Annotated in this window: 46 protein-coding genes and 1 pseudogene (1 of these 47 cut by a window edge); 17 read left to right on the top strand and 30 right to left on the bottom strand. The window is 71.2% G+C overall.

Going from position 1 to position 56,947, the window contains the following annotated elements; all coding sequences use genetic code 11:
- Positions 1-227: 227 nt before the first annotated feature.
- Positions 228-2,063: pseudogene (locus tag H0E84_RS14460) on the top strand (ABC transporter ATP-binding protein); the annotation flags it as partial.
- Here H0E84_RS14460 and H0E84_RS20890 read toward each other — a convergent pair.
- The 5 genes from H0E84_RS20890 to H0E84_RS14485 form a co-directional block, all read right to left on the bottom strand.
- The gene (locus tag H0E84_RS20890) at positions 2,027-3,226 is read right to left on the bottom strand and encodes a COG3904 family protein (protein WP_180679356.1); all 1,200 of its coding nucleotides are present in this window, start codon (positions 3,224-3,226) and stop codon (positions 2,027-2,029) included. The pseudogene H0E84_RS14460 and the gene H0E84_RS20890 sit on opposite strands and share 37 nt — an antisense overlap.
- Positions 3,227-3,568: 342 nt before the next feature.
- A complete protein-coding gene (locus H0E84_RS14470; RefSeq protein WP_180679357.1) occupies positions 3,569-3,958 on the bottom strand; it encodes a SpoIIAA family protein in 390 nt (129 codons plus the stop codon).
- A 98-nt stretch (positions 3,959-4,056) separates the two neighbouring features.
- Entirely contained in the window at positions 4,057-4,563 is a 507-nt protein-coding gene (locus tag H0E84_RS14475) for a methylated-DNA--[protein]-cysteine S-methyltransferase (protein ID WP_180679358.1), read from the bottom strand.
- Positions 4,560-6,098, bottom strand: coding sequence for a DNA-3-methyladenine glycosylase 2 (locus tag H0E84_RS14480; protein ID WP_180679359.1), 1,539 nt, complete (start codon positions 6,096-6,098; stop codon positions 4,560-4,562). The genes H0E84_RS14475 and H0E84_RS14480 overlap by 4 nt, the downstream gene beginning before the upstream one ends.
- 313 nt (positions 6,099-6,411) lie before the next feature.
- Entirely contained in the window at positions 6,412-7,656 is a 1,245-nt protein-coding gene (locus H0E84_RS14485) for an alkaline phosphatase family protein (protein ID WP_180679360.1), read from the bottom strand.
- Between the two features lie 178 nt (positions 7,657-7,834).
- Here H0E84_RS14485 and H0E84_RS14490 point away from each other — a divergent pair, with 178 nt between their 5' ends.
- The gene (locus tag H0E84_RS14490) at positions 7,835-8,131 is read left to right on the top strand and encodes a hypothetical protein (RefSeq protein WP_180679361.1); all 297 of its coding nucleotides are present in this window, start codon (positions 7,835-7,837) and stop codon (positions 8,129-8,131) included.
- Positions 8,132-8,174: 43 nt separating this feature from the next.
- Here H0E84_RS14490 and H0E84_RS14495 read toward each other — a convergent pair whose 3' ends face one another.
- On the bottom strand, positions 8,175-8,549 hold the full coding sequence (locus tag H0E84_RS14495; protein ID WP_180679362.1) for a Rieske (2Fe-2S) protein: 375 nt from the start codon (positions 8,547-8,549) through the stop codon (positions 8,175-8,177).
- 79 nt (positions 8,550-8,628) lie between these two features.
- On the opposite strand from H0E84_RS14495, the gene H0E84_RS14500 reads away from it, so the two are divergent.
- The 4 genes from H0E84_RS14500 (at position 8,629) to H0E84_RS14515 (ending at position 11,582) form a co-directional block, all read left to right on the top strand.
- Positions 8,629-8,922: a hypothetical protein gene (locus H0E84_RS14500; RefSeq protein ID WP_257644235.1), complete on the top strand. Its 294-nt coding sequence runs from the start codon at positions 8,629-8,631 to the stop codon at positions 8,920-8,922.
- A gap of 9 nt (positions 8,923-8,931) precedes the next feature.
- Positions 8,932-9,645 carry a fumarylacetoacetate hydrolase family protein gene (locus H0E84_RS14505; protein WP_180679363.1) on the top strand — a complete coding sequence of 238 codons (714 nt, stop codon included), beginning with the start codon at positions 8,932-8,934 and terminating at the stop codon, positions 9,643-9,645.
- Between the two features lie 32 nt (positions 9,646-9,677).
- Entirely contained in the window at positions 9,678-10,094 is a 417-nt protein-coding gene (gene mscL / locus H0E84_RS14510) for a large-conductance mechanosensitive channel protein MscL (RefSeq protein WP_180679364.1), read from the top strand.
- Positions 10,095-10,172: 78 nt separating this feature from the next.
- A complete protein-coding gene (locus H0E84_RS14515) occupies positions 10,173-11,582 on the top strand; it encodes a M28 family peptidase (RefSeq protein ID WP_180679365.1) in 1,410 nt (469 codons plus the stop codon).
- Between the two features lie 61 nt (positions 11,583-11,643).
- Here H0E84_RS14515 and H0E84_RS14520 read toward each other — a convergent pair whose 3' ends face one another.
- From H0E84_RS14520 to H0E84_RS14555, 8 genes are all read right to left on the bottom strand, one after another.
- A complete protein-coding gene (locus H0E84_RS14520; RefSeq protein WP_345776324.1) occupies positions 11,644-12,477 on the bottom strand; it encodes a TrmH family RNA methyltransferase in 834 nt (277 codons plus the stop codon).
- A gap of 4 nt (positions 12,478-12,481) precedes the next feature.
- Positions 12,482-13,915: an amino acid carrier protein gene (locus H0E84_RS14525; RefSeq protein ID WP_180679366.1), complete on the bottom strand. Its 1,434-nt coding sequence runs from the start codon at positions 13,913-13,915 to the stop codon at positions 12,482-12,484.
- Positions 13,916-14,110: 195 nt separating this feature from the next.
- Positions 14,111-14,677, bottom strand: a complete 567-nt coding sequence (locus tag H0E84_RS14530) for a GNAT family N-acetyltransferase (RefSeq protein WP_180679367.1) — start codon at positions 14,675-14,677, stop codon at positions 14,111-14,113.
- Positions 14,670-17,804, bottom strand: coding sequence for an efflux RND transporter permease subunit (locus H0E84_RS14535; protein WP_180679368.1), 3,135 nt, complete (start codon positions 17,802-17,804; stop codon positions 14,670-14,672). Before H0E84_RS14535 ends, H0E84_RS14530 begins: the two co-directional genes overlap by 8 nt.
- A gap of 36 nt (positions 17,805-17,840) precedes the next feature.
- The gene (locus H0E84_RS14540) at positions 17,841-18,986 is read right to left on the bottom strand and encodes an efflux RND transporter periplasmic adaptor subunit (RefSeq protein WP_180679369.1); all 1,146 of its coding nucleotides are present in this window, start codon (positions 18,984-18,986) and stop codon (positions 17,841-17,843) included.
- Between the two features lie 352 nt (positions 18,987-19,338).
- Positions 19,339-20,349, bottom strand: coding sequence for a class I fructose-bisphosphate aldolase (locus H0E84_RS14545; RefSeq protein WP_180679370.1), 1,011 nt, complete (start codon positions 20,347-20,349; stop codon positions 19,339-19,341).
- Between the two features lie 214 nt (positions 20,350-20,563).
- The gene (gene pyk, locus H0E84_RS14550; RefSeq protein ID WP_345776325.1) at positions 20,564-22,030 is read right to left on the bottom strand and encodes a pyruvate kinase; all 1,467 of its coding nucleotides are present in this window, start codon (positions 22,028-22,030) and stop codon (positions 20,564-20,566) included.
- A 256-nt stretch (positions 22,031-22,286) separates the two neighbouring features.
- Positions 22,287-23,459, bottom strand: a complete 1,173-nt coding sequence (locus H0E84_RS14555) for a phosphoglycerate kinase (protein WP_180679372.1) — start codon at positions 23,457-23,459, stop codon at positions 22,287-22,289.
- Positions 23,460-23,617: 158 nt separating this feature from the next.
- Here H0E84_RS14555 and H0E84_RS14560 point away from each other — a divergent pair, with 158 nt between their 5' ends.
- Positions 23,618-24,007, top strand: coding sequence for an MAPEG family protein (locus tag H0E84_RS14560; protein WP_219339764.1), 390 nt, complete (start codon positions 23,618-23,620; stop codon positions 24,005-24,007).
- 15 nt (positions 24,008-24,022) lie between these two features.
- Here the strand turns inward: H0E84_RS14560 and H0E84_RS14565 are convergent, their stop codons facing one another.
- From H0E84_RS14565 to H0E84_RS14580, 4 genes are all read right to left on the bottom strand, one after another.
- A complete protein-coding gene (locus H0E84_RS14565) occupies positions 24,023-24,784 on the bottom strand; it encodes a LytR/AlgR family response regulator transcription factor (RefSeq protein ID WP_180679373.1) in 762 nt (253 codons plus the stop codon).
- Positions 24,781-26,007, bottom strand: coding sequence for a sensor histidine kinase (locus tag H0E84_RS14570; RefSeq protein ID WP_180679374.1), 1,227 nt, complete (start codon positions 26,005-26,007; stop codon positions 24,781-24,783). Before H0E84_RS14570 ends, H0E84_RS14565 begins: the two co-directional genes overlap by 4 nt.
- A 157-nt stretch (positions 26,008-26,164) precedes the next feature.
- Positions 26,165-27,532, bottom strand: a complete 1,368-nt coding sequence (locus H0E84_RS14575; protein WP_180679375.1) for a serine hydrolase — start codon at positions 27,530-27,532, stop codon at positions 26,165-26,167.
- A 139-nt stretch (positions 27,533-27,671) separates the two neighbouring features.
- The gene (locus tag H0E84_RS14580; protein WP_180679376.1) at positions 27,672-28,922 is read right to left on the bottom strand and encodes a formimidoylglutamate deiminase; all 1,251 of its coding nucleotides are present in this window, start codon (positions 28,920-28,922) and stop codon (positions 27,672-27,674) included.
- A gap of 92 nt (positions 28,923-29,014) precedes the next feature.
- On the opposite strand from H0E84_RS14580, the gene hutI reads away from it, so the two are divergent.
- Both hutI and H0E84_RS14590 read left to right on the top strand, forming a co-directional pair.
- Positions 29,015-30,247 (top strand): imidazolonepropionase, encoded by a 1,233-nt coding sequence (hutI, locus tag H0E84_RS14585; protein ID WP_180679377.1) that lies wholly within the window; start codon positions 29,015-29,017, stop codon positions 30,245-30,247.
- Positions 30,248-30,305: 58 nt separating this feature from the next.
- A complete protein-coding gene (locus H0E84_RS14590; RefSeq protein WP_180679378.1) occupies positions 30,306-31,505 on the top strand; it encodes a dipeptidase in 1,200 nt (399 codons plus the stop codon).
- A gap of 174 nt (positions 31,506-31,679) precedes the next feature.
- On the opposite strand, the gene H0E84_RS14595 is transcribed toward H0E84_RS14590, so the two are convergent.
- Entirely contained in the window at positions 31,680-31,859 is a 180-nt protein-coding gene (locus H0E84_RS14595) for a 30S ribosomal protein THX (protein WP_180679379.1), read from the bottom strand.
- Positions 31,860-31,938: 79 nt separating this feature from the next.
- Positions 31,939-32,334 (bottom strand): MerC domain-containing protein, encoded by a 396-nt coding sequence (locus H0E84_RS14600; protein ID WP_180679380.1) that lies wholly within the window; start codon positions 32,332-32,334, stop codon positions 31,939-31,941.
- Between the two features lie 117 nt (positions 32,335-32,451).
- On the opposite strand from H0E84_RS14600, the gene H0E84_RS14605 reads away from it, so the two are divergent.
- Entirely contained in the window at positions 32,452-34,659 is a 2,208-nt protein-coding gene (locus H0E84_RS14605; protein ID WP_180679381.1) for a TonB-dependent receptor, read from the top strand.
- A gap of 167 nt (positions 34,660-34,826) precedes the next feature.
- Here the strand turns inward: H0E84_RS14605 and H0E84_RS14610 are convergent, their stop codons facing one another.
- Genes H0E84_RS14610 through gltX form a run of 3 tightly spaced genes read right to left on the bottom strand, consistent with a single transcriptional unit; the run spans position 34,827 to position 37,330 of the window.
- Positions 34,827-35,336: a transcriptional repressor gene (locus H0E84_RS14610; RefSeq protein WP_180679382.1), complete on the bottom strand. Its 510-nt coding sequence runs from the start codon at positions 35,334-35,336 to the stop codon at positions 34,827-34,829.
- A 57-nt stretch (positions 35,337-35,393) separates the two neighbouring features.
- Positions 35,394-35,927 (bottom strand): P-loop nucleotide/nucleoside kinase family protein, encoded by a 534-nt coding sequence (locus H0E84_RS14615; protein ID WP_180679383.1) that lies wholly within the window; start codon positions 35,925-35,927, stop codon positions 35,394-35,396.
- Positions 35,928-35,929: 2 nt separating this feature from the next.
- On the bottom strand, positions 35,930-37,330 hold the full coding sequence (gene gltX / locus H0E84_RS14620) for a glutamate--tRNA ligase (RefSeq protein ID WP_180679384.1): 1,401 nt from the start codon (positions 37,328-37,330) through the stop codon (positions 35,930-35,932).
- Positions 37,331-37,397: 67 nt separating this feature from the next.
- Here gltX and lpxH point away from each other — a divergent pair, with 67 nt between their 5' ends.
- Positions 37,398-38,132 (top strand): UDP-2,3-diacylglucosamine diphosphatase, encoded by a 735-nt coding sequence (gene lpxH, locus H0E84_RS14625; RefSeq protein ID WP_180679385.1) that lies wholly within the window; start codon positions 37,398-37,400, stop codon positions 38,130-38,132.
- Between the two features lie 223 nt (positions 38,133-38,355).
- Here the strand turns inward: lpxH and H0E84_RS14630 are convergent, their stop codons facing one another.
- The 5 genes from H0E84_RS14630 to H0E84_RS14650 all read right to left on the bottom strand — a co-directional run bounded on the left by H0E84_RS14630 (position 38,356) and on the right by H0E84_RS14650 (position 43,919).
- Entirely contained in the window at positions 38,356-39,204 is an 849-nt protein-coding gene (locus H0E84_RS14630) for a ferritin-like domain-containing protein (protein ID WP_180679386.1), read from the bottom strand.
- Between the two features lie 112 nt (positions 39,205-39,316).
- Entirely contained in the window at positions 39,317-40,789 is a 1,473-nt protein-coding gene (purF, locus tag H0E84_RS14635) for an amidophosphoribosyltransferase (protein WP_180679387.1), read from the bottom strand.
- 141 nt (positions 40,790-40,930) lie between these two features.
- Entirely contained in the window at positions 40,931-41,878 is a 948-nt protein-coding gene (locus H0E84_RS14640; protein WP_180679447.1) for an SPOR domain-containing protein, read from the bottom strand.
- A gap of 58 nt (positions 41,879-41,936) precedes the next feature.
- Complete coding sequence (folC, locus tag H0E84_RS14645; protein ID WP_180679388.1) at positions 41,937-43,214, bottom strand: bifunctional tetrahydrofolate synthase/dihydrofolate synthase; 1,278 nt, start codon at positions 43,212-43,214, stop codon at positions 41,937-41,939.
- A gap of 57 nt (positions 43,215-43,271) precedes the next feature.
- Positions 43,272-43,919 (bottom strand): histidine phosphatase family protein, encoded by a 648-nt coding sequence (locus H0E84_RS14650; RefSeq protein ID WP_180679389.1) that lies wholly within the window; start codon positions 43,917-43,919, stop codon positions 43,272-43,274.
- Between the two features lie 558 nt (positions 43,920-44,477).
- Between H0E84_RS14650 and H0E84_RS14655 the strand changes: the two genes are divergently transcribed.
- Together H0E84_RS14655 and H0E84_RS14660 are read left to right on the top strand one after the other, a co-directional pair.
- Positions 44,478-45,722, top strand: a complete 1,245-nt coding sequence (locus tag H0E84_RS14655; RefSeq protein ID WP_180679390.1) for a beta-ketoacyl-[acyl-carrier-protein] synthase family protein — start codon at positions 44,478-44,480, stop codon at positions 45,720-45,722.
- Between the two features lie 24 nt (positions 45,723-45,746).
- Positions 45,747-46,649, top strand: a complete 903-nt coding sequence (locus H0E84_RS14660; RefSeq protein ID WP_180679391.1) for a crotonase/enoyl-CoA hydratase family protein — start codon at positions 45,747-45,749, stop codon at positions 46,647-46,649.
- An 8-nt stretch (positions 46,650-46,657) separates the two neighbouring features.
- Here H0E84_RS14660 and H0E84_RS14665 read toward each other — a convergent pair whose 3' ends face one another.
- Positions 46,658-48,784, bottom strand: a complete 2,127-nt coding sequence (locus H0E84_RS14665; protein WP_180679392.1) for a sensor histidine kinase — start codon at positions 48,782-48,784, stop codon at positions 46,658-46,660.
- Positions 48,785-48,851: 67 nt separating this feature from the next.
- On the opposite strand from H0E84_RS14665, the gene H0E84_RS14670 reads away from it, so the two are divergent.
- Complete coding sequence (locus H0E84_RS14670) at positions 48,852-49,103, top strand: acyl carrier protein (RefSeq protein WP_180679393.1); 252 nt, start codon at positions 48,852-48,854, stop codon at positions 49,101-49,103.
- Between the two features lie 148 nt (positions 49,104-49,251).
- Here H0E84_RS14670 and H0E84_RS14675 read toward each other — a convergent pair whose 3' ends face one another.
- Positions 49,252-51,414, bottom strand: coding sequence for a S46 family peptidase (locus H0E84_RS14675; RefSeq protein ID WP_180679394.1), 2,163 nt, complete (start codon positions 51,412-51,414; stop codon positions 49,252-49,254).
- A gap of 173 nt (positions 51,415-51,587) precedes the next feature.
- Here H0E84_RS14675 and tdh point away from each other — a divergent pair, with 173 nt between their 5' ends.
- The 3 genes from tdh to H0E84_RS14690 all read left to right on the top strand — a co-directional run.
- Complete coding sequence (tdh, locus tag H0E84_RS14680) at positions 51,588-52,610, top strand: L-threonine 3-dehydrogenase (RefSeq protein ID WP_180679448.1); 1,023 nt, start codon at positions 51,588-51,590, stop codon at positions 52,608-52,610.
- A 149-nt stretch (positions 52,611-52,759) separates the two neighbouring features.
- On the top strand, positions 52,760-53,545 hold the full coding sequence (locus H0E84_RS14685; RefSeq protein ID WP_180679395.1) for a hypothetical protein: 786 nt from the start codon (positions 52,760-52,762) through the stop codon (positions 53,543-53,545).
- Between the two features lie 138 nt (positions 53,546-53,683).
- On the top strand, positions 53,684-56,947 hold the 5' portion of the coding sequence (locus H0E84_RS14690; RefSeq protein WP_180679396.1) for a LysM peptidoglycan-binding domain-containing protein. The gene runs 36 nt beyond the window's last position; only the first 3,264 of its 3,300 coding nucleotides appear in the window; it begins with the start codon at positions 53,684-53,686; its stop codon lies beyond the right edge, outside the window.

Below are 56,947 nucleotides of genomic sequence, written 5' to 3' on the forward strand. Positions count from 1 at the left end.
CCGGCCCTACGGCGGGAGCGGCGACGCCGGCCCGCAGGCCGCGGCCGGGCCGGGCCCGGCGGGAAGCGGCGCCCATCCGTCGCCCTCGTCTTCCCCGCCGGTGGCGGCGCGCGTCGTCGCCGGGCGCTGAGGACCTCGCCATGCACGGCACGGCTTCCCCGCTGCGCACACGTCCGGACCGCCCCGCGCACCCCTTCCCGAATCCGCTCCGCCACCCAGGACTCCGCATGCTTCGCTGGTTCGAAACCCGCCTCGATCCGTTCCCGCCGCTGCCGGCGAGGCAGCCGCCGCGATCGCTGGTCGCGTTCTGCCGCCACTACACCCGCGGCGCGGAGCGATGGCTGCTGCTGATGGCGCTGCTCAGCACCGCGATCGCGGTCGCCGAAGTGTCGCTGTACGCCTTCACCGGCGCGCTGGTCGATCGCCTGGGCGCGCATACCCCCGACACCTTCCTCGCCGCGGAGGGTGCAAGGCTGGCCCTAATGGCGGCCGTGATCCTGCTCGTGCTGCCGGCGCTCAACCTGCTCTCGTCGCTGGTGGTCCACCAGACCCTGCTCGGCAACTACCCGATGCGGATCCGCTGGAACGTGCACCGCTACCTGCTGCGGCAGTCGATGGGATATTTCCAGGACGAGTTCGCCGGCCGCATCGCCACCCGGCTGATGCAGACCTCGCTGGCGGTGCGCGAAACCGTGATCAAGCTGCTCGACGTCGGCAGCTACGTGGTGGTGTACCTGACCGGCGCGCTGCTGCTGGCGGCCTCGGCGGACTGGCGGCTGATGCTGCCGTTCGCGGCCTGGGCCGCGGCCTACGCCGCGCTGATGCGCTGGTTCCTTCCGCGGATGAGCCGGGTGGCGCGCGGGCAGGCGGATGCGCGCTCGATGATGACCGGCCGCATCGTCGACAGCTACACCAATATCGCCACCGTCAAGCTGTTCTCGCACTCGCGGCGAGAGCAGGCGTACGCGCGCGAGGCAATGGAGGGCTTCCTCGCCACCGTGCACCGGCAGATGCGCCTGGTGACGGCGGTCAACGTCGCCAACGACGCGATGAACATGCTGCTGCTGGCCGCGGTGACCGGGCTGGGACTGTGGCTGTGGCACGGGGATGCGGTCAGCATCGGCGCGATCGCGGTCGCCGTGGCGCTGGTGCTGCGGATGATGGGCATGTCGCAGTGGATCATGTGGGAACTGTCCGCGCTGTTCGAGAACATCGGCACCGTGCAGGACGGCATCAATTCGATCTCCCTGCCGCCAACGGTCGACGACGCGCCGGGCGCGCCCGCCGCAGCGCGCTCGGGCGGCGACATCCGCTTCGAAGGGGTGAGCTTCCACTACGGCAAGGGCAGCGGCGTGATCGACGGACTGGACCTGCACGTGCGCCCCGGCGAGAAGCTGGGCGTGGTCGGCCGCTCCGGCGCCGGCAAGTCCACCCTGGTCAACCTGCTGCTGCGCTTCCACGACCGCGAGCGCGGCACGATCGCCGTCGACGGCGTCGACGTCGCCAGCGTGCAGCAGGACTCGCTGCGCGCGCAGATCGGCGTAGTCACCCAGGACACCTCGCTGCTGCACCGCTCGGTGCGCGAGAACATCCTCTACGGCCGCCCGGATGCCACCGAGGCGGAGATGGTCGAGGCCGCCAGGCAGGCGCGGGCCCACGATTTCATCCTCGGGCTCTCCGACGCCGCCGGCCGCCGCGGTTACGACGCCCACGTCGGCGAGCGCGGGGTGACCCTATCCGGCGGGCAGCGCCAGCGCATCGCCATCGCCCGGGTGTTGCTGAAGGATGCGCCGATCCTGGTCCTCGACGAGGCCACGTCGGCGCTCGACTCGGAGGCGGAGGCGGCGATCCAGGAGAACCTGGCCACGCTGATGCGAGGCAAGACCGTCATCGCCATCGCCCACCGCCTGTCGACGATCGCGGCGATGGACCGCCTGATCGTGATGGAACGCGGACGGATCGTCGAGGAAGGCACCCACGCCGCCCTGTCCGCGGCCGGCGGCATCTACGCGCAGCTGTGGCGGCGTCAGTCGGGCGGATTCATCGACTGCGATCCGGCGTCGGCCTCGGCGGATCCGTCCCCCTCGTCTTCCGCCTCGACCGAGCCCGAGGTGCCCTCGGGCCCGGCCGGGTCGCGGGGCGGCGGCGCCAGCGGCGAGAACACCAGGTCGGCCGCGGAATCGAACTCCGACAGCGGGCTCTCGGCCGGGCAGGTCTCGTCCGGGAAACCGTAGTTCCGGCGCAGATCCAGTCCGCAGCTGCTGAGCGCCTCGAGCTCGGTATCCGGCGCCTTGCAGCGCGCGTCGAAGGCGCGCGCGAACGAATCGCGGCGGCGCACGAAGTCCTGTCCGCACTTGCGCATCAGGCGCAGGCGGTCGAGGTCGTCCTGGGCCGGATTCACGCCATCCAGCCCGTACAGCTGCAGCTCGTCGACGGTGAGCAGGCGCAGGTTGCGGTTGGGCACCGCCATCATCAGGTCGGCGATGGCGACCGCGACGCCGTTGCGCTCCAGGTAGGCCTGCACCCGGTCGTAGACCGCACGCAGCTCGGTGTTGAGTTCGGCGCGGGTGGTGGCGGTGGAGCTCATGCGGATGATGCGGTGGATGCCGACCCTGCCGGTGATCAGCCGGGTGTCGCCGGCGCCGAGCACGAACACGCAGGCGCTGTGGCACACCGAGCCCTCCCGCACCCAGATCGTCCAGCGCGACTCGGCGATGAAATCCCCCACCGCCATCGCGTCCTCGACCTGGCCGCCGGCGGAATCGATGTCGAGCACGCGCTTGCCGATGCCCAGCTCGTCAGCGACCTCGGTGACGCGCTCCATCAGCGCGGTGAACTCCGCGGTGATCCTTCCCTTGTAGCGCAGGCGGGTGACCCCGCGTTCCTCGCAGGGCGCCAGGGCCGCGATCACCGCCTCGCGCTCGAGCTCCAGCAGCGGTTCGCCGTCGCCCTGCTCCACGTAGTCGAGCTCGCAGCTGATCGCGGCGACCTGCTCGTCCAGGCGCAGCGGCGACCAGTCGGTCTGGCGCTCGTCGGGCGACACCGGCTCGGGCGGCTCGGCATCGGGCTCGACCGGCGCGATGCTGACCGCGCCGCCCTCGTCGGCGCTGGCGACCTCCTCGGTCTCCACCAGCAGCGCCTCCTCGGCCGGCGGCGGCTGTCGGCACGCAGCCATGACCAGGGCCAGGGCCATGCAGGAGACGGTCAGCCGGAGATGCATGGACATTTGGCGCACTCGACGAAGGGCATTCTGGAAGACCTGTGGATCCGCGGCAGTTCCTAGTCTAGGACCGCGCGCGGTGCGCGGACGAACGCGCGGTGAACCGGCGCGCGCGCATCGCGGCGCACCGCGGACGGTCCACGCGGCGCCTTCACCCCCGGTTTCCGGGTACGGCCCCAGGCTGGATGGTCTTCGACCATGCATGCGCCGTGCCAGGGGCTCGCCCCCAGCACACCGGTGGGACCGGCTGGATCGCGGTCGCGGTGGCCGTACGCGGGCGCGTCGGCGCCCTGCTCCCGCGCGTGCGGCCTGGCCCGGGCGCCTCCCGTGCCTGCGATCCGGTCCGGGTCAGGCGTCGTCGTCGTGCTTGGCGATGTCCGCCGCCCACTGCAGCGCCTGCGCCTGCTCCCCGGGAGCGAACGCGCGGACTTCGGTGCCGGGCAACAGCTTGCCGGCCATTTCCGAGACCTTGCCCAGCCAGTCGCGCTCGGTGACCACCGCGCCGCGGGCGAAGCGGTCGTAGTCGCCGAGCTTGGCGACGGCGTAGCGCAGGTCCTTGCCGATGGCGGCGGCCGACATCCCGGAGAAACCGCTCATGTCGGCGTACAGCCCGATACGGCGGTACTCGCCCAGCCGCGCCTCGATCTCGGCGATGCAGCGGTCGTAGTCGTCGCCGTCGAGGGTGCCGCTGAACTGGAAGGCCGCCACGTGGGGCGGCGCGGGCAGGATCTCGATCATGTGCGCGCTCCAGGGTCCGACAGGTTCGAGCCTAGCCCCGGCGCCGTTCCGACGGCGTCAAGCGCGGAACGGCCGCGTGGGCGCAGCTGCGCCGCGGTTCAGGCGCGGGCGAACAGCGGCTCCTGCGGCAGCGCGCCTTCCAGTTGCAGCAGGTAGTGCTTGGTCGGCAAGCCGCCGCCGAAACCGGTCAGCGAGCCATCGGCCCCGATCACCCGGTGGCAGGGCAGCACGATCGGCAGCGGGTTGCGGCCGTTGGCGGCGCCGACCGCGCGGGTCGCGGTCGGGCGGCCGAGGCGCCTGGCCAGCTGTGTGTAGCTCAGCGTCGCGCCGTAGGGGATCTCCGCCAGCGCGAACCAGACCTGGCGCTGGAACGCGGTGCCTTCCGGCGCCAGCGGCAGATCGAAACCGCGACCCCGGCCTTCGAAGTAGTCCTGCAACTGGTCCTGCGCGGCGTCCAGCAGCGGATGCCGGCCCTCGCGCCAGTCGATGCCGCGCCTGATCGGATGCCTGGCGGCGTGGAATTCGATCGCGTGCAATCCGGCGTCGGAAGCGGCGAGCAGCAGCGGGCCGACCGGGCTATCGATGCGGGTATGGAAGACGGTCATCGGGTGACTCCTGCGGATGCGGGGAGGGGTCTGATGCGGCCCGCGGCTGGTCTGGCGGCGGCGGGCATCGCGTCGCGCCACAGCTGGATCACCGCGTAGCCGCGCCAGGGGCGCCAGGCTTCCGCGCGCGCGCGCAGGGCCTTCGCGCCGAGGCGGCTGCCGTCGGTGGGAACCGCCTTCTGCAGCACCAGATCCTCGGCCGGGAACGCATCGGGATGGCCCAGCGCGCGCAGCGCGATGTAGTTCGCGGTCCATGGCCCGATGCCCGGCAGCGCGGTCCAGCGTTCGACGAACTCGTCGAGCGTGGCTTCCGGGCGGAAATCGACGCGCCCGTCGACCAGCGCCGCGGCGATCCCGCGGACGGTGTCGGCGCGCGCACTGGTCAATCCGATGCCGCCCAGGTCGGCTTCGGCCAGCGCCTCGGGCGTCGGAAAAAGACGGGCGAATCCGCGCGCAGCGAACGCTTCCGGCAACGGCGTGCCGAAGCGCTGCGCCAGGCGCGCGGTGAGGGTGCGCGCTGCAGCGACGCTCACCTGCTGGCCGATCACCGCGCGCACCGCGATCTCGAAGCCGTCCCAGCCGCTGGGGATGCGCAGCCCTGGGCGTCGCCGCAGCAGCGGGCGCAGCCGCGGGTCGGCGCGCAGCGCGTCCGCGATCGTGTCCGGATCGGCGTCCAGGTCGAACATCCGTCGCAGGCGGCCGACGAGCGCGAGCAGCGTCGCCGGCCGGCCGCCGTGCAGTTCCAGTTCGAGCGCGTGCTCCTTCGCGCCCCGGCCGGACGGCGCGCCCACCCGCAGCCAGCCGGGCGCATCCGCCGTGCCGAACACGCGCGAATAGCCGTGCGCGTCCACCACCTCGACCCCGGGCAGCGCGCGCCCGCGCAGGAAGTCCAGCGTGGCCGCGAAATCGTACGGCGGGCGGTAGTGCAGCCGCAGCCTCAGCGCATCCCCGCCGGCCGGCGCGACGTGCCTGCGCAGGTCGCGCGGGGCCATGGCATAGGCCTCGCGGAAACTGGTGTTGAAGCGGCGCAGGCTGCCGAAACCCGCTGCCAGCGCCACCTCGGTGATCGGCAACGCGGTCTCGGTGAGCAGCTGCTTGGCGAACAGCAGCCGGCGCGTCCCGTGCACGCCGATCGGCGGGGCGCCGAGGCGCTCGACGAACAGGCGCCGCAACTGCCGCTCGCCGATGTGCACGCGTTCGGCGAGCGCAGCGAGCGGCTGCTCTGCGAGCAGGCCCTGGTCGATCAGCTTCAGCGCCCGCGCCAGCACCTCGTCGCCGCGGCGCCAGGCGCCGTCGGCCGGCGACAGCTCAGGACGGCAGCGCAGGCACGGCCGGAATCCCGCGGCCTCGGCCGCAGCGGCGCTGCGGTAGTAGGTCACGTTCTGCGGCCTGGGCGCCGGCGCGGGACACACCGGCCGGCAGTAGATCCCGGTGCTGGTGACGGCGGTGAAGAACAGGCCGTCGAAGCGCGGGTCGCGGCTCAGGCGCGCCTGTTCGCAGACGCGGAGATCGGGGATGGCTGCGGCACTGGACATGAGGCCAGACTAGCACCGGGCCGAGGGCGGAACTGGCCGTTTTCGGACACCAATGACGCGTGCCGGCGGACCTCGGCCCGCTGTAGTCGCCCGGCACCGGGAAACGCCCGGAATCGGCGTCCACGCGCCGAGCCGCCCGCGCCTTCGCGGCCATGGGCCGCTAGAGGACGACGCCACGCCCTCGGAGGAAACCGCGTGGCGCAGCGCTCCTCGTAGGAGCGTGCCATGCACGCGAAAACCGGCGCGGTGGCCGACGCCGGGAATCACCGCCGACCCGACCGGAGCCGCCCGCGGCCTTCGCGGCCATGGGCCGCTACGGGACGACGTCGGGGTCGCGCAGTGCGGGTGCCAGGGTGCGCGGATCGCCGTCGCCGGGAAGCGGCTCCAGGCCCAGCAATCGCGCCAGCAGCGGGTAGACGTCGACATTGTCGAACGGCGGCAGTTCCATCGATTCGCGGAACGCCGGGCCGCGGGCGATGAAGATCGCCCGCATCGACGGCAGGGCGGGATCGAATCCGTGCGAACCGCGGGTGCCGGCAGGACGCCGCGCGATGTACTCGCTCGGGATCGCGTCCCAGCCCTCGTGCATCTGGCAGACGATCGGCGGAATGCGCGGATGGCTGCCGTAGTGCCAGCGCTCCGGCATCGCGGCCTTGCGCCAGCAGTCGTAGCGCCCGTGCGCCCCGAGCAGCGCGGCCTCGGCCTGCGCAGTCCGTCCCGGCTGCGGCCGGAAGCCGAGCACCTGGCCGAAGCTGACCGCCTGCGCGTCGGCCCCGTCGACCAGGTCCTCCACCGCCACCACCTGGCCGTCGGCCACTTCGGCCATCCCGTGATCGGAGACCACCACGATGTTGACCCGCTCCTGCAGACCGCGCCGCGCGATGCCCTCGAGCAGTTGCCCGATCGCGGTGTCGACCTCGCGCATCGCCTTGCGCAGCTCCGGCGAGTGCGGGCCGTGCGCGTGTCCGGCACCGTCGGGATGCTCGAAATACAGGGTCGCCAGCCGCGGCCGGCTGGCATCGGGCTCGGCCAGCCAGCCGAGCACCCTCCGCACGCGCGCGCGCATCTCCAGGGTCTCGTCGAACGCGCTCCAGCGCGTCGGCCGCACGCCGCGGACCGGCGCCTCGCTGCCGGGCCAGAACAGCGTCGCGGTGGGCAGGCCGGCGTTTTCGGCGGTCACCCACAGCGGTTCGCCCTCCCACCATTCGCCATTGCCCACGGCATCGCGGTCGCTGAGCCGGAACCAGCCCAGTTCCGGAGCGTGCATGGTGTTGTGGATCAACCCGTGGCGGTCGGGGCGCAGGCCCGTGACCATGGTGTAGTGGTTGGGAAAGGTCAGCGACGGATACGAGGGCGTCATCCATGCGGCACGCACGCCTTCGCGGGACAGCCGGTCCAGGTGCGGGGTATCGCCGCGGCCGAGCATGTCGGGATGCACGCCGTCCAGCGAGACCAGCAGCAGGGTCGGGGCGGACGGGGCGATGCCGGCGGGCGGCGCTGACGCGCATCCGGCCAGGAGCAGCAGGCAGGCGCAGAAGAAGGGGAGCGGGTTCGGCATGCCGGCAATGATAGGGCGGGCGTGTGACCGTCGTTGCGCATCCGCACCGCCGGCACCTGCGCCGGTCCTGCGACTGACGCGGCTCTGAACAGCGCCCTCGATCTTCGCCGTGCGGCGTCCGCGGGGGGCGTATCCTTGCCTGGTGGCAATGCCGCCATGCATCCGAGGAGGTATCGACATGAAACGCCTGTTGATCGCCAGCGCGCTGCTCGGCATGGCCTTCGCCGTCGCGGCGCAGGACGACGAACCCGAGGAGCGCACCGCCGCCGGCAGCGATCGCGGCAAGGCCGCGGAGCGCTATTGCATCACCGAGACCGGTTCGCGCGTGGTCGCCAGCCGCAATGCCCGCAACAAGAGCGAGCGCGAGGCCTGCGTCGCCGCCGGCGGCCGGGTCTATACCCGCGCCGAACTGGAAAGCACCGGCTCGGTCGACCTGGCCGACGCACTGCGCCGGCTGGATCCTTCGATCCGCTGATCTTCGATCCGCTGACCCCCGCCGGGCGGCGCCCGGCCGCCGCTCAGCGGCCGGCGTCGCCGTCCGCGCAAAGCAGCACCTGACCGTCGCGCACGACCACCGCGACCGCGCGCAGCGCCTCGCCGCGGCACGGCCCCGCCACGCACTCCCCGCCGGCGAGTTCGAAGCTGGCGCCGTGTGCGGCACAGACCAGCAGCCCCTCCCTGGAGCGCAGGAAGCGGCCCGGTGCCCAGTCCAGCCGGCGCCCGGCGTGCGGGCAGACGTTGAGCCAGGCGCGCGCCGCGCCGCCGTCGCGATGGACCAGCACGGATTCGGGCGCGCCCGCGACCACGGTCTCGACTTCCACCAACGCGCCGTCTTCGATCTGCGCAAGTGCCACGAGCGGCACATCTTCGTGCGGGCGATTTAACGAACTCATTACATTGTCCGGCGTCGCGCGCCCGATACTTCCCGCGTCGGCTCGATGCCGCATTGTGTCACGGCTGTCACAGGAACCCATGGTTTCCAATTTCTTCAATACCCTGCATCTGCGCTACCGCAGCTCCGGCGTCGCCGCGGCGTTCTCGCCGCGCAAGCCGCGCCATCCGTTGCTGCGTCTGTTGTTCGGCCTGGTCGGCCTCGCGCTGCTGGCGATGCTGCTGGTCTTCGGCGTGGTCGTCGGGCTGGCGATGCTCGCCGCGGGCGTGGCGATGCGCCTGCTGCGGCGCCGTCCACGCCCCGCTGTCTCCTCCGCCCGCGACGGCGCGCTCGACGGCGAGTTCCGTGTCGTCGAGCGTCCCCTGCTGCGCTGAGGCCCGCGCATGAGCGATCTGGTCCCGGCGCCGCACGTGCCGCGCCTGGCGGTACGCGGCGGCGGCAGCTTTCCGGTGCGGCGGATCTACTGCGTCGGCCGCAACTACGCCGACCACGCCCGCGAGATGGGCGCCGACGCACCCGCCTCGGCGGAGACCCGCGGCACCCCGGTGTTCTTCATGAAGCCAGCCGACGCCGTCGTCACCGAGCGCGGCGTTCCCTACCCGCCCGGCACCGCCGACCTGCATCATGAGGTGGAACTCGTAGCGGCGATCGGCGCCGACGCTCCCGACGGCGTGCTCGCCGTCGAACGCGCCCCGGCCCTGGTGTTCGGCTACGCGGTTGGCCTGGACCTGACCCGGCGCGACCTGCAGGCCGAGGCCAAGCGCAAGGGCCTGCCCTGGGATACCGCCAAGGGATTCGACCACTCGGCGCCGATGAGCCGGCTGGTGCCGGCCTCGGAGATCGGCGAACTGGCGGGACGCACCCTGACGCTCGAGGTCAACGGCGACGTGCGCCAGCGCGCCACCCTGGACATGATGATCTGGAGCGTCCCCGAGATCCTGCACGAGCTGTCGAAACTCTACGCGCTGCGCGCCGGCGACCTGGTGTTCATGGGCACGCCCGCGGGCGTCGCGTCGCTGCAGCCCGGCGACCGCTGCCGCGCCAGCCTGGACGACGCCATCGTCCTCGACTGCGAGATCACCGCACCGCGGGCCTAGCGCCCCGCGCATGCCAGCTGGAGGACCGGACGATGGGGATGATGTCGGAGTACAGGGAATTCGCGATGCGCGGCAACGTCGTCGACCTCGCGGTCGGGGTCGTGATCGGGGCGGCGTTCGGCAGGATCGTGACCGCGCTGGTCGACGGCCTGATCATGCCGCCGCTGGGGCTGCTGATCGGCGGGATCGACCTGTCGGAACGGGTGGTGACCCTGCGCGAGGCGACGGTCGACGCCGCCGGCGAGGAGGTTCCCGCGGTGGTGCTCGCGATCGGCGAGTTCCTCAACACGCTGCTGCAGTTCGCGATCATCGCCTTCGCGATCTTCCTGATGGTCAGGCTGATCAACCGCCTGCACCGCAGGCGCGAGGCGGCGCCCGAAGCGCCGGCCGCGCCGCCGGAGGACGTGCTGCTGCTGCGCGAGATCCGCGACGAGCTCAGGAAGCGCTGACCCGCCCGGTTCGGCGCATCCGGCGGGGATCGCGGCCTGCTAAGCTCGCGGCTTCTTTTTTTCGCTCCGGAGTGCCCGATGCGTGTCGCGCCGCTGCTGCTCGCCCTTTCCCTGAGTCTGTCCGCGGCCGTCGCGGCGCAGGACGCCACGCGCATCCCCGACGCCGCGCTGGACACCGCCGCGCAGCTGCGCGCGCAGGCGCTCGCCGACGATACGGGCTGGAAGGTGATCGAGTCGCTGACGACCGAGATCGGGCCGCGCCTGCCCGGCAGCGAGGCCGATGCGCGCGCGGTCGCCTGGGCCGAGGCGAAGTTCGCCGAGCTCGGTTTCGACCGCGTCTGGACCGAGCCGGTGACGTTCCCGAAGTGGGAGCGCCGCAGCGAGCGCGCGTACGTGCTCGGCGCGCACGCGCAGCCGCTGGTGGCCACCGCGCTCGGCGGCAGCCCCGGCGGCGAGATCGAGGCCGAGATCGTGCGTTTCGCCGACTTCGCCGCGCTCGAGGCGGCGCCGGTAGGGTCGCTGCAGGGAAAGATCGCGTTCGTGGACTACCGTATGGAGCGCACCCGCGACGGCAGCGGCTACGGCGACGCCGGGCCGATCCGCGGCCGCGGCCCGGCGGTGGCCAGCGGCAAGGGCGCGATCGGCTATCTGATGCGTTCGATCGGCACCAGCGCGCACCGTGTCGCCAATACCGGCATGACGCGTTTCCCGGACGGCGCGGCGCCGATCCCCGCGGCGGCGCTGTCGCTGTCCGACGCCGACCAGCTCGGCCGCCTGCTGCAGCGCGGCCCGGTGCGGGTGCGGCTGGAGCTCGACTGCGGCTGGAACGGCGAGTACACCTCGCAGAACGTCATCGGCGAGATCACCGGGCGCGAATCGCCGGAGGAAGTGGTGATGATCGCCGGCCACCTCGACTCCTGGGACCACGGCACCGGCGCCGTGGACGACGCTTCGGGCATCGGCATCACCATGGCGGTCGGGCACCTGATCGGCCGGCTGCCCCAGGCGCCGAAGCGCAGCATCCGGGTGATCGCTTTCGCCAACGAGGAGCAGGGCCTGATCGGCGCCCGCCAGTACGCCGAACGCCACGCCGGCGAAATCGCCAGCCACGTGATCGCCGCCGAGAGCGACTTCGGCGCCGGCCGCATCTACGCCTTCGACAGCAGCGCGCCGGAGCACGCGCAGGCCGCGATCCGGCGGATCGCCGAGGCGCTGGCGCCGCTGGGGATCGAACACACGCCGGGCGCCGGCAGCCCCGGCCCCGACATCATCCCCCTGGCACAGGCGGGCGGCGCCTGGGCCTGGCTGGGACAGGACGGCAGCGGCTACTTCGACCTGCACCACAACGCCGACGACACCCTGGACAAGGTGGACCCGGAGGCCGTGGCGCAGAACGTCGCCGCCTACGCGGTGTTCGCCTGGCTGGCGGCCGAGGCCGAGGGCGACTTCGGCAGCACCCCGGACGCCGCCCAGGCCACCGCCGAATAAGGCCTCGCAGCGGTCGGCGGCTCGCCGCCGCCGGCGAGCGGCGCCTGGCGCGGAAACCCCGTCAGCCGGCGGGCACGCGCATCCGCCACGCCGCCAGCAGGACCGCCGCGGCGGCGGCGACGTTGAGGCTCTCGACCGCGCCCGTGCCCGGAATCGACAGGCGCAGGTCGCAGGCGGCGGCCAGCGCGTCGTCCATGCCCCCGCCCTCGGCGCCGAGCACATAGACCAGCCGTCGCGGCAGCTGCACGGCGAACAGATCCTCGCCGCCGCGCACCACCGTGGCCGCCAGCGCGAAACCGGCCCGGCGCAGCGCCGCCAGGGCCGCCGCGTCGTCGGCAATGCGCACCAGCGGCACCGCCTCTGCGGCGCCCTCGGCGACGCGCGCCGCGGCGCCGGAAACGGCCAGGCCCGAACGCTGCGGCAGCAGCACCGCGACGACCCCGAAATGCGCCGCCGAACGCAGGATCGCACCGAGGTTGTGCGGGTTGCCGACGCCGTCGAGCCACAGCGCGCAGGCACCGCCGGCGGGCACGCCCCGCAGCCAGTCCTGCAGCGCCGTCGGCTCGGCGCGCAGCACGTCGGCGACCACGCCCTCGTGGTGCGCGCTGCCGGCCAGGCGCTCGAGCTCGCCCTCGTCGACCACGCGATAGCCGATCCGGTTGTCCACGCACCATTTCAGCAGCGGCTGCAGCTGCGGGATGCGCGCCTGGACCAGGTACAGCTTGCGAATCGCCTGCGGGCGCCGCGCGAACACCGCCTGTACCGCATTGACGCCGTACAGGCGCAGCTCGGCGCGGCGGTCGGGACGCGGCGACCGCGTGGGCGGCTGCCCTGCCGCACCCGTCCGTCCCGCCCACGGCGAGCCGGACGGTCGCCGCGGCGGCCCCGACGCCACCGCGTCAGTCCTTCCTGCGCCAGAAATCGGCGTTGCGGATGCCCAGCGCCTCCGGATCGAACACCGGCTCCTTGCCCGCGGCCTGCTGGCCCTCGTAGTCCCGCAGCGCCAGCAGCGCCGGCTTCTGCAGGATCAGGATGGCGACGATGTTGAGCCAGGCCATCAGGCCCACGCCGATGTCGCCCAGGGTCCAGGCCATCTCCGCGGTGCGCACGGCGCCGAAGGTGACCGCCGCCAGCAGCGCCAGCCGCAGCGCGAACACCATCCATGGCCGGTGCACCTTGCGGTTGATGTAGGTGACGTTGGTCTCGGCCATGTAGTAATAGGCGAGGATGGTGGTGAAGGCGAAGAACAGCAGCGCGACCGCCACGAACGCCGCACCCCAGCCCGGCAGTACCGACTCCACCGCGTACTGGGCGAAGCCCGGCCCGGCCTCGATCCCCGGCAATGCCTCGACGATCATCTCGCCGCCGCGTCCGACCACGTTGTACATGCCGGTGGAGAGGATCATGAACGCGGTGGCGCTGCACACCACCAGGGTGTCGACGTACACCGAGAACGCCTGCACGAAGCCCTGCTTGGCAGGATGCGAGACCTCGGCGGCGGCGGCGTGGTGCGGCCCGGTGCCCTGCCCCGCCTCGTTGGAATAGATGCCGCGCTTGACGCCCCATTCGATCGCCAGCCCCAGCACCGCGCCCATGCCCGCCTCCAGGCCGAACGCGCTGCGGAAGATCAGCCCGAGCATCTCCGGCACCGCGGAGACGTTGAGGAACATGATCACCAGGGCGATCAGCAGGTAGGCCAGCGCCATGAACGGCACCACCACCTGGGCGAAGCTGGCGATGCGCTTGACGCCGCCGAAGATGATGAAGCCCAGGCCCACCACCACGAAGGCGGCGGTCGCCGTCGGCGGCACGCCCCAGGCGTTGCTCATGCTCGACGCGATGCCGTTGGCCTGGACCCCCGGCAGCAGGAAGCCGGTGGCGATCACGGTCACCACGGCGAACAGCCAGGCATACCAGCGCTGGCCCATGGCCTTCTCGATGAAATAGGCCGGACCGCCGCGGTAGCGGCCTTCGTCGTCCTTCTCCTTATAGATCTGCGCCAGCGTCGATTCCACGTACGCCGTGGAAGCGCCGAGGAAGGCCACCACCCACATCCAGAACACCGCTCCGGGCCCGCCGAAGGCGATCGCCGTGGCCACGCCGGCGATGTTGCCGATGCCGACGCGTCCGGACAGCGACATCGCCAGCGCCTGGAACGACGACACACCGGCATCGGACTTGCCGCCGCTGAGCAGCAACCGGATCATCTCGGGAACCCTGCGCAGCTGCATGAATCGCGTCCTGATCGAGAAGTACAGGCCTGCGCCCAGGCACAGCGCGATCAGCGGCGGGCTCCAGATGATGCTGTTGAGGGTGTTGACGATCTGTTCCACAGGCGCGCTCCCCGGTTGGACGGCTACGGGCCCGCGGCGCGGACCAGCGCCCGATTCTCCACGATCCGGTCACAAACGCGAAACTGCGCAACGCCGGGCAGGCCGGCAGGCGGCGATCCGGTTTCCCGCGCGCCTGCCGGCCCGATGCGGCGGAGGACGCGCCGTCCGCCGCGGCGCGAGCGGCATCGCGCGGTCCTACGCGGGGTCGCCGCGGTCCCGCCCGAGCTTGGCGAACACGCGCAGGTCGTGCAGGTGTCCGCGCTTGAGCACCGCGCAGCGCAACACCCCCTCCTCCACGAAGCCGTTCTTCTCCAGCACCCGCGCCGAGGCGCGATTGCCGTCCAGCACCGTGGCGAACAGGCGCCGGAGCGCGAGTTCGCGCATCGCCCACGGCGCGAACGCCGCGACCGCGCGCGTCATGATGCCCCGCCCCCAGTGCGCGCGCCCGAGCCAGTAGCCGAGTTCGGCAGCGTGCGCCCGCTCGCCGCTGCCGGGCCGCGCGCCGATGCCGCCGCAGGCCTGGCCGGCGATCTCGATCGCGAACACCGGATGGGCCAGGTCGACGACCTCGCCGGCCAGGAAGCGGCGGCCGTCCTCGCGCGTGTAGGGATGCGGGAAACGGTCGCTCACCGCGCGCGACACCTGCGCGTCGTCGGCATGCCGCACCAGGTCGTCCAGGTCGTCGCCGCGCCAGCGCCGCAGGACGAACCCCTCTCCGGCGAGGCGGATCCCGGACCAGGGGCCGGCCTGTCGCTCAGGCATGGCCGCTCACCGGCGGCGTGTCGGCCTCCAGCTGCTCCAGCTTCCTCGCCAGCGCCTCGGGCGAGCGGGTGAAAGGAGCGAGCAGCGCGTAGAACGCGGGCACCACGAACAGCGACAGCAGGGTGGCGAAGGCGACGCCGAAGATCACCACGACGCCGATGGTGGCGCGGCTGGCGGAGCCGGGGCCGCCGGCGGCCACCAGCGGCACCGCGCCCATGGCGGTGGCCGCCGCGGTCATCAGGATCGGCCGCAGCCGCACCGAGGACGCTTCGGCGATGGCCTCGCGCACGCTGCGCCCGTCGTCGCGCAGCTGATTGGCGAACTCGACGATCAGGATGCCGTTCTTGGCCGCCAGGCCGACCAGCATGATGATGCCGATCTGGCTGAACAGGTTGAGAGTGCCGCCGGTGATCCACAGGCCGATCAGCGCGCCGAGGATCGCCAGCGGCACCGTCAACATGATCACCACCGGGTGGATGAAGCTCTCGAACTGCGCGGCCAGCACCAGATACACCACCAGCAGCGCGAGGGCGAAGGTGAGCAGCACCGCGCCGCCGGCCTCCTGGTATTCGCGCGACTCGCCGCGCCAGTCGATCTGGGCGTGGTCCGGCAACTCCTCGGCGGCCACCCGGTAGCTCCAGTCCAGCGCCTCGCCCATGGTGTAGCCCGGCGCCAGGCCGCCGCTGATGGTGATCGCACGCAGGCGGTTGAAGCGGTTGAAGCTGCCGGGCTCGGCGATCTCGCTGAGCGTCACCAGGTTCGACAGCGGCACCAGCGCGTCGCCGCGCCCGCGCACGTAGGTGTTCTCGAGGTCTGCCGGGGACGTGCGGCTGTCGCGGCCCGCCTGCAGCATGACGTCGTATTCCTCGCCGTCGTCGACGAAGGTGGTGACCTGGCGCGACCCCATCATCGTTTCCAGGGTCCGCCCGATCTCGGTCACGGCCACGCCGAGGTCGGCGGCGCGCTCGCGATCGATGTTGACCCGCATCTGCGGGCGGGTTTCCTTGTAGTCGGAGTCGATGTCGGTCAGCCCTGGGTTCTCCGCCATCCGCGCCAGCATCCGGTCGCGCCAGACCGCCAGCTCTTCGTAGTTCGGGCCGCCGAGCACCATCTGGTAGCGCTGGCCGCGCACGCGGATCAGCCCGCCCGGGACCCGCGCCCGCACCTCAACCCCGGGAAGCTCGGCGAATTCTCCGCGGAGCCCGGCCACCAGTTCCTCGGTGGCGACGTCGCGTTCGTTCCACTCCTGCAGAAACACGATCACCTGACCGGTATGCATCTCCTCGCTGCCGCCCCAGCCGCGCGGCACGCGCGAGTTGGCGCGCTGGATCGGCCTGTCGTCGCCGATATGGCCGCCCAGAATCTCCTCGACCTGCTGCATCTGCGCCACGGTGTAGTCGAAACCCGCGCCTTCGGGCCCGTCCACGGTGATGAAGAAGATGCCGCGGTCCTCCGGCGGCGCCAGTTCACTCGGCACCCGCCAGATCAATACCGCGATCAGCGCCAGACAGGCGCCCATCGCCAGCAGCAGCAACAGCAGCAGGCGCCGCCCCTGCAGGGCCACCATGCGCGAGATGCGGCGCCCGTAGCCGACGCTGAGCCGGCCCAGCTGACGGTTCATCCACGCGTTGAAGCCTGTCTCCTTGCCGTGCGGGCGCACCAGCTTGGAACACATCATCGGCGTCAGCGACAGCGCGACGAACGCCGAGATCGCCACCGCCGCGGCCAGCGCCACCGACAACTCGCGGAACAGCCGCCCGCTGTTGCCCTCCATGAAGCCGACCGGCAGGAACACCGACACCAGTACCGCGGTGGTGGCGATCACCGCGAACGCGACCTGGGAAGTGCCGCGCCGGGCGGCGACCAGCGGGGGTTCTCCAAGGTCCGCGCGTCGCTGCACGTTCTCGAGCACCACGATCGCATCGTCCACCACCAGCCCGATGCACAGCACCAGCGCCAGCAGGGTGAGCAGGTTGATGGTGAACCCGAACGCGTACAAGGCGACGAACGCCGCGATCAGGCAGACCGGCACCGTCACCGCGGGAATCAGCGCCGCCCGCGCGCTGCCCAGGAACAGCCAGATCACCAGCACCACCAGCCCCATCGCCTCGAGCAGGGTCCAGTAGACCCGTTTGATGGAGGCGTCGATGAACACGGTGCTGTCGTAGGCGACGAAGATCTCGGTGCCTTCCGGGAGGGTCTGCTGCACGCGCTCGGCCTCGGCGCGCGCCGCGCGTACCACGTCCAGCGCGTTGGCGGTCGAGGTGCGGACGATCCCGAGCCCGACGTTCGGCACGAAATTGCTCCGCAGATAAGCGCGCCGCTCCCGCGCCCCGAGTTCGACCTCCGCCACGTCGCCCAGGCGCACCACGTAGCCATCGTCGCCCTGACGCAGCGGCACCTGCGCGAACTGCTCCGGTTCGAGGTAGCCGCGCTCGACGCGCAGGATGAAGTCGCGCTGCTCCGATTCGATGCTGCCGGCCGGCAGTTCGACGTTCTCGCTGCGCAGCGCCGCCTCCACGTCGCCCGCGGTGATCCCCCGTGCCGCCATCGCTTCCCGGTCGAGCCAGACGCGCATGGCGTAGCGCTGGCCGCCGCCCATGTTCACCCGCGCCACCCCGTCGATCGACGAGAAGCGGTCGACCACGTAGCGCTCGGCGTAGTCGGTCAACTCCAGCGTGTCCATGTTGCTGGAACGCATGTTGAGCCAGACGATGACGTCGCCGTCGGACTCGGCCTTCTCGATCTCCGGCGGGTCGGCCTCCTGGGGCAGGCGGTCGGCCACCCGGCTGACCGCGTCGCGCACGTCGTTGGCCGCCGCCTCGATGTCGCGGGTCAGATTGAACTCGATGGTGACGTCCGAGCGGCCGTTGCGGCTGCTCGACTCGATCGTGTTGATGCCCTCGATACCGGCCAGGGCGTCTTCCAGGATCTGGGTGACCCGGGTTTCCACCACCGCCGCCGAGGCGCCTGGATAGCGCACGTCCACCGATACGATCGGCGGATCGATGTTGGGCAGCTCGCGCAGGGTCAGGCGCATGAACGACATCAGCCCGAGCACGACCAGCATCAGGCTCATGACCACCGCGAACACGGGACGCTTGATGGAGAGGTCGGAAAGGCGCATGCGCTGCTCGGGTTGGATGGGCGGGACCCGGCGGGGTCAGTCGGTCGGCGCGCCGGACGGCGGCCGCGGCGCCACCTCGTCGCCCTGCGCGCCGCTGTCCGCGGACTCCGCGGAGGCGGGCTGCTCGGCCGCCGCCGCGGGCGGCACGTCCTCGATCTTCAGACCCGGCCGCAGCTTGCCGGTCCCGTCGACCACGATGCGGTCTCCGGGCGCGAGACCTTCGATCACCTCGGCGCGCCCGGAGACACGGGAGCCGATCCGCACCGGCGCCTGCTCGACGGTATCGTCCGCACGCACGCGGTAGACGAAGGTCTCGCGACCGACCTGGACCACCGCGATCTCCGGAACCACCAGCGCCGGCCTGGCGGGCCGCTCGAGCCGGACCTGCACCAGCATGCCGGGCCGCAGCGCGCGATCGTCGTTGGGGAAATCGCCGCGCACCATGACCGCGCGCGAGGCGGCGTCGACCCGCGCATCGATCACGCTCACCACGCCCTCGAACTCGCGGCCGGGCCAGGCGCTGCTGCGTCCAACCAGGCGCTGGCCTTCGGCCAGATTGGCCAGCTGCGCCTCGGGCACCGGGAAATCCACGTAGACCCGCGAGATGTCGTCCAGCGAGGCGATCTCGGTACCCGGCTGCACCAATGCCCCGGGGCTGACCTGGCGGATGCCCAGCCGGCCGGCGAAGGGCGCGCGGATCGAACGGTCGCCGAGATTGGCGCGGATCTCCTGGACATTGGCGCGTGCCGAGTCGCGGATGGCGCGCTGGGTATCCAGCGAGGCGCTGGCGATCAGCTGTTGACGGGCCAGTTCGCCCTGCCGCCGGTACAGGCGATCGGCCTCGACCGCCGCGGCTTCGGCGGCGGCCAGCGAGGCGCGCTGCTGGTTGCCGCTGAGGGTGATCAGCACCGCGCCCGCCTCGACCTCGTCGCCGCTGTCGAAGTGCACGCGGTCGACGGTCTCGCTGACCTTCGCGGTCACTATGATCGACTCGCGCGCTCGCACCGTCCCCAGCGCCTGGATGGTGTCGCTCCACGGCTGCTCGCGGACCTCGCCGGTGGTCACGGTCACCGCGTCCTGCGGCGGACCGCGCTGTGCGTCGTCGTCGCTGCAGGCCGCGAGCAGCGCGCTGCAGATCCCCAGCAGCAGGAAGGAAAAACGGGGGCGGCGATGGATCGGCATGCGGGTCCGAGGCTCGGGCAATCCGGTCGATTTTATCCGCTGCGGCCGTGACCGCCGTGTGCCTTCAGCCATGCGCCGGCGCGCCGGCGCGCGGTCAACCGCTGGCGCTCTCGCGCGTTACGCGGCGCCGGAAGCGGCGTCCGCAGCGATGCCGCACGACCTCGGCGGAGGCGCTCTCCACGCCGTTGTTCGCCGTTGTTCGAGAACGTCGGCAAAGGCCGGGGGCGACGACCGGCGGGCGGAACCGCCTTGCGGCCAACCGACGCCCGCAGAGCGGAGCGGACCGGTCCGGATGCGAAGACGCCGGCGGATGCCGGCGTCTTCCGTTTCGCTCACCGGACGCGAGACCGCCTCACGCGGCCTTCGACCACTGCCCCAGCGCCGCCAGGCCGTTGTCCTTCGCGCGCGCGTAGACGGTCTCCTGGGCCCTGGGCACGTTATTGGCCAAGTCCTCGGACCACAGCTTCAGCGCCGCCTGCTGCATCGCCCGGCCGTAGGAGAACGACAGCGGCCACGGGTGCGGACCCATGCGGTTCATCGCGTCCAGGTGCGCGGTGGCGTCCTCGTCGGACTGGCCGCCGGACAGGAACACGATGCCCGGCAGGATCGCCGGCACCGCCGACTTCAGGCACATCAGGGTCGACGCGGCGACCTCCTCCACCGGCACCTTCTCGCCGCTGGACTTGCCGGGAAGCACCATCGACGCCTTGAGGATGGTGCCCTCGAGCATGACGTTGTGGTTGTAGAGCGCGTCGAACAGCGAACGCAGGGTGACCTCGGTGACCTCGTAGCAGGTCTCGATGTCGTGGCTGCCGTCCATCAGCACCTCCGGCTCGACCATCGGCACCAGGCCGTTCTCCTGGCACAGCGCGGCGTAGCGCGCCAGCGCATGGCTGTTGGCCTCGATGCAGGTGCCGGAGGGAATGTCTTCGCCGATGGTGATCACCGCGCGCCACTTGGCGAAGCGGGCGCCGAGCTTGTAGTACTCCTTGAGGCGGTCGCGCAGCCCGTCCAGGCCCTCGGTGATCACCTCGCCGGGAAAGCCCGCCAGCGGATGGGTGCTCTTGTCCACCTTGATCCCGGGGATGATGCCGTTGTCGGTCATGACCTTGGTGAAGGGCACGCCGTCGCGGGTGGACTGTCGGAGGGTCTCGTCGTAGAGGATCGCGCCGCTGATGTACTCCGAGAGGTTCGGCGTGGTCAGCAGCAGCTCGCGGTAGGCGCGACGGTTCTCCTCGTTGTTGGGGATGCCCACGCCGTCGAAGCGCTTGGCGATCGTGCCCGTGGATTCGTCGATGGCGATGATGCCCTTGCCCGCGGCGACCATGGCCTGGGCGGTTTCGGCAAGCTGTTCGATGCTCATGTGGTGGGGTCTGCCTGGCTGCGGGAAAGACCCGGAGTATAGCCCGCCGCGGCGTTCCGACGCCGTTATCGCGGAGGCAAGAACCCGCGAAACCGGCGCCGCCCGGGCACGCCCGTAGAGCCGAGCTTGCTCGGCTGCGGAGACCCCGGAGCCGAAAGCGGCTCTGGTCTGCGGGGACGGCTCCGGAGCCGGGAGCAGCGGAGCGAGCTCCGCTCTACAGGCCGCCGAGACCCTCGGCGCGGCCGTCGGCGCCGACCTGCAGCAGGCGCATCGTGTTGGTGGCGCCGTGGGTCTCCATGCGCTCACCGCTGGTGAACACCAGGCGATCGCCGACCACCAGCTGGCCCGCGTCGAACAGCCGCTTGACCGCGCCGCGCGCCGCTTCGCCCGGGGTCTGCCCGCGGCTGTCGTAGTCGATCGGGAACACCCCGCGCATCAGCGCCATGCGCCGGCGTGCATCGGCGTGGCGCGAGAAGGCGTACACCGGCGCACTGGCGCGGAACCGCGTCAGGTAGCGCGCGGTACCGCCCGACTCGGTCATCGCCAGGATGGCGCGCACGCCGATGTGCTCGGTGAGGAACATCGCCGCCATCGCGATCGCCTGGTCGGCGCGCTCCAGGTCGCGGGGCGCGGCCTCGAAGTCGGTATCGGCCTCGAACTGCTTCTCGGCACCCACGCACACCCGCGCCATCGCCTCCACCGCGCGCACCGGGAAGTTGCCGGCCGCGGTCTCGGCCGACAGCATCACCGCGTCGGTGCCGTCGATCACCGCATTGGCCACGTCCAGCACCTCGGCGCGGGTCGGGATCGGGCTGTCCACCATCGACTGCAGCATCTGGGTGGCGGTGATCACCACCTTGTTCTGGGCCACCGCCTCGCGGATGATCTTCTTCTGCAGGCCCGGCAGCTCGGCATCGCCGATCTCGACGCCGAGGTCGCCGCGCGCCACCATCACCACGTCGCTGGCATCGACGATCTCGGTCAGGTTCTCGATCGCCTCGGCGCGCTCGATCTTGGACACCAGCGCGGCGTCGCTGCCGGCGGCCCGCGCCAGCCGCCGCGCCTCCTCCATGTCGGCGGCGTTGCGGCAGAACGAGACCGCGATGAAGTCGACGTCGATCTCGGCGGCCACGGAAATGAGGGCGCGGTCGTGATCGGTGAGCGCGCCGAGCGAGAGCCCGCCGCCGAGCCGGTTGAGCCCCTTGCGGTCGGACAGCACCGCGTCGTTGAGCACCGAGGTGACGATGCGCTCGCCCTCGATCGACTCCACCTGCAGCTGCACCATGCCGTCGTCGAGCAGCAGCACGTCGCCGGCGCGCAGGTCGCCGGGCAGGCCCAGGTAGCTCACCCCAACCTCGCGCCCGTTGCCCGCCGGCGCATCCTCGCGCGCCAACAGGTCGAAACGCTCGCCGGTGCGCAGCTGCACCTTGCCCTCGGCGAAGCGTTCGATCCGGATCTTCGGCCCCGGCAGATCGGCGAGGATGCCGACCTCGGCGCCGACGCGCTTCGCCGCTTCGCGCACCGCCTGCGCCCGCGCCTTCTGCGAGGCCGGATCGCCGTGCGAGAAGTTCAGCCGCACCGCATCGACGCCAGCGCGCAGCAGCGCATCGAGCACCCCGGGAGGATCGGTGGCCGGACCGAGGGTGGCGAGGATGCGGGTACGGCGCTGGTATTCGTTCACTGGTCTCTCCCTTCGGCAGCGTGGAAACCTAGCACAAAGCCGCGACGCGCCGGCCGGCGCCGCGGCGCCGATGCGTTGCATCTGAAACCAATCGCCGGCACCGGCGAAATCGGCTTCGCTCCGGTTCCAGCGCCACCCTGGCATCCACGATGCTGGACCGCCTCTCGCGCTCCGCGGTCCGCCTCGTGGAACGCCGGCTCCCCGACTCCCGCGTCTTCGTGCCGCTGCCCACCCTGGTCGCCGCCGTCGCGGCCCGTCAGCCCCGCGCCTCCAGCGCGGCGACCGCGGGCAGGGTCTTGCCTTCCAGGAACTCCAGGAACGCGCCGCCACCGGTGGAGATGTAGCCGATATCGTCGGCGATGCCGTACTTGTCCACCGCCGCCAGGGTATCGCCGCCGCCGGCGATCGAGAACGCCCCGGAGGCCGCGATCGCCCGCGCCAGGGTCTCGGTGCCGCGCGAAAAGGCCTCGAACTCGAAGACCCCCACCGGACCGTTCCAGACCACGGTGCCGGCCCGGGCGATCAGCTCGGCGTAGCGCTCGGCCGTGTCCGGGCCGATATCGAGGATCAGGTCGTCGTCCGCGACCTCGTCGACAGGCTTGACCGTCGCCTCCGCGTCCGGGAGAAACTGCTTGGCCACCACCACGTCCCCGGGCAGCGGAATCTCCGCGCCGCGCGCCCTGGCATCGGCCACGACCTTGCGGGCGGTATCGAGCAGCTCGGCCTCGTGCAGCGACTTGCCCACCGCCTTGCCCTGGGCGGCGAGAAAGGTGTTGGCGATGCCGCCGCCGACGATCAGCTGGTCCACCTTCCCCACCAGGTTGGCCAGCAGCTCCAGCTTGGTCGATACCTTGCTGCCGGCGACGATCGCCAGCAGCGGGCGCGCCGGCTTATCCAGAGCCTTGGCCAGCGCGTCCAGCTCGGCCATCAGCAGCGGGCCGCCGGCCGCCTGCGCGGCGTGGCGGATCACGCCATGGGTGGACGCCTGCGCGCGATGCGCGGTACCGAAGGCATCCATCACGAACACGTCGCACAGGGCGGCGTACTTCCTGGCCAGGGCCTCGTCGTCGGCCTTCTCCCCGGGATTCATGCGGCAGTTCTCCAGCAACACGATGCTGCCGGGCTCGACCTCGACGCCGTCGACCCAGTCGCGCACCAGCGACACCTTGGTCCGCAGCAGCGCGGCCAGGCGGTCGGCGACCGGTTGCAGCGAGTCCTCCGCGCTCCATTCGCCCTCCTTCGGCCGGCCCAGGTGGGACATCACCATGACCGCCGCGCCCTGCTCCAACGCCCGCTTCAGCGTCGGCAGCGAGGCGGTGATGCGCTGCTCAGAGGTGATCCTGCCGTCCTCGATCGGCACGTTGAGGTCCTGGCGGATCAACACCCGCTTGCCGGACAGGTCGAGGTCGCTCATTCGAAGGATGGCCATGGAGTATCCCGTTTCGTCGTGGGGGCCCGCACCAACGGCGAACGCCGGCGGCGGCAGGATGCCCCGGCATTGTCGCGGCAGCGGACCCCGCGTTCAAACGGCGGGCGGCCCAGTGCCGCAGGCTGCTAGGCTGGCTCCACCCCTGCCGGAGCATCCGCATGCCGACCGAAATCCAGATGCTTGCCTGGGCCGTCGGCCTCGGCATCGTGCAGCTGTTCCTCGCCGACGCGGCGATGACCCGCCAGCGAGGCCTCAAATGGAACGTCGGCGCGCGCGACGGCCAGCCGCCTCCGCTCGACGGGATGGCGGCGCGGCTGGACCGCGCGCTGCGCAATTTCCTGGAGACGTTTCCGTTCTTCGCCGCCGCGGTGCTGGCGCTGGCGGCCACCGGCCGCAACGACGAGGCGACCGCGCTCGCGGCGCAGACGTACTTCTGGGCGCGCGTGGTCTATGTGCCGCTGTACGCCTTCGGGGTGCCGTACCTGCGCTCGCTGGTGTGGGCGGTGGCGCTGTGGGGCATCCTGCGGATGCTCTGGCCGCTGTTCTGAGCGCGGCACGCCCGCCTACATCCCGCGGAACCGGTGCAGAAACGCCGGGCTGACCGGCAGGGTCTCGTCGCAGTCGCGCAACCGCAGCCGGTACTTGCCCAGCTCGTTCCTGCGCACCCGGTCGATGGCCGAGACCCTGACCACCGCACCGCGGTGCACCTGCCAGAACGCATCCGGGTCCAACCCGGCCAGGAGCTCCTTCAGCGGGGTGCGGATCACCGCCTCGCCGTCGACGGTGACGACGCGCACGTACTTGTCCCGGGCCTGGAAGAACAGAACTTCCTCGATACCGATCATCCGCACGCTGTCGCCGACGCTGGCGCTGATCCAGCGGATCAGGCGCGCGCCCCGCGGGCGCAGCCGGGCCTCGAGATCCTCGACCAGCGCCTGCAGGTCCGCGGGTGGCGCATGCCGGAGCCGTTCGCGCAGGCGCTTCACCGCCTGGCCCAGGCGCACCGGTTCGACCGGTTTGAGCAGGTAGTCCACCGCGCCTGCCTCGAAGGCGGCGATCGCGTGCTCGTCGTAGGCGGTGGTGAACACCACCAATGCGCCGGCCGATACGGCGGCGCGCGCCACGTCCAGGCCGCCCACTCCGGGCATGCGGATGTCGAGGAAGGCGACACGCGGCCGGTGCTCCGCCACGGCCGCAAGCGCCGCGATGCCGTCGTCGCAGGCGGCCACCACCTCGAGTTCCGGCCAGGCCTCCGCCAGCATGTCGAGCAGCGCGGCGCGCTGCGGCGCCTCGTCCTCGGCGATCAGCGCGGTGACCGCGCTCATGGCGCCGACTCCTGCAGCGGCACGCGGATGCTCGACACCGCACCGCCGCCCGGGCGCCCCTCCAACCGCAGGTTGGCGAGGCCGCCGTAGCGTGCGGCGAGCTGCTCGCGCACGTTCGCCAGCCCGACCCCACCGCCCACGCCGGGCGTCAGCCCCGCACCGTCGTCGCTCACTTCGACCAGCAGCCGGTCCCCGTCGACGCCCGCGGTCACGCGCACGGCGACCGGACCGGGACTGGGCTCGACGCCGTGCTTGACGGCGTTTTCAACCAGGGTGATCAGGAGCAGCGGCGGATACGGCCGCGCGCGCAGCGACGCGTCGGCGTCGATCGCGTAGTGCAGGCGCTCGCCGATGCGCAGCCGCATCAACTCCAGGTAGCTCCTGCAGATGTCGAGTTGCTGGCCGAGGGTGGAGTGCAGCAGCGCGCCGTCGTCTCGCAGCTTCGGGATGGTCGCGCGCAGGTGTTCGACCAGGGCGTCGAGGATGGCTTCGGCGCGCGCCGGCTCGTGGCGCACCAGCGCCCGCACCGAGGCCAGCGTGTTGAACAGGAAGTGCGGCTCCACCTGCGCCTGCAGCACCCCGAGACGCAGTTCGGACTGGCGCTTCTGCGCGCGCAGCTCGGCCATCTCGCGGTACTGTTCGCTGCGTTCCCAGCGGCGCCGCTCGCCGAAATAGGCGCGCAGCGCCAGGCCGCCGCCGAACAGTCCGTACACGACCAGCAGGAACAGGAGGTTGACGGCGAGCGCGAGGACGCGCTCGGCGCCGGCCAGCGGCGGCCGCGACGGGCGCATGGGACCGGCGCCGGCCATCAACTGCTCGATCTGGCTGGATGCCCACCAGTCGACGAGTCCGCTCAAGCCCACCCCCACCAGGACCGCGGCCACCACCATCCGCCGCTCGCGACGCAGGGTCCAGCGCCGGTAACGCACCCAGGTGGCCAGCGCCGGGCCGGCCGTGGCCATCAGCAGGAACGCGCCGAACAGGTGCGCGCCGGCCAGCAGCCCTGTCCGGTAGTCGGCGGTGGACACGCCGACACCGGCCACCGTCGCCGCCGCGAACAGGCCGATCGCCAGCGCGAACAGCAACGTGCGTCCGCGCAGCCAGGGCCCGCTGAAGACCGGGTAGCGGCGGTAGCGGCTCCACACCGCGTTGCCACCGACCAGCACGTCGTCGGGCAGCGGCCGGTGAAGCGCATAGACCGCGGCGGAGGACGCTGCGCTCATCGCCCACCACCGCCCGGGCGGCCGCGTCCGTCGGGGGCGGGTGGAGCCATCCGCGCCGGCGGGCCTGCCGGGAAGGACCGGGCCATCCCGGCCGCATTCCGGGTCGCGCCGGCAGGGGCGTTGCCGGCCTCTGCCGCGGCGCTGCACGATTCCGGCGTCACTGCCGTTCCCCCTGGAGCACCTGCCCGCCCTGGTGCAGCTCGAGCGCGTCGACACGATCGCCGCCGTCGCGGCGGAAACGGATCTCGATCCCGAACGCCGGGGCTTCGAACACATCATCGGCGCGCGCCTCGAGCGGGAATTCATCCTGTCCCGTGGCCTGTGCGTACAGCACACCGGCACGTTCGCGCACGAGCAGCGAGAAGCCCGGCATCAGCGGGTACTCGCCGGCATAGCCGGCAAGCGCCTCGGGCGTCAGCTCCACGGCGGAAGCGGTGCGCGGCTTGCCCAGCGGCAGCCGCGCGTCGAGCAGGTGGTTGCCGATGTCGCCCAGTCCACCGAGTTCGTGCAGCGCGGTATCCGACAGCACCACGACTCCCCGCTCGCGCCCGGTATCGAGAGCGACGTACGACGAGAATCCTCCGGTCCCGCCCTCGTGGACGTGCACGCTGCGTCCGTCCAGCGGCGCCAGCAGCCAGTTCATCGCCATCGGCCGCGCCTCCGTGCCCGCCAACGGCGCACGCGTCATCTTCAGCGCAGCGTCCAGCCGCGGTTCGACCTCGATCTGCCCGAGCTGCGCCTGGACGTAGCGGACCATGTCGTCCAGGGTCGCGCGCACCCCGCCCGCGCCCGCCAGGTCGACGTGGAAGCGCCACGGCGGCGTCGCCTGCCCCTCGGCGGTGTGGCCGGCCGCGGCGCGGACGCCGTCCGGCCGCTGCACCACATGGGCGCCGTCCATCCCCAGCGGCGTGAACAACCGCCTGTCGAGCAGGGTCTCCAGATCCTCTCCGGCGCGATGCGCGACGGCCCAGGAGAGCAGCATCGCCGCGAAGTTCGAATACTCGAACTCCATCCCCGGCGCCCGCGTCAGCGTGGTGCGCCCGAGGGCCGCGCGCAGACCTTCGAGGTCCAGCGCCGCATACGGGTCGCGGAAATCGGCATCCTCCATGCCCGGCGGCAGCCGCGGCAGGCCGGACGTGTGGGCGACCACGTGGCGCAGCAGGATCGGCCTGCCTTCGAACACGGGCATGGCGGCGGTCTCCGGCAGCCAGTCCGCCAGCGGATCGTCCAGCGAGCCCTCGCCCCCCACGATCAGGTCGGCCAGCAGCGCTGCGGTCATGGTCTTGGCGACCGATCCGATCTCGAAGGCGGCATCGGCACCGATGCGATCGCGGTCGGCCGGGTCGGCGCAGCGCCAGGCGCGCGCCACCTGCCCGGCGTCGACCACCGCGGCGGCGAAGCAGGCGCCGGTGCGGTCGCCGGACAGGCGCCGGTCGAGGGTGGCGGCGAGTTCGGCGTCGCTCATGGCCTGCGCCGTTCCGCTGGCGGCCAGCGCCAGGACGAGAACGCAAGTGTGGAAGTTCATGGCGGGTTTCCTCTCGGTTCCGGGACGGCGCCATCCTCGCGGACACCGCTCGCCGCCGCAGGCCCTTGCGACGAAGCCCCCGCGACCGGGGACGAAACCGCTCCCGGCGGCCGCGAACTTCCCCCGGCCGGGCGCCGGCTCAATCGCGGGCGAGCAGCCCGCGCATCGCCGTCGCGTAGCCCGCGGCGATGCGCTCGCCCAGCGGATGGCGGCCTTCGCTCACCACGGTGCGCCCACCCACGCGGGTCTCGCGCAGCAGCGGCCGGTTGCCGCTGAAGATCCAGCGGTCGGCGACGTCGTCCGCCGATGCGCCGGCCAGCGCCGGGGCCTCGGCGTCCAGCAGGATCGCGTCGTCGCCGGCGGAGAAGCCGGTGGCGCGCACCGCGCCCGCCACCGCGCCGCGCAGCAGGGTCTCGCCGACGCTGTCGATGCCGCGGCCGGCGGCGACGTTGCGGTGGCCGGTGTGCAGGCGCTGGCCGTATTCCAGCCAGCGCAGTTCCTCCACCGGCGAGATCGAGATGTGCGAGTCCGAGCCGACGCCCCAGCGGCCGCCGGCCTCCAGGTAGGGGCGCAGCGGGAACAGCCCATCGCCGAGGTTGGCCTCGGTGGTCGGGCACAGCGCGACCGTGGCGCCGCTGCCGGCGATGCGCGCGATCTCCGCCTCTACCAGATGCGTGGCGTGCACCAGGGTCCAGCGCGCGTCGACCTCGAAACGGTCGTACAGCCACTCCACCGGTCGCGCGTCGCGCACCGCCAGGCAGTCCTGCACCTCGCCCACCTGCTCGGCGATGTGGATGTGCACCGGCAGCGAATCCGGCAGCGCCGCCAGGGTCTCGCGCATCGCCGCCTCCGGCACCGCGCGCAGGCTGTGGAAGGCGATGCCGGTGCGCAGCAGGTCGCCGTCGAGCGCGCGCAGGCCGTCCACCAGGCGCAGGAAGGCGTCGACGCGATGGCCGAAGCGCCGCTGCCGCGGCGCCAGGGTGCGTCCGTCGAAGCCGCCGGTCATGTACAACACCGGCAGCAGGGTCAGGCGGATGCCGGTTTCGCGCGCCGCCTCGATCAGCGCCAGCGCCATCGCCGCCGGATCGTCGTGGGGGGCGCCGTCCGGCCGGTGGTGCAGGTAGTGGAACTCGCACACGCCGGTGTAGCCGGCTTCCAGCATCTCCACGTATGCCTGCGCCGCCACCGCGCGCAGCGTGTCCGGGGTCATCCGCGCGGCGAAGCGGTACATGGTCTCGCGCCAGGTCCAGAAGCTGTCGTGGCCGGCACCCGGCGAGGCGCCGCGCCGCTCGGCCAGCCCGGCCATCGCGCGCTGGAAGGCGTGGGAATGCAGGTTGGCGATGCCGGGCAGGCGCCAGCCATCGGGTTCGCGTGCGACGAGTGCGTTCATGAGGCCATTGTGCCGCGCACGCGCGGCGGAAACGATCCCTGCCCCCTCCGGGCCGGGGCGGGCCGGTTCCCGGCGTCCCGTACAATCGTGCAATGAACGATCCGCAGCAGGCCCCCTGGGACGGACTGGTCGTCGGCGTGTCGCTGGCGACGCTCGACGGCGGCAGCGGCTACGGCGAGGTGGAAGACGCGGCGCTGGGCTGGCGCGAAGGCACCATCGTCCATGCCGGGCCGCGCACCGCGCTGCCGGCGGATCCGAACGCGCTGTCGGGGGCCGTGATCGACGCTGGCGGCGGCTGGATCACCCCGGGACTGGTCGACTGCCACACCCACCTGGTGTTCGCCGGCGACCGCGCCGGCGAATTCGAGCAGCGGCTGCAGGGCATGGGCTACGAGGAGATCGCGCGCGCCGGCGGTGGCATCGCTTCCACCGTGCGCGCGGTGCGCTCCGCCGGCGAGGATGCACTGCTGGAGCAATCGCTGCCGCGCGCGCGCGCGCTGACGGCCGACGGTGTCACCACCCTCGAGATCAAGTCCGGCTACGGCCTGGAATTCGACGGCGAGCGGCGGATGCTGCGGGTGGCGCGGCGGGTCGGCGAGGAGCTGGGCGTCGCCGTGCGCACCACCTACCTGGCCGCCCACGCGCTGCCGCCCGAGTTCGCCGGCCGTGCCGACGCCTACATCGACGCGGTCGTCGAGTGGCTGCCGCGCCTGCACGCCGAGGGGCTGGTCGACGCGGTCGATGCCTTCGTCGAGCGGATCGGGTTCACCGCCGCGCAGGCGCGGCGGGTGTTCGAGGCAGCGCGGGCGCTGGGCCTGCCGGTGAAACTGCATGCAGACCAGCTCAGCGACGGCGGCGGCGCGGCGCTGGTGGCCGGCTTCGATGGCCTTTCCGCCGACCACGTCGAGCACACCGGCGAGGCCGGGGTGCAGGCGATGGCCGCCGCCGGCACGGTGGCCGTGCTGCTGCCCGGCGCCTTCCACGTGCTGCGCGAGACCAGGCTGCCGCCGGTGGACGCGTTCCGCGTCCACGGCGTGCCGATGGCCGTGGCCACCGACTGCAATCCCGGCACCTCGCCGCTGCTGTCGCTGCGCCAGGCGATGCAGCTGGCCTGCACCCATTTCCGGCTGACGCCCGAGGAGGCGCTGCGCGGCGCCACGGTCAACGCCGCGCGCGCGCTCGGGCTGCGCGACCGCGGCGTGCTGCGGCCCGGCATGCGCGCCGATTTCGTGCACTGGGCGATCGCGCGGCCGGCCGAACTCTGCTACTGGCTCGGCGGGCAGCTGGCCACCAGCGTCCATGCCGGCGGCCGCCGCATTGCCTGAGCGCATGTGCCGTCGCGCGCAAGGCCGTACTCGTCGTCCACCCGTCCCTGGAGGAATCATGCACCGACCCACCCTGTTCTGCTGCGCCCTGCTGTTCGCCGCCGCCGCCACCGCGCAGGACGCGCCCGGGGCCGCGACCCGGCTGGCGCGGGACGCGATCATCGTCGACACCCACATCGATGCTCCCGGCATCCTGATGGACCGCTGGGCCGACCTGGGCGTGGAGGCGCCGGACCGGGAATTCGACTATCCGCGTTCGCGCACGGGTGGCCTCGACGTCGCCTTCATGTCGATCTACACCTCGGCGCGGCAGGACGACGACGGCGAGGCCTGGCAGGCGGCCCACGCGCAGATCGACGCGGTCGAAGCCGTCGCAGCGCGCCACCCGGACAAGTTCGCGATCCTGCGCTCGCCCGGCGAGGTCGACGCGCTGCGCGCGGGCGACCGGGTGCTGCTGGCGCTGGGCATGGAGAACGGCGCGCCGATCGGCGACGACATCGCCGAGCTGCAGCGCTTCTTCGACCGCGGGGTGCGCTACGTCACCCTCGCCCACAGCGCCAACAACCGCATTTCCGATTCTTCCTACGCCCTGGAGAAGCGCTGGAACGGCCTCAGCCCGTTCGGCCGCGAAGTGGTGGCGGAGATGAACCGGCTCGGCATCATGGTCGACGTCTCGCACCTGTCCGACGCGGCGGTGGCGCAGGCGGTGGAACTGAGCAGCGTGCCGGTGATCGCCAGCCACTCGGCGCTGCGCCATTTCACCCCCGGCTTCGAGCGCAATCTCAGCGACGATCTGGCCCGCGCGATCGCCGCGCGCGGCGGCGTGGTGCAGATCCCGTTCGGCAACGCCTTCGTCAACCCGCAGGCGGCCGCCGATACCCAGGCCTATTTTCGCGCCGTGGCCGATTTCGACCGCCGCAACCGCGAGCTCGAGGCCGCCGGCCAGCCACTGCAGAGCCGCCAGGCCTTCGAGGAGCAATGGGAAGCCGACCACCCGATGCCGCCGACGGCGATCGACGCGGTGCTCGACCAGATCGACTACGCCGTCGAACTGATCGGCGAAGACCACGTCGGCATCGGCTCGGATTTCGACGGCGTCGGCGGCAACCTGCCGGAGGGATTGCGCACGGTGGCCGACTTCCCCAACCTGGTCGCGGGCATGCAGGAGCGCGGGCATTCGGAACAGGTCATCCGCAAGGTCCTGGGCGGCAACCTGCTGCGGGTGTGGAAGGAAGTGGAAGCCGGCTCGGCCCGCTGATCGCCCTGGCGCCGCGGGACCACGGGCCCGCCGGCGCAGCCGCCCTGGTGGCGCGGCCCATCGCGCCGCCAGCGATTCCGGGGTAAGCCGGCCCATCGAATCGCCGGCAACGACCGCCAGGAACGGAGAAGGCCCGCTTGCGCGGGCCTTCGTGCGTGAATCCTGCAGCCTGGATCAGCCCTTGGCGACGGTCTTCTTCACCACGGCCTTCTTCGCCGCCGGCTTGACCACCGACTTCTTCGTCACCGCCGACTGGGTCGCGGTGGCCGGCTTCGCGACCGCGTGCGCGCGCGAATTGCCGTAGCTGGAGTTGTAGCGCTTGCCCTTGAGGGTCTTGCGATCGCCCTTGCCCATGATCTGCTCCTGATGTCCTGCCTGTACGGTTGCGCCCGGTCTCGGCGCCGAGGCCGCGAATGCTAGCACGCAGCGCCGCTCAGCGGCCGTCGAGGCCGTGGGTGAGGCGCAGGTTGAGCAGGTGCGCGCCGGCCAGCAGCAGGCCGCCGGCGACCATGATCGCGGCATGGCCCAGGGTATGGTCGTGCAGGGGAGAGAACGCGCCCAGCCACACCAGCGCCAAGCCGGGCAGCAGCAGCGCCCAGGCCCTGAATGCGCGGTGGCGGCGATAGCCCAGGGTCATCGTGGTCAGCCCGAGCAGGGTGGCGAACACCACGAAGGCCTGGTCGAAGTCGATCCAGCCGCCGAGGTTGAGCCCCAGCGCCGGCAGCAGCGCCAGCGCCAGCGGCAACAGTGCGCAGTGCACCGCGCAGAGAAAGGAAGCGGCGAAGCCGAGACGATCTGCGTGGCGCAGGGAGGATGGGGTGGCGTCCATGACTTCCGGGGGGTTCGTTCTGGCCGATGAAACATTATAACATTCTGGCGCAGTCCCAGTGTACCGCAGCCGCGGGCCGCCCGCGGTCGCGTTCCCTTCCATTCAGCCGATGCCCCCATGACCCAGCCGACTTTCCGCTTCCGCCCCGCTCCGCTCTCTGCGGCCCTGCTCGCCTGCCTCGCCGCCCCGGCCTGGGCCCAGGATGCGCGCCATCAGGAACCCAAGGACCTGGACGCCGTCGTGGTCCGCGCCACGCCGCTGGCGAGGACGGCCGAGGACCTCGCCCGCCCCGTCGAAGTGCTGGCCGGGCAGCGCCTGGACGAGGTGCGCGCCAATTCGCTCGGCGAGACCGTCTCCCGCCTGCCGGGAACCCAGTCGTCGTACTTCGGCCCTGGCGTCGGCCGGCCGATCATCCGCGGCCTCGACGGCGCGCGGGTCCAGGTTCTCAGCGATGGGCTGGCCTCCGGGGACGTGTCCACGGTCAGCGTCGATCACGCGGTCACGATCGAACCGTTCATGGCCAACCAGATCGAGGTGCTGAAAGGCCCGTCCACCCTCCTGTACGGCAGCGGCGCGATCGGCGGCGCGGTCAACGTCGTTGATGGCCGGATCCCCGAGGCGGCGACGGAGCAACCGCTGGAGGGCCGCGCCGAACTGCGTGCCGGCAGCGTGGCCGACGAACGCACCGGGATGGTGCGCCTGGACGGCACCAACGCGGCCGGCAACCTGGTCTTCCATTTCGACGCGCTGCATCGCGAGACCGGAGACTACGACATCCCCGGATTCGCGGAACACCAGCACGACGACCACGGCGACGACGACCACGATGACGATGACGATCACGACGAAGAGCTGGCACACGGCACCCTGCCGAACAGCGCGCTGCGCACCGACTCGGGCGCGCTGGGCGTGTCGTGGGTCGGGGAGCGCGGGTTCCTGGGCGTCGGCTACAGCCTGTTCAACACCCGCTATGGCGTCCCGGGACACATGGCCCACGACGACCATGGCCACGACGACGACGACGACGACGACGATCATGACGACCACGACGAGCACGGGCACGAGGCCGGCGTGCGCGTCGTCATGGACCAGCGCCGGACCGAGCTGCGCGGCGGCCTGAACGATCTGGGCGGCTTCGAGAGCCTGCGCGTCAAGCTGGCCCACAACGAGTACACCCATACCGAGTACGAGGGCGACGAGATCGGCACCGTCTTCGACAACGACAGCGTGGAAGGCCGCCTCGAGCTGGTGCACCGCCCGCTGGCCGGGTGGGACGGGGCCTTCGGCCTGCAGTTCTCGCGCCGCGACTTCAGCGCCGTGGGCGAGGAAGCGTTCGTGCCCGACTCCAAGTCGCGCGACACCGGCGTGTTCTGGGTCGGCGAGCGCACCTTCGGCGGGCTGGACCTGGAACTCGGCGCCCGCTACGACCAGAACCGCATCGACCCCGACAGCGTCGCCGCGTCCGCGCCGTCGCGCGACTTCGACACCACCAGCCTGTCGGCGGCGGCGCGCTGGAACTTCGGGGACGATTTCCACCTGTCGTTCGGCCTCGACCGCGCGCAGCGCTCGCCCACGGCCGAGGAGCTGTACTCGGAGGGCCTCCACGTGGCCACGCAGAGCTACGAGTTCGGCGACGCGCGCCTGGACACGGAAACCGCGAACCGGGCCGAGATCGGCATGCACTGGCACAGCGGTCCGCTGCGGCTGGGCGCGGCGCTGTACCACGTGCGCTACGACGACTTCATCTATCTCGCCGAGACCGGTATCGTCGACGGCGGCATTCCCGCCCGCGTCTGGACCCAGGCCGACGCGCGCTTCAGCGGCGGCGAGATCGACCTGCAGTGGACCTTCCTGGAGAACCATGCCGGCGCCTGGGACCTGCGCGCGTTCGGCGACATCGTCCGCGGCAGGCTGGACGGCGACGGCACCCGCGAGGTGTCGTTCTCGGTGCCGCACGGCGACCATACCCACGACTACACCACCGACATCGCGCTGCACGGCAATCTCCCGCGGATCGCCCCGGCGCGCCTGGGCGGCGAGCTGCGCTGGCAATCGGCCAGCGGCAACTGGCGCGCCGGCCTCGGCGCCGTGCGCTATGCCAGCCAGGACGACATCGCCGAATACGAGGAGGAGACGGCGGGCTACACCCTGGTCCACGCCAATCTCGCCTGGCACCTCGACACTCCGGGCGGCAACGCCTGGGAAGTGTTCCTCGACGGCAGCAACCTGCTGGACCGCGAGGCGCGTCCGCACACCTCGTTCCTGAAGGAGCTGGCGCCGCTGCCGGGCCGCAACGTCAGCGCCGGGGTACGGCTGTTCTTCTGACCGAGGGTCTCGCCCTCGCCAGGGCCGCCGGCGTCATCGCCGGCGGCTCCGGGGGATCGGTCGCCGGGCCTTCATCGCCGCATGGACGCCACCGGTCCGGCGCGAGAGCGATGCAGGTCGCCGCGCCAGTGAAGCCATGGAACGGCGACACCGGTCGAAGGCGACAGCTAGGCCTTCTTGCTCCCGGCGGCCGCGCGCCCGCAGTCCGCGCACAGTCCGTGCACTTCCAGCGTCTGCGCCTGCGGCACGAAGCCGAGCGCGCGGGCGCGCTCGTCGAGCAGCCGCACCACCTGCTCGTCCTCGAGTTCGGTGGCGCCCTGGCAGCTGTCGCAGATCAGGAACGGCACCGAATGCTGATGGCTGCTGGGATGGTGGCAGGCGACGAAGGCGTTGATCGACTCGAGCTTGTGGATGAAACCGTGGCCGAGCAGGAAATCGAGCGCGCGATAGACCGTCGGCGGCGCCGCGGCACCCGGGCCCTCGCCCTCGCGCACCTGGTCGAGCAGGTCATAGGCCTTGAGCGGCCGCCCGGCGGCGGCGATCAGCCCCAGCACATAGGCGCGGATCGGCGTCAGGCGCAGGCCGCGCTCTCGGCACGCCGACTCCACCGCGGCCACGAAACCGGCGGCGTCGTGAACGTGGTGCTTGGGATCGGTGCAGGCGTGCGTGGCGGCCATGTCCAGATGATGGTGCCGATTCGGCACCGACTCAAGCCGCGGCGATGAAACGCGGCATCAGCCCCCACTCTTCGCGCCGTGCGGCGGGATCCGCGCGACCACCGCGGCCAGGGCCGCCTCCAGCCCGGACGCGGTGTCCACGCCCAGCGTCTCGCCTTGCCAGGACTCGTAGTGCAGGGCAAGGACCGCATCCCAGGTCGGCAGCACGTGGCCGGGGATATCCGCCACCCGCCGCTCCACCCGGCGACGGTGTTCCGCGCCATCGGCGCAGGTCACCAACACATCGAGCATCCGCGCACCGCATTCCCGCGCCACCCGATGCCAGCCGTCGCGCGATTCCGCGACCGGATTGACCGAATCGGCGACCACGCTGCGGCCGAGCCGGAGGTTGTCGGCGGCGACCGCGCCAGCCAGCACGTAGCCGAGCGGGCCGATGCCACGCATCGTGGCCCCGTTCGCGACCAGCGCCTGCTCGAACGTGTCCACACGCAGGTGCACCGCCGCCAGCGCCGGCGCCAGCCGTCGCGCCAGCGCCGTCTTGCCGACACCTGGCAGGCCCGACAGCGCGACCAGCGTCGGCGTGCCGGCCAAGTTCAACCCGGGATCTTCGCCAATGCCGCGTCGATCCGTTTCAGCGCTTCGTCACGGCCCGCCAGGTAGACCGTGTGGCCGATATCCGGGCTGACCTGGGTGCCGGTGATCGCCACCCGCAGCGGCTGCGCGATCTTGCCCATGCCCAGGCCCAATGCCTCGGCGGTGGCGTGCAGCGCAGTGTTGATCTCTTCCGCGCTCCAGGCCGGCAACCGCGACAAGCGGTCGCGGGCCTCGGCCAGCGGCATGCCCGCCTCCGGCTTGAGGTGCTTGGCGACGGCCTTGTCGTCGTACTGCTCGAGCGGGCGGTACCAGACCGCCGCGCGTTCGGCCATCTCGGCCAGGGTCTGGACCCGATCGCGCAGCGCGATCACCACGTCGGCCGGGGCCGGCCCGCGGGCCAGGTCATACCCCGCCGCCTGCAGATGCCATTGCAGATACGCCGCCACCGCCTCGGGCGCGTCGCCCTTCAAGTACTGCTGGTTGAGCCATCCCAGCTTGGCCGGATCCAGGCGCGCGGCCTTGGCGTTGACGTCCTCGAGCCGGAACAGCCGCTGCATCTCGGCGATCGAGAACACCTCCTGGTCGCCGTGCGACCAGCCCAGCCGCACCAGATAGTTCAGCAGCGCGTGCGGCAGGTAGCCGGCGTCGCGGTACTGCATCACGTCGGCGGCGCCGGTGCGCTTGGACAGCTTGGCGCCGTGCTCGTCCAGGATCATCGGCAGGTGCGAGAACGCCGGTACCGCCGCGCCGAGGGCGCGGTAGATGTTGATCTGGCGCGGGGTGTTGTTGACGTGGTCGTCGCCGCGCACCACGTCGGTGATGCGCATGTCGAGGTCGTCGACCACCACGGCGAAGTTGTAGGTCGGATGGCCGTCCGGGCGCAGGATCACCAGGTCGTCGAGCTCGCTGTTGGCGATCTCGATCCGCCCCTTGACCTTGTCGTCCCAGGCCACGCTGCCGTCGAGCGGGTTCTTCAGGCGGACCACGCGGTTGGGATCCTCGCGCCGGGGCGCATCGCGGTCGCGGTAGGCGCCGTTGTAGCGCGGCTTGTCGCCCTTCGCCATCGCCGCCTCGCGCATGGCGTCGAGCTCCTCCCGGGACTCGTAGGCGTAGTAGGCCTGTCCGTCCGCGAGCAGCTGCTCGGCGACCTCGCGATAGCGCTCCAGTCGCGCGGTCTGGTAGATCGGGCCTTCGTCATAGTCGAGGCCGAGCCAGTCCATCGCCTGCAGGATCGCGTCGATCGCCGCCTGGGTACTGCGCTCGCGGTCGGTATCCTCGATCCGCAGCACGAACTGCCCGCCGGCGCGGCGCGCCTCCAGCCAGCAGTACAGCGCGGTGCGGGCACCGCCGATGTGGAGATAGCCGGTGGGGCTGGGGGCGAAGCGGGTGCGGACGGTCATGGGCGGCAGCCTGTGCGGGACCGGCATTCTAGCGGAGCGGCGGCAGGCGGGCAGGTATCATGGCCCGATGACCACGCTCTTCATTGCCGATCTGCATCTCGATCCGGAGCGCCCGGAGATCACCCGCCTGTTCGGCGAGTTCGTCGACGACGAGGCGCATGGCGCCGATGCGCTGTACATCCTCGGCGACCTGTTCGAATCCTGGGTGGGCGACGACGATCCATCCGAGGCCGGCGTGTTCGTCGCCGAGCGCCTGAAACGGCTGGCGGACGCCGGGGTACCGGTCTACTTCATGCACGGCAACCGCGATTTCATGCTCGGGCGCGAATACGCGCGCCGCGCCGGCATGACGCTGCTGCCGGACCCGACGGTGATCGTGCTGCAGGGCCGCCCGGTCCTGCTGATGCACGGCGACCTGCTGTGCACCGGCGATGTCGAGTACCAGCGGATCCGCGCGCAGACGCGCGATCCGGACTGGCAGGCGCAGATGTTGGCCCAGCCGCTGCCGGCACGGCTGGCCTTCGCCCGGCAGGCGCGCGCCTCCAGCCAGTCGCGGCAGGGTGCGCTGCGCGAGGCGGGCACGATGGAGACGATCACCGACGTCGCACCGGCCACGGTCGAGGAAACCTTCGTCCGCTATGGCGTCGACACCCTGATCCACGGCCACACCCACCGCCCGGCGATCCACCGCCTCGACGTCGGCGGCCGCGCCTGCCGCCGCATCGTGCTCGGCGACTGGTACGAACAGGGCTCGGTGCTGCGCGTGCCGGACGAAGGCGAACCCGAGCTCTCCGCGCTGTAGGAGCGCGCCATGCGCGCGAAAGCCGGCACAGCCGGACGCGCCCGCGCAATCCCCGCCAATCCGGCCGGAGCCACCCACGACCTCGCGCCATGGGCCGCTCCCGGGCAAGGGGCGCTCTTCGTGGGAGCGTGCCATGCACGCGAAGACCGACGCCGTACTCCGCCCGCGATCACCGCCAGCCGACCGGAGCCACCCGCGGCCTTCGCGGCCATGGACCGCGCTCCTAGGGGTCGCGCCGGGCCGCGATGTCGAGCTCCCGCAGCGCCGCGAGTTCCGCGTCGCTGAACCCGGCGGCGCTGCGCGCGTCGAGATTGAACGGGCCGTGCAGCACGGCGCGCGCGTACTCGGCCAGCAGTTCGCGGAATCGCCGCTCCGGATCGACGCCGCGGCGCGCGCAATACCAGCGGAACCAGCGGCTCCCGGCGGCGACGTGGGCGACCTCCTCGCGCAGGATCACCTCCAGGATCGCCGCGCTGTCCTCGTCGCCGAGCGAACGCAGCTTCACGATCATCCCAGGGGTCACGTCGAGCCCGCGCGCCTCCAGCACTCGCGGCACCAGCGCCATCCGCGCCAGGCCGTCGTGGGCGGTCTTCTCGGCCATTTCCCACAGGCCGTTGTGGGCGGCGAAATCGCCGTAGTCGAAACCGAGCGCGCGCAGCCGCGTGCGCAGCATCGCGAAATGGCGCGCCTCGTCGGCGGCGATCGCGGCCCAGTCGGCGTAGAACTCGCGCGGCAGCCCGCGGAAGCGGTAGGCGGCGTCCCAGGCCAGATCGATGGCATTGAACTCGATGTGCGCAATGGCATGAATGAAAGCGGCGCGGCCCTCGGCCGTGCCGAAGCCGCGCTTGGGCAGATCGCGCGGATGCACCAGCCGTGGCCGCGCGGGACGTCCGGGCATCCCGATCGGCACGGGGGGCGGGGCCTCGCCGTCGGCTTCGAGGCGGCCCGCCGCGAACGCTTCCGCCGCGTCGAAGGTGCGCTGCAGTTTGTCCTCGCACGACGCGGCCGCAAGACAGTCGCGTGCGGCGTCGAACAGCGACCCCGATGCCGTGCGGATGCCGGTGCCGCTCATGCGCCTCCCCACCCGGTCGCGATCGCGGCCCCGCGCCCGGCGCCCACCTCCACGACGGATGCGGCGCCCACCGCAGCGGCCGCAGGCGACGACCGCGCCGCCGGCCACCGCGTCACGAGGCCAGGCGCCGCTTCTTCTTGGCCTCGTCGGAGCGCAGCTGCTGCAGGCGTTCGAAATAGCCAGGCTCGATCCCGGTCACGTACTCACCGCTGAAGCAGGAGCTGTCGAAGCGGCGGCCGGGGAACTTGGGGCCGGCGACGGCCGATTCCAGGTCGGCGAGATCCTGGTAGATCAGCCAGTCGCATCCCAGGAACTGCTCGATCTCCTTCTCGGTACGCCCGTTCGCCACCAGCTCGTCCACCGAAGGCATGTCGATGCCGTAGATGTTCGGATAGCGCACCGGCGGCGCGGCCGAGGCCAGGTAGACCTTGCGTGCGCCGGCGTCGCGCGCCATCTGCACGATCTGCTTGGAGGTGGTGCCGCGCACGATCGAATCGTCGACCAGCAGCACCACGCGGCCGCGGAACTCCAGCGGGATCGGGTTGAGCTTGCGCTTGACCGACTTGGCGCGCTCGCCCTGCCCGGCCATGATGAAGGTGCGGCCGACGTAGCGGTTCTTGATGAAGCCCTCGCGATACTTCACGTCGAGCACGTTGGCGATCTCGAGCGCGGAATCGCGCGAGGTGTCGGGGATCGGAATCACCACGTCGATGTCGTGGTCGGGGCGCTCGCGCAGGATCTTCTCCCCCAGCGTCACGCCCATGCGCATGCGCGCCTTGTGCACCGAGATGTCCTCGATCATCGAGTCCGGGCGTGCGAAGTAGACGTATTCGAAGATGCACGGCGCGCGCATCACCGATTCGGCGCACGAGCGGTGGTGGAGCTCGCCGCGTGCGGTGACCACGATGCCTTCGCCCGGCGCCACGTCGCGCAGGCGCTCGAAGCCGAGGATGTCCAGCGCCACCGACTCCGACGCCACCGCGTACTCCGTGCCGGTCTCGGTGACCCGCCTGCCCAGCACCAGCGGGCGAATGCCGTGTGGATCGCGGAACGCCACCAGCCCGAGCCCGAGCACCGTGGCGACCGCGGCATAGCCGCCGGTGGAGCGGCGGTGCAACCCCTCGATGGCCTTGAACGCGGCCTCCGGCGTGAGCGCGCGCTCGCGATCGAGCTCGTGCGCGAAAACGTTCAGCAGCACCTCCGAATCCGACTCGGTATTGATGTTGCGGCGGTCCTCCTCGAAGACTTCCTGCCGCAGCGCGTCGGTATTGATCAGGTTGCCGTTGTGCGCCAGCGCGATGCCGTAGGGCGAATTGACGTAGAACGGCTGCGCCTCGTCGTGGCCCTCGCTGCCGGCGGTGGGATAGCGGCAGTGGCCGATGCCGACGCGCCCGACCAGCAGGGCGATGGCCTTGTCGTCGAACACGTCGCGCACCAGGCCGTTGCCCTTGTGCACGCGCAGCTGGTTGCCGTTGGCGGTGGCGATGCCGGCCGCGTCCTGGCCGCGGTGCTGCAGCACGGTCAGCCCGTCGTAGAGCGCCGCCGCGACTTCAGTGGTTGCAACGATGCCGATGATGCCGCACATGGTGTCCGCCTGTGTTTCGGGAATGGCCGGCCCCTCGCTCCGCGAGGACGTCCGGTCGCTGCGGCCCGCGGACCGCCGCCCCGGCGGTCCGCGCCGGGGCCTGGACGCGCGCCTTCCGCGGCGCGCGTTATCGCGACGCGCTCAGGGGTGCGAACGCACCATGCCGGCGACGCCGAGCCGGCCCTCGATCCTGGACTTGAGCTGTTCGGCCTCGGCGCGGCTGACGACCGGCCCGGCCTTGACCCGGGTCAGCCTGCCCTTGTCGGTGTCCACCGTGTCGGTGAATGCGCTGAAACCGGCACCGCGCACGCGCTCGCGCAGCGCCTCGGCCTCGGCGGTGCGGCTGAACGCCCCCAGCTGCACTACGAACCCGACGTCGGCAGCGGCCGCGGGCGCGGGGGTCTCCGGTCGCGTCTGCGGTTGCGCGGGCTGCTGCTGAGGAACCTGCTGCTGCGCGACCTGCTGCTGCGGAGACTGCGCCGGCGCAGCGTCGAGCGCCACCACCTGGGCCTCGTTCGGGCGTACCTGGGCGGCGTGCACGCGCACGGCCTCGGCCTCGGCGCGGGTCGCATAGGGCCCGATGAGCACCCGCCACACCGGCTTTCCGGAGACGGTGGCGCGGCTCTGCGTGGCCGGCAGTTCCGCCTCGCGCAGTCGCGCGGCCACGGCGTCGGCGTCGTCGCTGCTGCCGTAGCTGCCGAAGCGGACCGCATAACCGCCGCCGGCGGTCGTCGCCGGGAGCGCCGGGGACGGTTCCGCCGCCGGCCCGGCATCCGCGGCCTCCGTCCGGCCGGCGGCCAGGTCGGCGGCGTCGGAACGACGCTCCTCGGCGGTATCGACGGTCGCCAGGCGATCGTCCCCCGACTCCGGGTCCATGCCGACCGCACCGCCGGCGCCGGGTTCGGCAGGCGCCAGCAGGGGCAGCTCGCGGGTGATGGTGCCGTCCCGCGGCTCGTCGGGCAGCTGCAGCGACAGGTCCGAAGCGCCGCTGTCCGGCGCCGGCCCCTTGACCAGCATCGGCAGGAAGATCACCGCCAGCGCGGCCAGCACGGCGGCACCGACCAGGCGCTGTTTCAGTCCGGAATCCATCGACATCGTCGCGTGCGGGAAGGCCGCCGAATTATACGCCGCATGACGCGACGACTTCTTAATGCCGGCCGTGCAGCTTCGCCAGCGCCGCCGCGGCGGTATGGAACGATCCGGCCACCAGCACCCGGTCGCCGTGCGCAGCGCTTCCCAGGGCCGCCGCCAGTGCCGCAGCCACGGTGGCGTGGACGCTGCCGCGCGCCGCCGCGGTCCCCGCCAGGCGGGCGGCGAAGGCGGATCCCTCCTGCCCGCGTGGGCCGGCGTCGGGCAGCCCCGCGAGATACCAGGCGTCCACCGCGTGCTCCAGGGCCGCGACCACGCCTGCGGCATCCTTGTCCGCGAGCGCGGCGTACACGGCATGGGTGCGTCCGGAAGGGGGCGTGGCGCGCAGCCAGTCCGCGAGCACGCGCGCCGCCTGCGGGTTGTGGCCGACGTCCACCACGATCTCCACCCCGTCGCGCTGCAGGCGCTGCAGGCGCGCCGGCAGTTCTGCCGAGGCGAGCCCCGCTACGATCGCCGCCTTCGGCAGGCTGCGCCGCAGCGCGCGCAGCGCCGCGATCGCGGTCGCCGCGTTGCGCCGCTGCACCGCGCCGGGCAGCCGCGGATCGGGCAGATCGACGGCGTAGCCGACCTCGCGCCAGCGCCAGCCCCCGCCGGCGAGGGGCTCGAACATGAAGTCGCTGCCGGCGCGGATCGCCGAGGCGCCGATCGCATAGGCATGGCCGAGCACGCTGGAAGGCGGATCGTCCTCGCCCAGCACCAGCGGTTTCCAGGCGCGGGCGATGCCGGCCTTCTCGTGCCCGATCGCCTCGCGGTCGGCGCCCAGCCAGTCCTGGTGATCGAGGTCGACCGTGGTGATCACCGCCACGTCGGCGTCGACCAGATTGACGGCGTCGAGGCGTCCGCCGAGCCCGACCTCGAGGACCGCCAGGTCGAGCCGCTGGCGCGCGAACAGCCATAGCGCCGCCAGGGTGCCGAACTCGAAGTAGGTCAGCGGGACGGCCGGGGCGGCGAGTCGCGCCGTCTCGATGGCCGCGAACGCCTCGACCAGCGCCGCATCGTCCGCCGGCCGGCCGTCGACGCGCACGCGCTCGTTGTAGTCGAACAGGTGCGGCGAGGTGTACGCGCCGACCCGCCAGCCCGCGGCGCGCGCGATCGCCTCGATGAAGGCGACGGTGGAGCCCTTGCCGTTGGTGCCGGCCACGGCGATCGTCCGGCGCGCCGGGCGCCGCAGCCGCAGGCGTTCGGCCACCGCGCGCGCGCGCTCGAGTCCCATCTCGATCTCGCGGGGGTGCTGGCGTTCGATGTGGCCGAGCCAGTCGGCAAGGGTGCGGGGCATGGCGATCTGCAGTCGTGATGTCGTCGCCGCGGCGCGGACCCCGCGGCTGTCGGGCGCCTAGAGCGCCCGATGCACCGCTTCGCCGAACAGCGGCGTGTGGTGGGCGCAGTCGTTCAGCCGCACCACCTCCAGCGTATCGGCGCTGCCGCCCTCGAGCAGGTTCATGCTGGTCGGGGCCTGGCGGAAGCTCCACAGCCGCGAGAACGGGATCCCCAGCACATGGCAGAGGATCACCCGGTTGACCGCGTCGTGCGCCACCACCAGCACCGTGGCGTCCGCGCCGAGCCCCTCGCAGGCGCGTTGCAGCGCCGGCCACGCGCGGTCGAAGACATGCTGCAGCGACTCGCCGCCGTCGGGCATCAGCACGCTGTCCGGCGCGTCGCGCCAGGCCTGCAGCCGCTCGGGGTCGCGGTCGCGGATCTCGCTGGCGAGCAGGCCCTCCCAACTGCCATGGGCGATCTCGAGCAGCCCCGAGTCGGTTCGCAGCCGGTCCGCGCGCGCGGGCCCGAGCACCAGTTGCGCGGTGCGCTGCGCACGCGACAGCGGCGAAGCGACCGCGCGGTCGATCGCCAGGTCGCGCAGGCGCAGGCCCAGCGCCTCGGCCTGGGCCTCGCCGACCGGCGAGAGCGGAATGTCCTCCCGGCCCTGGTAGCGGCCCTCGGCGTTCCATGGGGTCTCGCCGTGGCGGACCAGCAGAATCCTCATGTCGTTGCGTCCTCGTGTTCCGGTCGGTGTACGCGCGGCCGACGCCCGCACCCGCGAAAAGGGCACCGAACCGTCGCGCGCGCCGCGGCCGGCGCAGGGTAGCAGAGCCGGACGTGCGGACCGCTCGGGCCCGTCGGCCGGCGCAGTGGCGGCGCCGCGAACCTCGCCGCACCGGCGCCGCTCCGGAGGCAGGCCGTCGTCCCCGCCGCCCAGCACCGGTGCCGGCAAGGGTGGCCGCCATCCGTACGCCTGGGGTGGCCGCCGCCGCGCAGGGAAAACCAGCCTCGCTGTCCATCCGCACGGCCCGCCTGCCGCACGTCGCGGGGAGTATCCCGTCGATGCATTCGTAGCGCCTTCATCTTGAATACTGGAGGCTGCGCGAAAGCAGGCGGCACTCACCGGAAGGGATAGACGACTCGCCGGGCTTTTCGCTGTCCAGTGACGGGTCTGGGCTTCGGTGCTACCGTCAAACCACGCACAGTCCACACGCTGGCTGCGCGTACCTGTGCCAGGGAGGGGTCTGGTACGCCGGCTGGCCTCCTCGAGGGCCATTCCGCAATGTCGTTGCAACGCGTCGCTATCACCGGCTTGGGGATCTTGTCGCCTATCGGGCTGGATGCCGCCCAGGCGCTCGAATCCCTGCGCGCGGGGACGTCCGGTATCCGCCTGATCCAGGCGCCCCCGATCGCGAAGTCGTTCGCCGCGGGCGTCATCCCGCACTCGTTCGAAGAGCATTTCACCAAGCTCGAGCGCCCCTTCCTCGACCGCTGCCAACATCTGGCGATCCTGGCCGCCCGGCAGGCCCTCCAGGAGGCCGGGCTGCCGGAGCAACTCGCGGGCTATGGACAGCGCGCCGGTGTCTATTACGGCAACGTCAACGGCGGCGCCGCGACGACGGTTGCCTGGACGCGCGATCTCCACGTCGAGGGCAAGGCCGCCTCACGGCCATTCACTGCCATGGCGATCATGGGCAACGCCGGCGCCGCCCAGGTCGCCATCCGCCACAAGATCCTTGGCCCGGTCATCACCAACGCCAGCGCCTGCGCCTCGTCCGGCGTCGCCATTGGCGAGGCCGGTCGAGCGATCGCGCACGGGTATGCCGACGTGATCCTCGCGGGAGGGGCGGAGGCCCCCCTGACGGCTGGGGTCTTTGGCACCTTCGACGGTACCCGGGCCATGTCGGCCCCCGACCCGGAAGACCCGTCCCGTACCTGCAAACCCTTCTCCACGGCAAGATCGGGGCTGGTCATCGGCGAGGGAGCGGCCTGGCTGGTCCTGGAGAGCGAGAAGCATGCGCTCGCTCGCGGAGCCAGGATTCATGCTTATCTCACTGGCTACGGCATCTCATCCGACTCGCACCACATCGGCATGCCGGAGACCAACGGTCAGGTCGCCGCGTTGGAGGCGGTCCTGGCCCATGCCGGGCTGCAACCGTCCGACATCGACTACATCAACGCCCACGCCACCGCGACCCGCGGAGGCGATAAGATCGAAGCCGAATCGATCAGGCGGGTATTCGGGGCCGATCGCGGAGCCCCCAGGGTCAGTTCGACCAAGGCGGTCCACGGGCACCTGATCGGCGCCGCCAGCGCACTGGAACTGTCCCTGACGATCCTGGCGATGAACGACAAGCTTCTTCCCGCCAGCGCCTTCATCGGCGAAGCCGATCCCCAGTGCGAACTCAATCACGTAGGTCCTCGTCCCGTCCCCGCACAGGACATCCGTCACGCCCTGAGTTTCTCTTGCGGGTTCGGCGGGACGAATGCCGCCCTAGTCGTTTCAACCAAACCACCAGATCGTTGAACCAACGCCCTTAGGAGCTCGAAAATGCACGCCGCCACCCTGCCGTCTGCTCAGCCCTTCAACCGCCCATCGACGGGCCGGATCAACGCCGCCATCAGGCGCCTGGCCGAGCCAACGCTCTGGCTGACGGTGAAGCCCGATGCCGCATCCGGCGTCCACAACTTCACTCCGGAGCTGATCGCCGAATTCCGGCGCACCCTCGACGAAATTTCGTTCGACAGCGCGACTGCCCGCGTCCCGCACGAGTTTCCCCGGTACGCGATCGTCCATTCGGGCGATCCGAATTATTTCAGTCAGGGCGGGGATCTGTCGTTCTTCCTCTCCTGCATTCTGAAGGGCGATGCGGAGGGTTTGCGAAGGTACTCGAGCAGCTGCCTGGACGTGCTGCTGAGCTGGTCCTCGGATTTCAAGAGCGAAATGCACACGATTTCGCTGGTGCAGGGGCGCGCCCTTGGCGGCGGATTCGAGATGGCGCTGAGTTCCGATCACATCATCGCCGAGGAACAGAGCACCTTCGGCTTTCCCGAGATCATGTTCGGCCTGTTCCCCTGCACCGGGGCGATGGGCCTGGTGAGCGCACGCACGAATCCCCACGTCGCCGAGCGGCTGATGACCGACAAGAAGGTCTATACGGCGGCGCAGCTTCTGGACATGGGGCTGATCGATCAGGTTTGTCCAACAGGCCAGGGCGAACTTGCGGTTGAGCAGTACATCGGCACCCACGCGAAACGGCGCAAGGCGAGGATGAAGGTCCAGCAGAGCCGCCACCGGATGTCGAAAATCGATCCGGAAGAAGGATTGCTGGTGGTCGACGACTGGGTCGAAACGGCGATGTCCCTCAGCCCGGACGAAATCCGCCAGCTGGAAATGCTGATCCTCATGCAGCACGGCGAACGCCCGGCGGAACCGAGTCTCAAGGTCGCCTGACGACCCGATCAATTGTTGACGGCGTGAGGCGGGGCGAAGCCCTGCCTCACTTCCTCCAATGCCTCGACGGTGTTCTTCAGCGTGTTCTGCAGTTCGGTCTGCCAGCGCGCCGGATCAGAAACCAGAGCATCGTTCGTCAGACCCATCATCCGGTCGGCGAGACCCGCCAGGCGCATGCACCCGACACTCAGCGATACTCCCTTCATGGAATGCGCCGAGCGATGCAGCTGCGGCAGATTGCAGGACTCGATGGCGCCCCCGAGCTCGATGTCCAATGCCTTGATGTCGGCCAGGGCGTCGCTGATGACGCTGAACAGGAACTCGGGCGTATCCTTGATCTCGCGTAGCCAGCCGATCTTGTCGTAATCGAGATATTCGACGGGAACCGAGCTGAGCTCGGCGAGCTTCTTCGGCGCCGCCGGAACAGCGGCCCCCACCGGGACGACCGCCTCCCCAGGGAAGGCCGATGCGAACGCTTCGCGAATCTTCTCGAACGTCATCGGTTTGTGGATCACGCCGGCGGCGCCCAGATCTTCGAGCAGTTGTGTCGTGCGCGAAGTGGTGTCGGCCGTCACGAAGAACGTCGGGGCGATATTGATCCTGCTGAACTGGTAGGTCTGGAAAACGGTGGCGCCATCGACGTCGTCGATGTTGTAGTCGAGGAAGAGGATGTCGAATTCCCTACTGCTCAACTGCAGGATGGCCTCCTGGCCGCTGCTGACGGCCATGACCTCATGGCCGCCCTTGAGCAACATCTCGCGCATCAGTTCCAGGTTCGTCGTATTGTCGTCGGCGATCAGCACCCGCTTGTTCGATACCAACGCTCCGCGTTGCGCGCGGGCGTCGGGTTCGGCGGGGACGGCCCGATGATCGATCGGAAACGTCAACTCGAACCAGAAGACGCTTCCCTCGCCCAGAGCGCTGTCCACCTTGAGATCGCCACCCATCCCCATGACGAGTTCCCGGGCGATCGCGGAGCCGAGCCCCGTGCCTGGCTGCGTCGGCGAGCGGCCGTCGGCCACCTGATAGAAGGGCTCGAAGATCTTCTCGTGATGCTCCGGCGCGACGCCGATGCCGGTGTCTTCCACCGCGACCCGGACCCTGTACCCCGAAGCGGTCTGTTCGATCAGACGCATCTTCAATGTCACCGAGCCGTGCTCCGTGAACTTCACCGCATTGCCGAACAGATTCGTCAGTACCGCCAGAAGCTCCTGGTAGTGGCCGATGACCGGGGACTTGATGTTCTCATCGAACTCCAGCGACACCTTCAGGCTCTTGCCTGCCGCGATCGACTCCAGGGACTTGAATGCCCGGGTTGCCGCGTACGCCAGGCTGAACGACTTCGCGGGTTCCCGACGCTTCCTTCCCTGGGTCTCGAACTTCGACAGCTCGAGCAGCTGATCGATCTCGGCCTCCAGCGTGCCGGCGAGCTGCAGTATGGCCTTGGACCGCCTGACGGTTTCCGCTTCCGAGGACTCCACTTCCAGCAGCTGGGCGGAGGCGGTGATGCCCGTGAGCGGCGTGCGAAGCTCGTGGCTGACCTTGGCCAACAGTTGCGATTTGGCGCGACTCTCGTGCTCGGCCAAGGCTTTTGCCGTCTGGATCCTCTGGATGAGGAACGATGCGTACACGGGGACCACGAGCAGAATGATCATGTACGAGATGGCGAACAGGATCTGCTCCCGCCAGGTCGGCGACACGAAGGCCACGATCGCGAAGCCGAGCAAGGACATCGCCTGGCAGATATGCATCGCCTTGGCGCCGATCCTGAATCCGAATCCGAGAACGGTGAACAGGTAGAAGCCGACGAAGATCACCGACGTATCGCCGGCGAACAACAGCCAAGCGGAGAGGAAAAGCGGGTCGAGAACGGCGGAGACCACGACTTGCTCGCGCAAATCCAGCGGCTTGCGGCGCTGGGCGAAAATGCGCATCGAGGTGGCATAGACGCCGTACAAGGCCACCAGGGCGATGGCGCCGGCCGCGCTCGCCTCCATCTTGTAGGACGTGAAATAGATGATCGAGATGACCAGCGCCACCAGCATTCCGAACGTGAGCCGGAAATGCGCCTGCGCGAGGACGTTCTTCTGAAGTTCGTCAGGCGTGTGGTCGTCCATTGCGTCGAACCGCTTCATCGGCAAACCCGCTCAGGCTATACGGTGGATATGCAAGAATTGGGCCACCACGCCCCCGGACTCTCCTATGGACAAGCAGACCATCTTGCACCGCCTCAGCGCGATCCTTCAAGACAAGTACGACGTGAAGGACGTCTCAGTCGAACCTGAGACGAAACTCTCCGAACTCGGCATCGATTCGATGATCACGGCCGATCTCATGCTCGAGATCGAGGACGCCCTGGGCTTCACCTTCACCAACATGGAAATGCCGCGGAACGCGACTGTCCAGGACGTCGTCGATGTGGTGCACCAGCACCTCGGCTCCAGCGCTTCCTAGGAGACCGCGTCGCGCCCTCCTCCGCGCGCGACCCCTGGCTGGCCTTCGCCACGTTGCGCAAAGGCGACATGGCTGCATGTGAATCACGCGAACGCGTGGCGGCTTCACCGCAGCTCCGCTCCAGGGCGTTGGCGCGCCGGGCGAACGCCTACGGCGCCAGGCCAAGCTCCTCGAGCAGCTGCGGCGCCGGATAGGCCTCCTGCATGATCCAGCGCAGGTAGCGCTGGTCCACCGAGATGGTCCGGGTCATCGCCGGGTCGAACACCCAGTTCGAGCTCACCGATTCCCAGTTCATGTCGAACAGCAGGCCGGTGAGCCGGCCGCGCGCATCCAGCACCGGCGAGCCGGAGTTGCCGCCGGTGACGTCCAGGTCGGACAGGAAGTTGACCGGCACGCTGCGCAGCCGGCGGTCGGCGAGGCCGCCGTCGCGACCCTCGGCCACCGCGTCCAGCAGCGCCTGCGGCGCGTCGAAGGGCTCTTCGCCGGTGGCCTTCTGCGCCACCTCCTCGAGCCGGGTGAAGGGCGCCTGCTCCTCGCCATCGAGCTTGGTGTAGCCGGTCACGTTGCCGAAGGTGATCCGCAGCGAGCCGTTCGCGTCCGGGTAGACGTGGTTGCCCTGGCTGGCGCGATGTTCGGCCACCGCCTGCAGATACACCGGGCGCGCGCGCAGTTCGTCGCCGGCGCGCGCCTTGCGCTCGAGCTCCTGCCGGAGGACCTCGGGCATCACCGCCACCGCATAGAGAATCGCCGGATCGCGGCTGTTCTCGAACGCGTCGCGGTCGGCCTCGAGCCAGCGCAGGCGCTCTTCGACGTTGGCAAGGCCGGTCCCTGCCAACCGGTCCAGCGCCCGCTCGATGGCGGCCTCGTCGTCGCCGCCGAGCCAACCGTCGATGGCCTCGACGCGCTGCTCCGCCGGCAGCGCCGCATACTGCTGCAACCAGTAGCGCTGCAGCTGGCGGTCCATGTCGGGATGGTAGCGGCGCTCCATCTGCTGCAGCTCGCCACGGATGCGCGGCTGGTCGCGCTCCTGGTGGCCGGGCTCGCGGTCGGCGTCGGGGTTGGTGCGCTCGATCGCGTTGCGGTAGAGCGTCATCGCCGTTCCCAGCGCGCCGAGGCGGTGGAGCTGCCCGAGCACCAGGTCGCGCTCTCGGGTGGCCTGGCCCTCGGCCAACAGCCGCACCAGCTCGGCATGCGCCTCGAGGGCTTCGGCACCGGCCTCGCCGCGCCCGCGCAGCCATTCCAGCACCGCCGCTTCCTCGGCGCGCTTGGCCGCGGCGGCGTCGATCCGTGCGAAACCCTCCAGCTGGCCGTCGTAGTTCTTGGAAGTGTTCTTCCAGCCGCCCACGCTGCTGGCGTACTTCACGGCGATGTCGGGATTCTCGCGGCCCTGGACCTCGACCAGCTCCAGCATCGCCTTGTAGTGGCGACTGAGGGTGGGATAGCTCCATTCGGCGGTCTGCTCGAACTCGTCGGCCAGCGCGTAGCGCCGGGTCGTACCCGGGTAGCCCGCGGCCATCACGAAGTCGCCTTCGCGCAGCGGTCGGTCGGCGAACTGCAGCCAGCGCTTCGGCTGGTAGGGCACGTTCTCCGCGGCATGGTCGGCGGGCTGGCCGTCCGGGCCGACATAGGCGCGGTAGAAGGCGAAGTCGCCGGTATGGCGCGGCCACATCCAGTTGTCCACCTCGCCGCCGTAGTTGCCGATGCCCCCGGGCGGGGCGTAGGCCAGGCGCACGTCGCGGATCTCCAGGTTGCGGAACAGCCGGTAGACGTTGCCGCCGGCGAAACTGTAGAGGCGGCAGCGATAGCCTTCGCGGAACTCGCAGCCGGCGATCAGCTTCTTCTCGATCTGCTCCAGCGCGCGCGCGCGGCCGATGGCGTCCGGCGCCGCGGCGATCGCGGCCTGCACCTGCCCGGTGACGTCGCGGATCGAGTCGAGCACGAAGATGCGCGCGTTGGGGCCGGCGCTCGGCTCGTCGTCGGCGGTCGCGGCGACGAAGCCATCGCGCATCAGGTTGTTGTCCGGTGTCGAGTTGAGCTGGATGGCTCCGTAGGCGCAGTGATGATTGGTCACCACCAGGCCCTGCGGCGAAACGAAGCTGGCGGTGCACCCTCCCAGCGACACCACGGCGCCCATCGGATCGCCGGTCAGGTCGGCGAACTGTTCCGGGCGCAGGCGCAGGCCCGCCTTGCGCAACGGCGCCTCGATCTCGGGCAGCTGCTGCGGCACCCACATACCCTCGCCGGCCCCGGCCAGGTCGGCGGCCAGCAGCAACGCAATGGCGATCGCGATTCGACGCATCTGTGTCCTCATGACGTTCCCGACGAAGCCTGGAGTCTACCGGCCGCGGAACGCCGATGCCCGTGCCCGCAGGCCTCCGCCGCTGCGCCGCCGCCGCGGCCGCGCGCGGCGCCCGCGTATAATCGCGCTTCCCCACCGAACCCGCGGACCAGGCAATGCAGCAGACGAGCCAGCGTCAGACCACCATGCGCGCCCTGGTCAAGCGCGAGGCCGCCAGGGGCATCTGGATGGAGGAGGTGCCGGTCCCCAGCCCGGGGCCGAACGAAGTGCTGATCCGGCTCGAGAAGACTGCGATCTGCGGCACCGACCTGCACATCTATCTCTGGGACGAGTGGAGCCAGCGCACCATCCGGCCCGGCCTGGTGATCGGACACGAGTTCGTCGGCCGCATCGCCGAGCTCGGCCCCGGCGTCGGCGGCTACGAGGTCGGGCAGCGGGTCTCCGCCGAGGGCCACATCGTCTGCGGCCACTGTCGCAACTGCCGCGCCGGCAAGCAGCACCTGTGCCCGAACACCGTCGGCATCGGCGTCAACCGCGACGGTGCGTTCGCCGAGTACATCGTCATGCCGGCCAGCAACCTGTGGCCGATCCCCGACCAGATCCCGAGCGAACTGGCGGCGTTCTTCGACCCCTACGGCAACGCCGCGCACTGCGCGCTGGAGTTCGACGTGGTCGGCGAGGACGTGCTGATCACCGGCGCCGGCCCGATCGGGGTGATGGCGGCCGGCATCTGCAAGCACATCGGCGCGCGCAACGTGGTGGTCACCGACGTCAACGACTACCGGCTCAAGCTGGCCGCCGACATGGGTGCCACCCGTGTGGTCAACGTCACCAATGCCTCGCTCGGCGACGTGATGGCCGACCTGCACCTGGAGGGCTTCGACGTCGGCCTGGAGATGAGCGGGAACCCGCATGCCTTCAACGACATGCTCGGCGCCATGTACCACGGCGGCAAGGTCGCACTGCTCGGCCTGTTGCCCAAGGGCGCGGGGGTGGACTGGGACCGGATCATCTTCAAGGGGCTGACCATCCACGGCATCTACGGCCGCCGCATGTACGAGTCCTGGTACAAGATGACCCAGCTGGTGCTGTCCGGCTTCCCGCTGGGCAAGGTGCTGAGCCACCAGCTGCCGGCGGAGGACTTCCAGAAGGGCTTCGACCTGATGGAATCGGGCAAGTCGGGCAAGATCGTGCTCGACTGGCGCTGAGCCCCGGCACGAGCCCGGCTTGCGCGGCCGGTCACGGGACTTTAACCCTGCTGCGCTAGGCTCCCGGCCGCCTTCAGCCCGCGTCGCGCGCTACCGGCGCCTCGTTCGCGAGCCTTGCCGGGGCGCGCTTTCCCGAGGAGCCTGCCGCCATGTCCCATTCCGTCGGTCATACGTTGCGCCTGGTCGCGCCACTCATGCTGCTGCTGGCGACGGCCGGCTGCGACCGGGCCAACAAGCGCGGGGGATCCGCCGACGCCGTCCCGACGCCGCGGGAAGCGCCTGTCGTCGAACCTGCCGGAGGCCCCCTGGCCGACGTCCGACGCATCGCCGACGGTGAGCGCCCCGATCCGCGTCGGGCGGTGCTCATGGACATGCGCGTCGACGCCAAGGCGCGTACGGCCGACCCCGACGAAGACACCCGGCGCGCGGTCGCGGCCAGCCTCGGCGGCGGCGAGGTGCGCATCCTCGGCACGCTCGAAGGCGCGTTCACCCGGCCGCGTGCCCGCGAGGAGATGCACCTCGTCGAGACGGGCGACGGCGGCCGCTGGATTCTCGTCGTCGGCAGGGATGAAGCGCTCCGCCTGCCCGGCGAGGATATCCGCTACCTGCTGGCCTCGCCCGACATCGACGGCAACGGCACCAATGAGGTGCTGCTGCGGCTCGATCGCGAAGAGGACGGTGCGATCCGCACGGACCTCCGGCTGCTGACGTTCACCGGCGAGCAACCGGTCGTCGTCGCGGACTTCAGCGATGCTCGCGTCGATGCCTGCGCCGCGCCCTCGCCGTCGCTGCGCGCGCAGCGCATCGAATATGGCCGCCCAGCCGGCAACGGCGACTGGCCCGACTTCGTGGTCGTGGCGTCTGAAAGCGAATGCATCGACGGCCGGGCGCCGGACCTCGAAGGCTATCTCCGGGCCGAACGCCCCGCCGGATAGGCCGTTCGCGGCCCCCAGGCCCGCGGGCCCTCGCACCTGAACGGCGGGCGGCGGCACCGCACCTAGGGATTTCCCCGGTTGCGGCGGTATCGGCGTGCCCCGAGACTGCGGGACAACCCAGGCTCGTGGGAGTCGGCCATGGTTCATACCGTCCACGACGGCATCGCAGCCCGCTACCAGCCCGCCGACAGCACCTCGCCCACGGCGCCGGCGCGCCAGCCCGCGGGGGAGCCGCGCACGCTCCAGGTGGAGGCCGAACGCGGCGATACGCTGGCGAGCCTCGGGCAGCGCTACGGCGTCAGCACCGAGCGCATGGCCGAAGCCAATCCCGAACTGCGCGGCGGCGACGAGCCTCTCGCAGAGGGGGAACCGGTCGCGATCCCGGTCGACTACGAAGACGGGGATTCCGCGAGGGCCCATACCGTCGAGCCGGGCGAGACCCTGGAAGATGTCGCCAGCCAGTACGGGGTCGATGCCGACGCCCTGGCCGAAGCCAATGGACTGCACAGCGGCACCGCGCCGATCGACAGCGGCGAAGAGCTGATCGTTCCCAACGCCAACGCGCTGAGCGAAGCCGAGCAGGAGCAGTTGGCCGGCATCCCCGGCGCCCAGGCGCTCACGGCCGAGGAGGCGCGCGAGGTCATCGGGCACCTGGAGACGCTGGGCTCGGGAAGCCTCTCCGAACAGCTCGAGGCGCTTGGCGCTCTGGCCAAGCAGTTCTCCGCCGACGACGTCCGTACCCTGCTCGAGCGCGCAGGCGTTTCCGGCGCCGCGCTCGACCGCATCGCCGCCAGCGGCGACGCCCTGGCGGCGCTGGCCACCCTGGTCGATGGCGACAGCTCGGCGCTCGACCGCGCCGCGGCCGCCCTGACCCTGCTCGACGAGGCCGGCGACGTCCTCGGCGGCGGCGCGGCCGAGTTCTTCGATCGGCACCTGGCGCAGTTGCCGAACGCATCGAAGATCATCGACAAGATCGGCACCCTGCTCGATCCGGAAGCCTCTGCGGCCGACAAGGCGGCCGCGGCGCTGGAGATCGCGACGACACTGCAGGACGGGCTGGGCGAGCAGTTCCCGCAGCTGGCGAACCGACTGCGCGCGCTCGACTCGATCACCGGCTCGCTGGGGGCCGCGGTGACGCTGCTGGACCCGGATGCCTCGCTGCAGGAGAAGGCGCAGGCGGCGGTGCAGCTGTACGCGAACGTCCCGGACGTGGCCGGGGACGTCGAGCGGATCCGCGAACTGCTTTCGGGCAACGGCATCCCGAACGCCGACGCCATCGCCGACGAAGTCGCGCGGCTGCCCGGCGGCGATCTCATCCCCGAGGCCCTGCGCCGGCAGATGTCGCCCGAACTGGTCGAGAACCTGACCGCGGACCAGGCCCGACAGATCGCCGAACTGGCCGCACGCGGCGAAGAGGTCGCCGACGCGCTCGGGCCCGTCCTCGGCGCGCTGCGCAACCCGGAAGCGCTCGACAACCTGATGGGCAGCCTCGACGGCAGATCCGCCGACTCGATACGCGCGACGCTTTCGCTGGTCGGCGAGCTCGGGCCCGACGTCGCCGACGATCTGCTCACGTCCCAGATCAACGGTCGCGCCGGCGCCGAGGTCATTGCCGAACTCATCGACGGCCTGCCCGCCGATTCCCGCGGAAATCTCTCGAAGCTGCTCAAGGAATTCGACGCCGGCGCCGCGCGCCGACTGCTGGAGGTGGCCGACCAGGCAGGTCCCGGCGCCGTCGGCGATCTGCTGAGGACGCTCGACGGCGTCAACGTCGACAGCGCCCTGCTCGGGCGCATGCTCAACGACGCTTTCCGTCTGCTCGACAGCCTGGGCGTTCGCATCACCGCGGAGGTCGCCCAAAGCCTGCTGCGCAACGTCGCCAAGCTGATTCCGATCGCAGGCGCGGTCCCGGCCGGCTACGACACCTACCGCTTCACCCAGATTTCCACCGATACCAGCCTTCCGCCCGAACTCCGCTACCTGGCGCTGCAGGGCGCGAAGGCCAATGCAGCCGACGCCGCGCTGAGCATCGCCGAAGCGTTCGGCGTGACGATTCCCTTCACCACCGCGGGGTCCGCGCTGATCGGTGTCGGCAGCCTGGTGCTGGACGTGGTGCTCGAGCAGCAGATCAACCAGTTCCGCCAGGATCCGGACAACTGGTCGGCGCCGGGTTACGTCGACGGCGCGATCGCGGCCTCGCTGCTGACCGGCCCGCAGGCGTTCGTCGATCTGGCGCTGATCTTCGGTCCCGAAGGCGCCGTGCGGAAGGCCGAGCAGCTCACCAACGGGGCCGTCGATCTGACGGCGGAGAGCGTGGCGCGCATCGGCGAACTGCAGGCCGAGGTCTTCGGCGACGGGCTGTCCTTCACCGCCGACGGCCTGCACCTGCTCGCCGACGTCATCCGCGATCCGTCCTTGCTCGGCGATGCCGCAGAAGTCCTCGGCCAGGAAGCGGTTCGACAGCTGAACGCGGTCGCCGAGGGCGCGGGCGAACTTGCCGGGCTCGCCCGCGAGCAGCTCGGCAACCTCGTCGGGGAACTGAAGGAGCTGGGCGAACGCGGCGTCGAGGCGCTCGGCTGGATCGCCAGCAACCCGGGCGAAGCGGCACGCCTCGCCGCCGACGCACTCGGCGACCTCGTCGAGCAGGGCCTGGAGCTGGCGACCGACGCCGGGCGGGCCCTGGCCGAGGGCGCGATGACCGCCCTGGAAACCGCACACGATGCCCTGCTCTCCCTCGGCGATGCCGCGATCGATACCCTGGAGGCGGTCGGGGACAGCATCGGCTCGGCGCTCGACAGCGCACTCGAGCTGGGCGAGCGCGGCCTCGAATTCGTGGGCTGGGTGGCCGGCAATCCGGGCGAAGCGGCCGCACTGGCACGCGATGCGCTCGTCGACGTGATCTCGGAGGCCGGCGAGCTGGCGACCGCCGCCTACGACCAGCTGGTGGAACTCGGCGAAAGCGCCGCCGCGCTTGCCGATGTGGCGATCGCCCGGCTGGCGGACGCCGGCGAAGCCGCCGTCGACACCCTGATCTACATCGCCGAGAATCCCGTCGATTCCGCCGAAGCGGTGAGGGACGCCGCCATCGAGGCCCTGGGCACGCTTGCCGACGGCGTCGGGGCCGCCGCCGAACGCGCCACCGATGCGCTGGTCGGTTTCGTCGACCAGGGCATCGAGTCCGCCAAGTCCGTCGTCACCAACCTCCTCACCGAGGGCAAGGAAGCGGCCGAACGCATCATCAGCGCCTGGGGGAGCGAACTGTCCGAAGGCGCCAGGGAGGTCGTCGCAGGCCTGGCCGACGTGGGCGACGCCGGTCTCGAGGCACTCGGCAAGCTGGCCGATGCGGGCATCGGATTCGCCGGCGACGTTGTCGACGGGCTGCAGGATGCGGGCGAATGGATC

This window comes from Luteimonas salinisoli, assembly GCF_013425525.1.
Classification (GTDB): Bacteria; Pseudomonadota; Gammaproteobacteria; order Xanthomonadales; family Xanthomonadaceae; genus Luteimonas; species Luteimonas salinisoli.

Bases quoted from the DNA above. Each gene is read 5' to 3' on its own strand.
- H0E84_RS20890 (WP_180679356.1), bottom strand. From the start codon at position 3,226: ATGTCCATGCATCTCCGGCTGACCGTCTCCTGCATGGCCCTGGCCCTG.
- H0E84_RS14470 (WP_180679357.1), bottom strand. From the start codon at position 3,958: ATGATCGAGATCCTGCCCGCGCCGCCCCACGTGGCGGCCTTCCAGTTC.
- H0E84_RS14475 (WP_180679358.1), bottom strand. From the start codon at position 4,563: ATGACCGTCTTCCATACCCGCATCGATAGCCCGGTCGGCCCGCTGCTG.
- H0E84_RS14480 (WP_180679359.1), bottom strand. From the start codon at position 6,098: ATGTCCAGTGCCGCAGCCATCCCCGATCTCCGCGTCTGCGAACAGGCG.
- H0E84_RS14485 (WP_180679360.1), bottom strand. From the start codon at position 7,656: ATGCCGAACCCGCTCCCCTTCTTCTGCGCCTGCCTGCTGCTCCTGGCC.
- H0E84_RS14490 (WP_180679361.1), top strand. From the start codon at position 7,835: ATGAAACGCCTGTTGATCGCCAGCGCGCTGCTCGGCATGGCCTTCGCC.
- H0E84_RS14495 (WP_180679362.1), bottom strand. From the start codon at position 8,549: ATGAGTTCGTTAAATCGCCCGCACGAAGATGTGCCGCTCGTGGCACTT.
- H0E84_RS14500 (WP_257644235.1), top strand. From the start codon at position 8,629: ATGGTTTCCAATTTCTTCAATACCCTGCATCTGCGCTACCGCAGCTCC.
- H0E84_RS14505 (WP_180679363.1), top strand. From the start codon at position 8,932: ATGAGCGATCTGGTCCCGGCGCCGCACGTGCCGCGCCTGGCGGTACGC.
- mscL (WP_180679364.1), top strand. From the start codon at position 9,678: ATGGGGATGATGTCGGAGTACAGGGAATTCGCGATGCGCGGCAACGTC.
- H0E84_RS14515 (WP_180679365.1), top strand. From the start codon at position 10,173: ATGCGTGTCGCGCCGCTGCTGCTCGCCCTTTCCCTGAGTCTGTCCGCG.
- H0E84_RS14530 (WP_180679367.1), bottom strand. From the start codon at position 14,677: ATGCCTGAGCGACAGGCCGGCCCCTGGTCCGGGATCCGCCTCGCCGGA.
- H0E84_RS14535 (WP_180679368.1), bottom strand. From the start codon at position 17,804: ATGCGCCTTTCCGACCTCTCCATCAAGCGTCCCGTGTTCGCGGTGGTC.
- H0E84_RS14540 (WP_180679369.1), bottom strand. From the start codon at position 18,986: ATGCCGATCCATCGCCGCCCCCGTTTTTCCTTCCTGCTGCTGGGGATC.
- H0E84_RS14545 (WP_180679370.1), bottom strand. From the start codon at position 20,349: ATGAGCATCGAACAGCTTGCCGAAACCGCCCAGGCCATGGTCGCCGCG.
- H0E84_RS14555 (WP_180679372.1), bottom strand. From the start codon at position 23,459: ATGGCCATCCTTCGAATGAGCGACCTCGACCTGTCCGGCAAGCGGGTG.
- H0E84_RS14560 (WP_219339764.1), top strand. From the start codon at position 23,618: ATGCCGACCGAAATCCAGATGCTTGCCTGGGCCGTCGGCCTCGGCATC.
- H0E84_RS14565 (WP_180679373.1), bottom strand. From the start codon at position 24,784: ATGAGCGCGGTCACCGCGCTGATCGCCGAGGACGAGGCGCCGCAGCGC.
- H0E84_RS14570 (WP_180679374.1), bottom strand. From the start codon at position 26,007: ATGAGCGCAGCGTCCTCCGCCGCGGTCTATGCGCTTCACCGGCCGCTG.
- H0E84_RS14575 (WP_180679375.1), bottom strand. From the start codon at position 27,532: ATGAACTTCCACACTTGCGTTCTCGTCCTGGCGCTGGCCGCCAGCGGA.
- H0E84_RS14580 (WP_180679376.1), bottom strand. From the start codon at position 28,922: ATGAACGCACTCGTCGCACGCGAACCCGATGGCTGGCGCCTGCCCGGC.
- hutI (WP_180679377.1), top strand. From the start codon at position 29,015: ATGAACGATCCGCAGCAGGCCCCCTGGGACGGACTGGTCGTCGGCGTG.
- H0E84_RS14590 (WP_180679378.1), top strand. From the start codon at position 30,306: ATGCACCGACCCACCCTGTTCTGCTGCGCCCTGCTGTTCGCCGCCGCC.
- H0E84_RS14595 (WP_180679379.1), bottom strand. From the start codon at position 31,859: ATGGGCAAGGGCGATCGCAAGACCCTCAAGGGCAAGCGCTACAACTCC.
- H0E84_RS14600 (WP_180679380.1), bottom strand. From the start codon at position 32,334: ATGGACGCCACCCCATCCTCCCTGCGCCACGCAGATCGTCTCGGCTTC.
- H0E84_RS14605 (WP_180679381.1), top strand. From the start codon at position 32,452: ATGACCCAGCCGACTTTCCGCTTCCGCCCCGCTCCGCTCTCTGCGGCC.
- H0E84_RS14610 (WP_180679382.1), bottom strand. From the start codon at position 35,336: ATGGCCGCCACGCACGCCTGCACCGATCCCAAGCACCACGTTCACGAC.
- gltX (WP_180679384.1), bottom strand. From the start codon at position 37,330: ATGACCGTCCGCACCCGCTTCGCCCCCAGCCCCACCGGCTATCTCCAC.
- lpxH (WP_180679385.1), top strand. From the start codon at position 37,398: ATGACCACGCTCTTCATTGCCGATCTGCATCTCGATCCGGAGCGCCCG.
- H0E84_RS14630 (WP_180679386.1), bottom strand. From the start codon at position 39,204: ATGAGCGGCACCGGCATCCGCACGGCATCGGGGTCGCTGTTCGACGCC.
- purF (WP_180679387.1), bottom strand. From the start codon at position 40,789: ATGTGCGGCATCATCGGCATCGTTGCAACCACTGAAGTCGCGGCGGCG.
- H0E84_RS14640 (WP_180679447.1), bottom strand. From the start codon at position 41,878: ATGGATTCCGGACTGAAACAGCGCCTGGTCGGTGCCGCCGTGCTGGCC.
- folC (WP_180679388.1), bottom strand. From the start codon at position 43,214: ATGCCCCGCACCCTTGCCGACTGGCTCGGCCACATCGAACGCCAGCAC.
- H0E84_RS14650 (WP_180679389.1), bottom strand. From the start codon at position 43,919: ATGAGGATTCTGCTGGTCCGCCACGGCGAGACCCCATGGAACGCCGAG.
- H0E84_RS14655 (WP_180679390.1), top strand. From the start codon at position 44,478: ATGTCGTTGCAACGCGTCGCTATCACCGGCTTGGGGATCTTGTCGCCT.
- H0E84_RS14660 (WP_180679391.1), top strand. From the start codon at position 45,747: ATGCACGCCGCCACCCTGCCGTCTGCTCAGCCCTTCAACCGCCCATCG.
- H0E84_RS14665 (WP_180679392.1), bottom strand. From the start codon at position 48,784: ATGAAGCGGTTCGACGCAATGGACGACCACACGCCTGACGAACTTCAG.
- H0E84_RS14670 (WP_180679393.1), top strand. From the start codon at position 48,852: ATGGACAAGCAGACCATCTTGCACCGCCTCAGCGCGATCCTTCAAGAC.
- H0E84_RS14675 (WP_180679394.1), bottom strand. From the start codon at position 51,414: ATGAGGACACAGATGCGTCGAATCGCGATCGCCATTGCGTTGCTGCTG.
- tdh (WP_180679448.1), top strand. From the start codon at position 51,588: ATGCGCGCCCTGGTCAAGCGCGAGGCCGCCAGGGGCATCTGGATGGAG.
- H0E84_RS14685 (WP_180679395.1), top strand. From the start codon at position 52,760: ATGTCCCATTCCGTCGGTCATACGTTGCGCCTGGTCGCGCCACTCATG.